Source organism: Microcystis wesenbergii NRERC-220 (assembly GCF_032027425.1).
Lineage (GTDB): Bacteria > Cyanobacteriota > Cyanobacteriia > Cyanobacteriales > Microcystaceae > Microcystis > Microcystis wesenbergii_A.
In genome coordinates this window covers 401911-459581 of the sequence record NZ_JAVSJA010000001.1, presented here as the reverse complement: position 1 = coordinate 459581, position 57671 = coordinate 401911, and the positions used below count along the sequence as shown (strand labels likewise).

General features: G+C 43.3%; 53 protein-coding genes, 2 tRNA genes and 7 pseudogenes (1 of these 62 running past the window's edge). 25 read left to right on the top strand and 37 right to left on the bottom strand.

The annotated features are described in order from the left end of the window. Positions 1 to 10 precede the first annotated feature (10 nt). Complete coding sequence (locus RAM70_RS02330) at positions 11 to 496, top strand: hypothetical protein (RefSeq protein WP_045359851.1); 486 nt, start codon at positions 11 to 13, stop codon at positions 494 to 496. Positions 497 to 888: 392 nt separating this feature from the next. Here RAM70_RS02330 and RAM70_RS02325 read toward each other — a convergent pair whose 3' ends face one another. From RAM70_RS02325 to RAM70_RS02310, 4 genes and pseudogenes are all read right to left on the bottom strand, one after another. Continuing rightward, a complete protein-coding gene (locus RAM70_RS02325) occupies positions 889 to 1563 on the bottom strand; it encodes an HAS-barrel domain-containing protein (protein ID WP_045359852.1) in 675 nt (224 codons plus the stop codon). A gap of 2 nt (positions 1564 to 1565) precedes the next feature. Then, positions 1566 to 1760, bottom strand: a complete 195-nt coding sequence (locus RAM70_RS02320; RefSeq protein WP_002759298.1) for an NAD(P)H dehydrogenase subunit NdhS — start codon at positions 1758 to 1760, stop codon at positions 1566 to 1568. 100 nt (positions 1761 to 1860) lie between these two features. Beyond that, a pseudogene (locus RAM70_RS02315) lies at positions 1861 to 2661 on the bottom strand (HNH endonuclease); the annotation flags it as partial. Positions 2662 to 3359: 698 nt separating this feature from the next. Beyond that, positions 3360 to 3555 (bottom strand): annotated as a pseudogene (locus RAM70_RS02310) (transposase); the annotation flags it as partial. On the opposite strand from RAM70_RS02310, the gene RAM70_RS02305 reads away from it, so the two are divergent. Continuing rightward, positions 3522 to 3713, top strand: a complete 192-nt coding sequence (locus tag RAM70_RS02305) for a hypothetical protein (protein ID WP_312672120.1) — start codon at positions 3522 to 3524, stop codon at positions 3711 to 3713. The pseudogene RAM70_RS02310 and the gene RAM70_RS02305 overlap by 34 nt on opposite strands. 21 nt (positions 3714 to 3734) lie before the next feature. Here RAM70_RS02305 and RAM70_RS02300 read toward each other — a convergent pair. After that, positions 3735 to 4220: pseudogene (locus RAM70_RS02300) on the bottom strand (IS630 family transposase); the annotation flags it as partial. Then, positions 4166 to 4606 carry an IS630 transposase-related protein gene (locus tag RAM70_RS02295; RefSeq protein WP_312672026.1) on the bottom strand — a complete coding sequence of 147 codons (441 nt, stop codon included), beginning with the start codon at positions 4604 to 4606 and terminating at the stop codon, positions 4166 to 4168. The gene RAM70_RS02295 and the pseudogene RAM70_RS02300, both read right to left, overlap by 55 nt. A 327-nt stretch (positions 4607 to 4933) precedes the next feature. Between RAM70_RS02295 and RAM70_RS02290 the strand changes: the two genes are divergently transcribed. From RAM70_RS02290 to RAM70_RS02280, 3 genes are all read left to right on the top strand, one after another. Then, positions 4934 to 5197: a HypC/HybG/HupF family hydrogenase formation chaperone gene (locus RAM70_RS02290; RefSeq protein WP_045359865.1), complete on the top strand. Its 264-nt coding sequence runs from the start codon at positions 4934 to 4936 to the stop codon at positions 5195 to 5197. Between the two features lie 269 nt (positions 5198 to 5466). Next, a complete protein-coding gene (hypD, locus tag RAM70_RS02285; RefSeq protein ID WP_312672119.1) occupies positions 5467 to 6576 on the top strand; it encodes a hydrogenase formation protein HypD in 1110 nt (369 codons plus the stop codon). A gap of 91 nt (positions 6577 to 6667) precedes the next feature. Then, complete coding sequence (locus RAM70_RS02280; RefSeq protein WP_185237116.1) at positions 6668 to 7021, top strand: hypothetical protein; 354 nt, start codon at positions 6668 to 6670, stop codon at positions 7019 to 7021. Here RAM70_RS02280 and RAM70_RS02275 read toward each other — a convergent pair. The 8 genes and pseudogenes from RAM70_RS02275 to RAM70_RS02235 form a co-directional block, all read right to left on the bottom strand. Continuing rightward, positions 7018 to 7515, bottom strand: coding sequence for an HNH endonuclease (locus RAM70_RS02275; protein WP_012268298.1), 498 nt, complete (start codon positions 7513 to 7515; stop codon positions 7018 to 7020). The two genes, RAM70_RS02280 and RAM70_RS02275, sit on opposite strands and share 4 nt — an antisense overlap. A 370-nt stretch (positions 7516 to 7885) precedes the next feature. Continuing rightward, positions 7886 to 8101: a transposase gene (locus tag RAM70_RS02270; protein WP_376750905.1), complete on the bottom strand. Its 216-nt coding sequence runs from the start codon at positions 8099 to 8101 to the stop codon at positions 7886 to 7888. Between the two features lie 47 nt (positions 8102 to 8148). Next, positions 8149 to 8364 carry a transposase gene (locus RAM70_RS02265; RefSeq protein WP_376750904.1) on the bottom strand — a complete coding sequence of 72 codons (216 nt, stop codon included), beginning with the start codon at positions 8362 to 8364 and terminating at the stop codon, positions 8149 to 8151. Between the two features lie 47 nt (positions 8365 to 8411). Then, positions 8412 to 8630 carry a transposase gene (locus RAM70_RS02260; protein WP_376750903.1) on the bottom strand — a complete coding sequence of 73 codons (219 nt, stop codon included), beginning with the start codon at positions 8628 to 8630 and terminating at the stop codon, positions 8412 to 8414. Between the two features lie 44 nt (positions 8631 to 8674). After that, positions 8675 to 9016, bottom strand: coding sequence for a transposase (locus RAM70_RS22840; protein ID WP_376750873.1), 342 nt, complete (start codon positions 9014 to 9016; stop codon positions 8675 to 8677). A 72-nt stretch (positions 9017 to 9088) separates the two neighbouring features. After that, a complete protein-coding gene (locus tag RAM70_RS02245) occupies positions 9089 to 9523 on the bottom strand; it encodes an IS66 family transposase (protein WP_312672118.1) in 435 nt (144 codons plus the stop codon). A gap of 47 nt (positions 9524 to 9570) precedes the next feature. After that, a pseudogene (locus RAM70_RS02240) lies at positions 9571 to 10810 on the bottom strand (ISL3 family transposase). 153 nt (positions 10811 to 10963) lie between these two features. After that, a complete protein-coding gene (locus RAM70_RS02235) occupies positions 10964 to 11326 on the bottom strand; it encodes a hypothetical protein (RefSeq protein WP_312672117.1) in 363 nt (120 codons plus the stop codon). A 689-nt stretch (positions 11327 to 12015) separates the two neighbouring features. Here RAM70_RS02235 and RAM70_RS02230 point away from each other — a divergent pair. Then, a complete protein-coding gene (locus RAM70_RS02230) occupies positions 12016 to 12456 on the top strand; it encodes an IS630 transposase-related protein (RefSeq protein WP_312672026.1) in 441 nt (146 codons plus the stop codon). Beyond that, a pseudogene (locus tag RAM70_RS02225) lies at positions 12402 to 12887 on the top strand (IS630 family transposase); the annotation flags it as partial. The gene RAM70_RS02230 and the pseudogene RAM70_RS02225, both read left to right, overlap by 55 nt. 20 nt (positions 12888 to 12907) lie before the next feature. On the opposite strand, the gene RAM70_RS02220 reads toward RAM70_RS02225, so the two are convergent. Together RAM70_RS02220 and RAM70_RS02215 are read right to left on the bottom strand one after the other, a co-directional pair. Then, the gene (locus tag RAM70_RS02220; RefSeq protein WP_312672116.1) at positions 12908 to 13624 is read right to left on the bottom strand and encodes a transposase; all 717 of its coding nucleotides are present in this window, start codon (positions 13622 to 13624) and stop codon (positions 12908 to 12910) included. A gap of 12 nt (positions 13625 to 13636) precedes the next feature. Next, positions 13637 to 14128, bottom strand: coding sequence for a transposase (locus tag RAM70_RS02215; RefSeq protein ID WP_312672115.1), 492 nt, complete (start codon positions 14126 to 14128; stop codon positions 13637 to 13639). Positions 14129 to 14143: 15 nt separating this feature from the next. On the opposite strand from RAM70_RS02215, the gene RAM70_RS02210 reads away from it, so the two are divergent. After that, the gene (locus RAM70_RS02210) at positions 14144 to 15160 is read left to right on the top strand and encodes an IS4 family transposase (RefSeq protein ID WP_312675755.1); all 1017 of its coding nucleotides are present in this window, start codon (positions 14144 to 14146) and stop codon (positions 15158 to 15160) included. Between the two features lie 275 nt (positions 15161 to 15435). On the opposite strand, the gene RAM70_RS02205 is transcribed toward RAM70_RS02210, so the two are convergent. Next, positions 15436 to 15795, bottom strand: coding sequence for an IS630 transposase-related protein (locus RAM70_RS02205; protein WP_312672113.1), 360 nt, complete (start codon positions 15793 to 15795; stop codon positions 15436 to 15438). 57 nt (positions 15796 to 15852) lie between these two features. After that, positions 15853 to 15984: pseudogene (locus RAM70_RS23055) on the bottom strand (ISH3 family transposase); the annotation flags it as partial. Positions 15985 to 16164: 180 nt separating this feature from the next. Between RAM70_RS23055 and RAM70_RS02200 the strand changes: the two are divergent. Both RAM70_RS02200 and RAM70_RS02195 read left to right on the top strand, forming a co-directional pair. Continuing rightward, positions 16165 to 17379 (top strand): annotated as a pseudogene (locus RAM70_RS02200) (ISL3 family transposase). Between the two features lie 319 nt (positions 17380 to 17698). Beyond that, entirely contained in the window at positions 17699 to 19270 is a 1572-nt protein-coding gene (locus tag RAM70_RS02195) for a hypothetical protein (RefSeq protein ID WP_312672111.1), read from the top strand. A gap of 205 nt (positions 19271 to 19475) precedes the next feature. Here RAM70_RS02195 and RAM70_RS02190 read toward each other — a convergent pair whose 3' ends face one another. Beyond that, on the bottom strand, positions 19476 to 19928 hold the full coding sequence (locus tag RAM70_RS02190) for an SRPBCC family protein (RefSeq protein WP_312672109.1): 453 nt from the start codon (positions 19926 to 19928) through the stop codon (positions 19476 to 19478). Positions 19929 to 20032: 104 nt separating this feature from the next. Here RAM70_RS02190 and RAM70_RS02185 point away from each other — a divergent pair, with 104 nt between their 5' ends. The 3 genes from RAM70_RS02185 to RAM70_RS02175 all read left to right on the top strand — a co-directional run bounded on the left by RAM70_RS02185 (position 20033) and on the right by RAM70_RS02175 (position 21774). After that, positions 20033 to 20395 (top strand): cupin domain-containing protein, encoded by a 363-nt coding sequence (locus tag RAM70_RS02185; RefSeq protein WP_045359873.1) that lies wholly within the window; start codon positions 20033 to 20035, stop codon positions 20393 to 20395. Between the two features lie 5 nt (positions 20396 to 20400). Beyond that, positions 20401 to 21240 (top strand): prephenate/arogenate dehydrogenase, encoded by an 840-nt coding sequence (locus RAM70_RS02180; protein ID WP_045359875.1) that lies wholly within the window; start codon positions 20401 to 20403, stop codon positions 21238 to 21240. 75 nt (positions 21241 to 21315) lie between these two features. Continuing rightward, the gene (locus RAM70_RS02175; protein ID WP_045359877.1) at positions 21316 to 21774 is read left to right on the top strand and encodes a nitrate reductase associated protein; all 459 of its coding nucleotides are present in this window, start codon (positions 21316 to 21318) and stop codon (positions 21772 to 21774) included. 369 nt (positions 21775 to 22143) lie between these two features. Here the strand turns inward: RAM70_RS02175 and RAM70_RS02170 are convergent, their stop codons facing one another. Further along, entirely contained in the window at positions 22144 to 22335 is a 192-nt protein-coding gene (locus RAM70_RS02170; RefSeq protein WP_002758191.1) for a DUF2949 domain-containing protein, read from the bottom strand. A gap of 270 nt (positions 22336 to 22605) precedes the next feature. Here RAM70_RS02170 and RAM70_RS02165 point away from each other — a divergent pair, with 270 nt between their 5' ends. Continuing rightward, entirely contained in the window at positions 22606 to 23583 is a 978-nt protein-coding gene (locus RAM70_RS02165) for a glycosyltransferase (RefSeq protein ID WP_045359878.1), read from the top strand. 68 nt (positions 23584 to 23651) lie between these two features. Here RAM70_RS02165 and gmd read toward each other — a convergent pair whose 3' ends face one another. Beyond that, positions 23652 to 24734, bottom strand: a complete 1083-nt coding sequence (gene gmd, locus RAM70_RS02160; RefSeq protein WP_045359880.1) for a GDP-mannose 4,6-dehydratase — start codon at positions 24732 to 24734, stop codon at positions 23652 to 23654. Positions 24735 to 25267: 533 nt separating this feature from the next. On the opposite strand from gmd, the gene rpsT reads away from it, so the two are divergent. From rpsT to RAM70_RS02140, 4 genes are all read left to right on the top strand, one after another. Continuing rightward, positions 25268 to 25561 carry a 30S ribosomal protein S20 gene (rpsT, locus tag RAM70_RS02155; RefSeq protein WP_002737368.1) on the top strand — a complete coding sequence of 98 codons (294 nt, stop codon included), beginning with the start codon at positions 25268 to 25270 and terminating at the stop codon, positions 25559 to 25561. Positions 25562 to 25611: 50 nt separating this feature from the next. Beyond that, positions 25612 to 26391: a TatD family hydrolase gene (locus RAM70_RS02150; protein ID WP_045359882.1), complete on the top strand. Its 780-nt coding sequence runs from the start codon at positions 25612 to 25614 to the stop codon at positions 26389 to 26391. Between the two features lie 178 nt (positions 26392 to 26569). Further along, positions 26570 to 29881 carry a DNA-directed RNA polymerase subunit beta gene (gene rpoB, locus RAM70_RS02145; protein WP_045359884.1) on the top strand — a complete coding sequence of 1104 codons (3312 nt, stop codon included), beginning with the start codon at positions 26570 to 26572 and terminating at the stop codon, positions 29879 to 29881. A 209-nt stretch (positions 29882 to 30090) separates the two neighbouring features. After that, positions 30091 to 34146 (top strand): DNA-directed RNA polymerase subunit beta', encoded by a 4056-nt coding sequence (locus RAM70_RS02140; protein WP_045359886.1) that lies wholly within the window; start codon positions 30091 to 30093, stop codon positions 34144 to 34146. Positions 34147 to 34500: 354 nt separating this feature from the next. On the opposite strand, the gene RAM70_RS02135 is transcribed toward RAM70_RS02140, so the two are convergent. From RAM70_RS02135 to RAM70_RS02125, 3 genes are all read right to left on the bottom strand, one after another. After that, a tRNA-Pro gene (locus RAM70_RS02135) sits at positions 34501 to 34574 on the bottom strand. Between the two features lie 40 nt (positions 34575 to 34614). Continuing rightward, positions 34615 to 35130 carry a GNAT family N-acetyltransferase gene (locus RAM70_RS02130; protein ID WP_045359889.1) on the bottom strand — a complete coding sequence of 172 codons (516 nt, stop codon included), beginning with the start codon at positions 35128 to 35130 and terminating at the stop codon, positions 34615 to 34617. Between the two features lie 106 nt (positions 35131 to 35236). Further along, a tRNA-Ser gene (locus RAM70_RS02125) sits at positions 35237 to 35321 on the bottom strand. A gap of 433 nt (positions 35322 to 35754) precedes the next feature. Between RAM70_RS02125 and RAM70_RS02120 the strand changes: the two genes are divergently transcribed. The 3 genes from RAM70_RS02120 (at position 35755) to RAM70_RS02110 (ending at position 41530) form a co-directional block, all read left to right on the top strand. Further along, positions 35755 to 36540 carry a peptidylprolyl isomerase gene (locus tag RAM70_RS02120; RefSeq protein ID WP_045359891.1) on the top strand — a complete coding sequence of 262 codons (786 nt, stop codon included), beginning with the start codon at positions 35755 to 35757 and terminating at the stop codon, positions 36538 to 36540. 75 nt (positions 36541 to 36615) lie between these two features. After that, on the top strand, positions 36616 to 39585 hold the full coding sequence (locus RAM70_RS02115) for a peptidase domain-containing ABC transporter (RefSeq protein WP_312672104.1): 2970 nt from the start codon (positions 36616 to 36618) through the stop codon (positions 39583 to 39585). 175 nt (positions 39586 to 39760) lie between these two features. Continuing rightward, complete coding sequence (locus tag RAM70_RS02110) at positions 39761 to 41530, top strand: beta-barrel domain-containing protein (protein ID WP_045359895.1); 1770 nt, start codon at positions 39761 to 39763, stop codon at positions 41528 to 41530. Here RAM70_RS02110 and hisA read toward each other — a convergent pair. Beyond that, the gene (hisA, locus tag RAM70_RS02105) at positions 41527 to 42288 is read right to left on the bottom strand and encodes a 1-(5-phosphoribosyl)-5-[(5-phosphoribosylamino)methylideneamino]imidazole-4-carboxamide isomerase (RefSeq protein ID WP_045359897.1); all 762 of its coding nucleotides are present in this window, start codon (positions 42286 to 42288) and stop codon (positions 41527 to 41529) included. The genes RAM70_RS02110 and hisA overlap by 4 nt on opposite strands. A 355-nt stretch (positions 42289 to 42643) precedes the next feature. Here hisA and pedR point away from each other — a divergent pair, with 355 nt between their 5' ends. From pedR to RAM70_RS02090, 3 genes are all read left to right on the top strand, one after another. Continuing rightward, complete coding sequence (gene pedR, locus RAM70_RS02100; protein WP_045359900.1) at positions 42644 to 42925, top strand: photosynthetic electron transport-dependent transcriptional regulator PedR; 282 nt, start codon at positions 42644 to 42646, stop codon at positions 42923 to 42925. Next, on the top strand, positions 42909 to 43460 hold the full coding sequence (locus RAM70_RS02095) for a TolB family protein (protein WP_045359901.1): 552 nt from the start codon (positions 42909 to 42911) through the stop codon (positions 43458 to 43460). Before pedR ends, RAM70_RS02095 begins: the two co-directional genes overlap by 17 nt. A 350-nt stretch (positions 43461 to 43810) precedes the next feature. Beyond that, on the top strand, positions 43811 to 45664 hold the full coding sequence (locus RAM70_RS02090; RefSeq protein WP_080754304.1) for a hypothetical protein: 1854 nt from the start codon (positions 43811 to 43813) through the stop codon (positions 45662 to 45664). A gap of 152 nt (positions 45665 to 45816) precedes the next feature. Here the strand turns inward: RAM70_RS02090 and RAM70_RS02085 are convergent, their stop codons facing one another. From RAM70_RS02085 to RAM70_RS02045, 9 genes are all read right to left on the bottom strand, one after another. After that, positions 45817 to 46158: a DUF760 domain-containing protein gene (locus tag RAM70_RS02085; RefSeq protein ID WP_045359905.1), complete on the bottom strand. Its 342-nt coding sequence runs from the start codon at positions 46156 to 46158 to the stop codon at positions 45817 to 45819. 193 nt (positions 46159 to 46351) lie between these two features. Beyond that, complete coding sequence (locus RAM70_RS02080) at positions 46352 to 47515, bottom strand: GuaB3 family IMP dehydrogenase-related protein (protein ID WP_045359907.1); 1164 nt, start codon at positions 47513 to 47515, stop codon at positions 46352 to 46354. An 82-nt stretch (positions 47516 to 47597) separates the two neighbouring features. Then, entirely contained in the window at positions 47598 to 47834 is a 237-nt protein-coding gene (locus tag RAM70_RS02075; RefSeq protein ID WP_041804354.1) for a hypothetical protein, read from the bottom strand. A gap of 90 nt (positions 47835 to 47924) precedes the next feature. Further along, a complete protein-coding gene (locus RAM70_RS02070; protein WP_045359911.1) occupies positions 47925 to 48614 on the bottom strand; it encodes a lecithin retinol acyltransferase family protein in 690 nt (229 codons plus the stop codon). A gap of 154 nt (positions 48615 to 48768) precedes the next feature. Further along, the gene (locus RAM70_RS02065; RefSeq protein WP_190380146.1) at positions 48769 to 50283 is read right to left on the bottom strand and encodes a cryptochrome/photolyase family protein; all 1515 of its coding nucleotides are present in this window, start codon (positions 50281 to 50283) and stop codon (positions 48769 to 48771) included. Positions 50284 to 50285: 2 nt separating this feature from the next. Next, on the bottom strand, positions 50286 to 50444 hold the full coding sequence (locus RAM70_RS02060; protein ID WP_190380145.1) for a hypothetical protein: 159 nt from the start codon (positions 50442 to 50444) through the stop codon (positions 50286 to 50288). A gap of 243 nt (positions 50445 to 50687) precedes the next feature. Further along, a complete protein-coding gene (locus RAM70_RS02055) occupies positions 50688 to 51821 on the bottom strand; it encodes a HetZ-related protein 2 (RefSeq protein ID WP_190380144.1) in 1134 nt (377 codons plus the stop codon). Between the two features lie 319 nt (positions 51822 to 52140). After that, positions 52141 to 55158, bottom strand: a complete 3018-nt coding sequence (locus tag RAM70_RS02050) for a TIM-barrel domain-containing protein (RefSeq protein WP_312672092.1) — start codon at positions 55156 to 55158, stop codon at positions 52141 to 52143. A gap of 39 nt (positions 55159 to 55197) precedes the next feature. Continuing rightward, positions 55198 to 55458: a hypothetical protein gene (locus RAM70_RS02045; protein ID WP_287741742.1), complete on the bottom strand. Its 261-nt coding sequence runs from the start codon at positions 55456 to 55458 to the stop codon at positions 55198 to 55200. 331 nt (positions 55459 to 55789) lie between these two features. Here RAM70_RS02045 and RAM70_RS02040 point away from each other — a divergent pair, with 331 nt between their 5' ends. Then, entirely contained in the window at positions 55790 to 55981 is a 192-nt protein-coding gene (locus RAM70_RS02040) for a hypothetical protein (protein ID WP_312672090.1), read from the top strand. A 68-nt stretch (positions 55982 to 56049) separates the two neighbouring features. Here RAM70_RS02040 and RAM70_RS02035 read toward each other — a convergent pair whose 3' ends face one another. The 3 genes from RAM70_RS02035 to RAM70_RS02025 all read right to left on the bottom strand — a co-directional run. Further along, positions 56050 to 56271, bottom strand: coding sequence for a hypothetical protein (locus RAM70_RS02035; protein ID WP_312672088.1), 222 nt, complete (start codon positions 56269 to 56271; stop codon positions 56050 to 56052). 134 nt (positions 56272 to 56405) lie between these two features. Further along, a complete protein-coding gene (locus RAM70_RS02030; RefSeq protein WP_312672086.1) occupies positions 56406 to 56702 on the bottom strand; it encodes a type II toxin-antitoxin system HigB family toxin in 297 nt (98 codons plus the stop codon). Between the two features lie 29 nt (positions 56703 to 56731). After that, positions 56732 to 57671, bottom strand: partial view of an iron-containing alcohol dehydrogenase family protein gene (locus RAM70_RS02025; protein ID WP_002750186.1) — the 3' portion only. 170 nt of this gene lie beyond the right edge of the window; 940 of the gene's 1110 nt are visible here — the last part of the coding sequence; its start codon lies off the right edge, out of view; the stop codon is at positions 56732 to 56734.

The window sequence follows — 57671 nt, the reverse complement described above, 5'->3', positions numbered from 1 at the left end:
AAAAAAATCAATGGAAGCAATTAAAAAGGAATTGAAAAAAATCGGTTCTCTTACCCTCTTTTTTTTCTTGGCTTTCGGTTATATTCTTCTGATCATGAAATTATTTCTGGAAGAGTATTCGATTACCACCTACGTTTTGGGTAAAGCGATCTTAGGGGCGATCATTGCCGCAAAAACCGTGGCCATTCTCGACGTGGCCCTGAAGCTAGAATGGTTAGAAAATCGACCCCGTTACCTTAGCGTTCTGTATCGAACCTTTGTTTACACCCTAGCAGCACTGATTCTCGGCTCGATCGAGGGTTTTCTGGAAGCTTATCGGATAACGCGGGTAATTTCGGAGGCAATGGCCAAATTTTGGCAAAGGGAAAGTTTCTCTCAAATCCTTGCGGTTACTCTCTGTCTCGCAGTGGTTTTTTGTCTCCACAATCTCTGGCACGAAATCGATCGCTCTTGGGGTAAAGGCAAATTGAGAAAATTTTTTCTCGGTCGCCCCTAGAGTACAGCAGTTATCCTAATGGTGAAGTTTTTGGGGAGTTGGTCGTCAGGAGACAGGGATTTAGGGAGATAGGGAGATAGGGATTTAGGGAAATTTCAGCTAAATTCCCCACTACCCCCCGCAACGCGCACGCAGTGACCACCCCACTACCCCAACACCCCACACCCTGCCCCCACGAAAAACTTTTTGCCGCAAACCCTACTTATGATACTTGACCAATTTTTGAACTTAGAAGGAATCTCTATTCAAGGCTATCGACACCAACATTCCCTACATTTGCGAGAATAGCCAAGGGTTGCTGATTTTTTTCTTAACCACAAAGACACAAAGGACACAAAGAGAGGGAGTGAGGGATTTTCACTACTCTAAGAGCGCCCAGATAGCCGAATAATCTAAGCGTGAATATGAATTTGACTAAGAATATAACGCAAGCGATCGTAATCATCTTTGAGTAAAACACTTAACTGTCTGCCCACATTTACTAACCACTGTCGATCGGCTTGACGTAATTGATACATCTGACGGATAGAAGCGGCTGCCAAAGCTTCCACGGGAGTATTCTTGACCTGTAATAAAATTCTTAAAAAGTCTAATTGTTCGCTAAAATAAACCACTTCTAACGACTCACATTGATAAACTGCCTGATGAATTTGTGGAGGCCGGGGAGGAATATATTGATAGATATAACCTCGCCCGGCACCATTGCCATTAACTTGTCCAGGCAGGGTTTCAAAACCGACAATAGTTGCCCGAAATTCCGTTTTTAACATAGCAAAAATCTGCGGCTGTTGTTCCCGCAATTCAGCCAAAGACAACCCCAAAGCTCTAGCGCGATGTACCGAATCGATGGGGGCAGTGGTGGCAAAGGTGACAATCCCAAAAATCTTATTACCCGTTTCTTCATCGTAGGCTTTCACCCAACTACCAAAAGCGGGCATAAAAGGAAAGTTTAACTCCTCTGGTTCCAAACATTGCGCTAAAAACTCGGTCGTCGTCGTCTCGATAACTTCGGCGATATGATCGGGATGGCGGTTATCCGTAGCCAATTGCGGTAAGGGTGGACGCATGGTTATTTTTTGCCTTTAGCCGGGGCAATAATTACTTCTTCTAATTCCGAGAGATTAAAGGTAACTAACTTATCCCAGTTGCCCCCCTCAAAAAGAACGGCCACTTTCCCATCGCTTAAACGCTGGGCTAAACCTTCAAATTTATAGTAGGTATCATCGGGATTGGTGACTCGAACGGTACTACCTGGCAAAATCATAGGATTGACGACGAAATTATAATATTAGGGGTCGAGAAGGTCGTCACCGACCTCCCCTCCCATTCAGAACCGTGCGTGAGATTTTCACCTCACACGGCTCCTAGTTTGACTGTTCCCTTGTTAAGGATACAGCTTGACTTCTTTTGGTTAACCCTATGTTATCCTGTTTAACAGATGATGTCAAACTAGATGATTTTAGGCTTCCATCAGATGCCGATTTATCATCGTGACAGTGGCGGTGTAGCAATTGAAGGTTTTTATATTCATCCTTTCCGCCTAAGCTGAGAGGGTGAATGTGGTCAACTTCAATTAAATCCGATGGGGTGAAATACTGCCTACATCGGCTACACTTGCCTTGTTGCTTCTTAAGTAGTTTGGCTACTCTTGTCGGTGTGTCGATTGCTTGTCCTCGTCTGGTCGCCCAGTAAGTCCAATTTCCGTCGTAAGGTGATGCGTCGGGGCGTACTAGGGTATGTCTGACGATTGAGGTCCAATTGTGTTTCCATAGTTGGAGACCGTCTTTGGTTTTAAATAACCAAGATTCTTGTCTTTCTTTCCCATTGCTGAGTTTAACTGTACCCGGTCTAAAGTAGTTTCTCAGCTTTTCGTAGTTCGCTTTATCGCATCTTGATACTGTCCATGCCCTTAACATTAACCAGATTGTATTGTCTAGTTTATTGAAGGTATCCATAGATACTACTCCTGAGTAGTAGTTAGCCCAACCTCTAATGATTGGGTTTAAGTGACTAATCAGGGCTGATTGAGGTGCTGTTTTGTGTTTTTTGATTACACCTTTAATCGCTTCTGTGTGGGCTTTAACTGCTTTTTGGTTGGGTTTGATGTGGGTTTTGTGACCAATTAATTGGCTTCCTCTCCCTCCTGTTTTCCCAGATTTGTACTGGGAGCATCCCACTTTTGCAATAAGCAATTGTACTTAGATACGAAATACTTATATGGCAAGCCTTTTCGGGAGTTCATAGATTTTCAACGGTTCTCTAAATTGTGTGATTGGAACCAGAATCGTTACTACAAAAGCCTTCTTACCCTTCTGAGCATTTATACTCATTACATAATTGGGATGCTCCCGGTGTCGATAGCCTTGAATAGAGGTTCCTTCTAGGTTCAAAAATTTGTCAAGTATCATAAGTAAAATACTCTGGTTTTTGGCTATTATATCAAATCTTAACTCGATTGTCTATCTTTTGGTATTAACCTGTTTGTGTCTAAAATCTCTCCCTGTATAAATTTCAGCTATTTTTGAGCGTAGGCACTATCATCGAATTTTATTTTAAGTTAATTATTTGCATAACAATTACCGAAGAGCCTGAAGTTTCAAGAAGTGCCTATTCCTTACTGATTCATAGCTTAATTCAGCAACGTCAATAACCCAACGGTTTTCATCTGATAGTTTTCCGCCAAAGGGCAGTTCAAATGATTCGGGTTCTGATGGAGTTGCTGTCGAGATACGATACATCCGTACTGAATAAAAAAAAGTGCCTGGCTTTTAGGGGATTTTACCTTTTTTTGGGCCTTTTTTCTCGACTTTATTGAGTCGAAACCTTTTTCCTATCGGCATTTTAGGCTTTTTCAGCAAGCCCTAATTAATGCTGCCAATGCCACCCTAAATGGTAAGGCGGGCGCACCCTTGTTTTCGGAGAAGCATGCGCGCGTATTCTTCTTCAAATTTTTGCCAGGGAATTAAGTTGGTCATAATAACCCAACGGTTTTCATCTGATAGTTTTCCGCCAAAGGGGAGTTGAAATGATTCGGGTTCTGATGGAGTTGCGGTGGCTATTCGATACTTATGTACTAAAAAGTGCTAGGCTTTTAGGGGATTTTACCTTTTTTGCTGCCTTTTTTCTCGACTTTATTGAGTCGAAACCTTTTTCCTATCGGCATTTCAGACTTTTTCGGCAAACCCTAGGTACTTACAAAAGTTTTACCCTTGCCTAGATATGGCATAGAACGAGTTAGTTAGGACAGATGCCTGAAGGCTTTACTCACAGCATCCACAAGGTTTTCACTATCATTGATAATCTGACTAACATAGTTTTTCAATCTAGCCCAGAACTTTTCAATTTTGTTGATATCTGGAGAATAGGCGGGTAAAAATAGCACTTCACATCCCGCTTTAGCTAACAATTTTTTGATTCTCTCTTTGGGATGAAAACTGGCGTTATCAATGATGATAATTTGACCGGGTAGTAGTTCGGGTAATAGCAATTGTTCTATCCACTCACACACCAACTCTGTATTACAGTACCCCTCAAACACCATTGGCGCGATCGTGGAACCACGCCACCAACCGCTGATCACACTAACTCTTTCGCTACAGTGACCTAACTTTAAAGCCTCAAATCTTTCTGATTTGTGACAATATCCATAAGGGTAATCGATGGTGTTATCTATTCCAGCTTCATCAATATAGACAAATCTTTCCGGGGCATAACCTCTGATTTTTTGGAGAAACTCTTTTCGGGCTTCTTCATCTCTTTCTCTGTAGCCATAAGTTTTTTTTTTCTAGTAAATCCAATTCTTTTGAGCGCTTGACCAATTCTCATCCTACTGACTGGGTTAGCCCATTTTTGCGCCATTTTTTCTTGGGTCAAATGCCCATATTGTTCGGCCAACTTTTGAAAGGCTTCTAAATCGTCAATTTTGGGCTTCGGCCCTCGACGATAGTTAGTTTTAGCGGCCACCGTCCCAGTTTGTTTCTTCCGTTTCAGCCATAGGTCTAATGTATTACGACTAATATTGAGGGTGCGACAGACATGGCTTTTTTTCTCCCCTCGCTCTACGGCACTCACTGCTTTCTGTCTTAAATCATCACTATAGGGTGCTGCCATGAAAGCTTCTCCTCATTTCTTTTTCTCTATTATGTCCTAACTATCCCGCTCTTTGCTATACTATCCAGAGTCTGGGACAGGGGAAATCTTAAAAAAGATACGGGAAAAAAGCTGTTCTTGAGGGCAATAGTCCAGAATGGCAGGTAAGACCAAGTAAAAAGGATAACCTTTGATTACGTTTTCCTTTTGGGGAGCCAGTCGTCGGGAGTCAATACCAAATTAGCTTATACTTCATCTTTATGAGAAGGGCTGTCAGTTGATATTACTGCAATCTCTAGCCCAAAAATCGGCGCATAATTAACAAAAACTAGATTTAAGGTAAAAACTATGTGTTTAGGCATACCGGGACAAATTACGGCAATTATTGATGAAAACCATCATCTTGCTCTCGTCGATGTGGGGGGTGTAAAAAGAGAAGTAAATATCGCTTGCATTGTTGATGAAGACCATCCTGCTAATACTTGTGTAGGGGATTGGGTATTAGTTCATGTGGGTTTTGCCATGAATCGAATCGATGAAGATGAGGCGCAAGAAACCTTAAATTTATTAACACAATTAGCGGAATTAGAGGAAGAATTTAATCATAATTAATGTTCTTAAAGTAGTCACCCATAAATTAATGCTGTTGTCTATCTTAAGAAATGTAAGTTACGGCAATTATTACTGACGACCGGCGACCGAATCCAGTAAGCTAAGACGCATTTAAACCGCTTATTCTTAGATTAGCCGAACCTCCCCCAATCCCTTTACTGTTGCAAGAGTGCAAGAGTGCCTTTTGCCTCGTCTCAACAAGCAATTTAAATTACGAACAGCTTATTAACTTTACTTTTGTCCAACCACTTATAGAGAGAAAGCTTGTTATGAAATACGTTGATGAATTTCGTGATCCCGTCAAAGCGGCAGGATTAATTCAACAAATTGAACAATTATCGATAAGAATCTCTGAAAAACGGCAAAAAGTTACTAAAATTATGGAGGTTTGTGGAGGTCATACCCACTCAATTTTTAGATACGGTATCGAGGCAATACTTCCAGAAACTATCGAATTAATTCATGGTCCTGGATGTCCCGTTTGTGTGATGCCGCGAGGTCGTTTAGATGATGCCATTTTTCTCGCACAACAACCGAACGTAATTCTGACAACTTTTGGCGATACTATGCGTGTCCCCGGTTCCCATTTGAGTCTGCTGCAAGCACGAGCAAAAGGTGATGATATTCGCATGGTTTATTCTCCTCGCGATGCCTTAAAAATTGCCAGAGAAAATCTCGATAAAGAAGTAATATTTCTAGCCTTAGGTTTTGAAACAACCGTTCCTAGCACAGCTTTAACCGTTTTAGAAGCACAAAGAGATGGCATCAATAATTTTAGTTTATTTTCTAATCATCTGGTGATTATTCCCGCTCTGAAAGCCTTGTTAGATAACCCAGATTTACAGTTAGACGGTTTTGTTGGTCCTGGTCATGTCAGCATGGTAATTGGCACAGAACCCTATCAAGTTATTGCCCAAGAATATCATAAACCTGTGGTAGTTTCTGGGTTTGAACCTTTGGATATTCTCCAATCAATTTGGATGGTATTAAAACAATTAGATGAGCGGAGATGTGAGATCGAAAATCAGTACGATCGAGTGGTACAAAATCAAGGAAATAGAGTCGCTTTATCGGCAATCGACCAAGTTTTTGAACTGCGGGATCAGTTTGAATGGCGAGGTTTAGGAGAAATTGCTCAAGGAGGGTTAAAACTGCGAGATGAGTACAGTAATTTTGATGCGGAGAAGAAATTTACTTTACCCAATCAGCGCGTTAAAGATCACAAAGCTTGTCAGTGTGGCGAAATTCTTAAAGGTGTTTTAAAACCCTGGGAATGTAAAGTATTTGGGACTGCTTGTACTCCTGAACATCCCATCGGTACTTGTATGGTTTCTAGTGAAGGTGCTTGTGCCGCTTATTATAAGTATGGTAGAAATTAGTAAATTTTTTTACTGATTAAGGTTCCTTTCCGGTGAGGAAACGCTAGAATTCTCACCAGAAGAAATTAACAATCTCTCGGTGATAAAAAAGATGAAGATCAAAAATAATCTGGGTTTATTTGGCTTAACTACCTCTCTGCTGCTAATTATCGCTTCGGAAATCGTTCTTGCTTCCCAAGAACAAACCCTAGAACTGCAACCAAGTCAACCCCCCAGCGCCGATTTTTTCAAACCCGTCACCAATCTAATTAAAGATTTAAACCATCAGGGAGTAACTATCACCGATCCCAATGATCCCATGGCGGTGCGCTACCGAGTCAATTCCCCCTGTCGCGGTTGTTCAGTTTATCTAGGCACGGGAGTTGCCAATCCTCGCACCCAGACTAATAATAATGGCATGGGAATCAATTTTGGTCTTGGTTTCACCATGCCCTTCTCACCCTAAATGCCGATGACATATTTACGCCATTCGTGATTGTGATTCTCCCTGGTGTGCTTTAATAGCTCAAAGTGGAGACTGCTGTAGGGACGACGGGGTTGGGCGTGCAGGGACATATTGGCCTCTTTTGGTGTACGATTGCCTTTATGCACATTACAACGCACACAAGCCGCCACTAAATTCTCCCAGGTATCACCCCCTCCGCGAGAACGGGGAATCACATGATCGATGGTTAATTGTTCACCTCGGTAGAGACAGTATTGACAGGTGTGATGATCTCGTTCGAGAATATTACGACGGGTTAAAGGAATTTCCTTGTAGGGAACACGGACGTATTGCCTAAGACGGATAACAGAAGGTAGCGGTAAGTCACGACAAACCACTTTTCCGTTATGTTCTAGGGATTCAGCTTTTCCTTTCAACAATAAAACGATCGCGCGCCGCCAACTGGTAATATTTAGCGGTTCGTAGGAGGCATTCAACACGAGAACCTTGCTCATAGGTGTCTGGAGATCGCTTGAATTTACCCCGAATGGTAACACAGATCACTGAGATGGGAACCTATTATTCAGTGTTGGGGAAGTGGGGAGCTTTTTTCATTGCGATCGCCGATATTGTAGCTGTAACGCACCAACTTGATTATTAAATTGTATCCCCTCAATATATCGGGGTCAGGAGTTATTCTGGTATTCATGAACAAGCAAAGTGATTGAGAGAAGACTGCTCACGAATAATATAGCAAAGAGCGGGATAGTTAGGACATATGGCATAGAACGAGTTAGTTAGGACAGATGCCTGAAGGCTTTACTCACAGCATCCACAAGGTTTTCACTATCATTGATAATCTGACTATGGCATAGAACGAGTTAGTTAGGACAGATGCCTGAAGGCTTTACTCACAGCATCCACAAGGTTTTCACTATCATTGATAATCTGACTAACATAGTTTTTCAATCTAGCCCAGAACTTTTCAATTTTGTTGAGGTCTGGAGAATAGGCGGGTAAAAATAGCACTTCACATCCCGCTTTAGCTAACAATTTTTTGATTCTCTCTTTGGGATGAAAACTGGCGTTATCAATGATGATAATTTGACCGGGTAGTAGTTCGGGTAATATGGCATAGAACGAGTTAGTTAGGACAGATACCTGAAGGCTTTACTCACAGCATCCACAAGGTTTTCACTATCATTGATAATCTGACTAACATAGTTTTTCAATCTAGCCCAGAACTTTTCAATTTTGTTGAGGTCTGGAGAATAGGCGGGTAAAAATAGCACTTCACATCCCGCTTTAGCTAACAATTTTTTGATTCTCTCTTTGGGATGAAAACTGGCGTTATCAATGATGATAATTTGACCGGGTAGTAGTTCGGGTAATATGGCATAGAACGAGTTAGTTAGGACAGATACCTGAAGGCTTTACTCACAGCATCCACAAGGTTTTCACTATCATTGATAATCTGACTAACATAGTTTTTCAATCTAGCCCAGAACTTTTCAATTTTGTTGAGGTCTGGAGAATAGGCGGGTAAAAATAGCACTTCACATCCCGCTTTAGCTAACAATTTTTTGATTCTCTCTTTGGGATGAAAACTGGCGTTATCAATGATGATAATTTGACCGGGTAGTAGTTCGGGTAATATGGCATAGAACGAGTTAGTTAGGACAGATGCCTGAAGGCTTTACTCACAGCATCCACAAGGTTTTCACTATCATTGATAATCTGACTAACATAGTTTTTCAATCTAGCCCAGAACTTTTCAATTTTGTTGAGGTCTGGAGAATAGGCGGGTAAAAATAGCACTTCACATCCCGCTTTAGCTAACAATTTTTTGATTCTCTCTTTGGGATGAAAACTGGCGTTATCAATGATGATAATTTGACCGGGTAGTAGTTCGGGTAATAGCAATTGTTCTATCCACTCACACACCAACTCTGTATTACAGTACCCCTCAAACACCATTGGCGCGATCGTGGAACCACGCCACCAACCGCTGATCACACTAACTCGTTCGCTACAGTAGTTGCCAAAGAGGGAATATTACCAAGTTGGGAAATGCGGTCACGAACATACTCAAAAAAGCTGATTCCTAATTTCCGAGTAGTAGCAACAAGGGACATAAAAGTATCCCAAGCCTGAGTCCCCTGTCAGAGTTTGAGTAGCATAACTAATATTACGTCGCTGCACCATCGTCCTAGCAGCTAACTCCGCCGGATTATTATGCAAGGGCAATTCGGGATGATCTAAGACTAAAAGCAACTCCGAAATTTTCAGCAGGGTTAATTGTTTTCGCTCATCCAACTGTTGATAACCGCTTTGAGTATCGAAAAGTTTCCAAAACTCAGATCGGAGTTTTTCTGCCATCTGTTGACTGGGTGCATCTTTGTAAGCCAGCAAGTCTCGGTAGTAATCCCAGAAATCATCCAGGAATTTATCAAGAGCTTTTTGGTGACAAGCAACATAAGGAGTCAACTTCTTATAATGTCGTCCCTCATGTACCCAACACAAAGTAATATTATCAGTCAGTAAGGCTCTTCGTTACTCTTTATGCTAAATCAACAGACAAGATGCCAAGACAACATACTTCTAACCCAAAAATTCCGAAAGTTTCTCAAGCCATAGCCTCTTCGTTTTATTAGTTTAAGTTTATTGTTGATTCCCTCGACTAATCCATTCGTTGTCCTTCGCTCGAAATAACTAATGATTTCTCCAAACCAGTTTCGGATTGTTTGACAACTCTTGGTAAAAACACTGGAGGATTTTGCCAACCATTCCGAGATAGATAGCAGTCCTTCTGTCGGATTCTCTGAGGTTTCATAAATCTTTCTGAATTCTTCCTTTAATTCCTGCATCTTTTTCAAATTTGGCCAATTTTCTTTGATAGCTTCTCGTTTAATTTTTTGGGGTTCCGTTCAATCTTCTTCATTTTTTAATAGGCTATATTTACTTCGCTTTAAAACTTCTAGCTTCGCTTCTTCTTCCGCTTTCTGTTTTTTATTTTTCTGCGCTTCTACGGCTCTTTTTTCTGCTCTTCTCTGTTCGTCTAACTCTTGATTAATTTGTTTCATTACATGGAATCTATCGGCGACTAATTCAACCGATGACATCAATTCTTTCACCAAATTTTTATAGGGCAACCAAAGGTCTATGCTCACTTCTTCAATTGGCTCTAACACCTCTTTTCCCCAGCCTGTAAGGGTTTTCCTCAACTCTTCTTGTGTTCGCTTCTCTAGAATAGCTATTAGTTTTCCCGTATCTAAATTTACTAAAACCGCACAGTAATTTTTTTGTCCTTTGACTAGAGCGATTTCATCAATTCCTAGTCTTTTTAATTCCGATAGGTCTGGCTCGGTAATTTCTTCAGCAATGTCCTCTAGCATTCTTTGAATCTCTTCTTCCGTTACGTCATTTCTTCGGCTAACATTTAAAATATCTCCTTCTTTTAATTGTTCAAGTATATTCTCGGCTAGTCTTTTCGTATAGGTTCGTTTACTGGCGACAAAATCTAACTCTTCGCTCAAGGGGTTTCGACAATTATCGCACTTAAATTGACGACGATTAACTTGTAGGTACACTGGTTGGCCTGAGAGCGGTAAATCTTTGACTAAATGTCGATGATTTTGGTGTAGTTTATCGCTCTCTAACCCACAACGAGGACAGGACGTTCGGCGAGATCAGTCGAGCCGTTGCTTTTTTATTTTTCGATTCGATTCGGAAAACTATACCGATATTTTCTAGGTGTCGATAGCCTTGAATAGAGGTTCCTTTTAGGTTCAAAAATTTGTCAAGTATCATAAGTAAAATACTCTCGTTTTTGGCGATTATATCAAATCTTAACTCGATTGTCTATCTTTTGGTATTAACCTGTTTGTGCCTTAAATCCTTCCCTATATGAATTTCAGCTACTTTTGCGCGTAGGTACTCTCATCGAATTTTATTTTAAGTTAATTATTTGCATAATAATTCCCGAAGAGCCGTCAGTAATTTGAATTGGGGAGCATCATCACAGACCAGAGTTTGCACTACTGGCCAATCAGTTTGTTGATGATAGAAAGCAATCGATGCTGCTTCTATAATTCGAGTCCGGTGCTGAGAACCTAGTTTGGGTAGATATGTATCAAGTAGGGCATTAAACTCTGCTTCACTCAACACAGTTTCTTGAGGTAATAGTTTCAGAGCATTTTTCCATTTAGTTGGGATTTGGAAAGTCTCCAGTAAGTTGTCTGTAAGTTGATTGAGAATCAACTCCAGTTCTCTGGCATTTTGCAATACTTTGACTACACTCAATCTGTCTTTTTTGGCAGTGGTCAAGTAGATTGTATAGAAAGGGTTGCATATTACATTAGTGGTAAGTACCTGAGCAAAATTAATTACACATCCAAGCCGTCAGCAGTTACTCCGTCAGCTTTTTGCTGTGATCAGTAAACAGTGAGCTAAAAACTCAAATCTGATCCCTGATAACTGTCTCCCGTCTCCCGTCTCCTGTCTCCCGTCTCCTGTCTCCTGTCTCCTGTCTCGACTAGGAAATTAATTTTGCATGACTACTTATAGTTCACCCCACCCACCCGCGCACCAGTTTGGTCGAAGTGTTGCCAATGACTGCTCTCTAGTCCTGACGCATATACTTCATTTTTCTCGCTTTCAAACTCCACTTGGTTTTTAATCCGTAGGTTTGATAGATATCCGGCTGATATGGATATGCCAATATCTTCTAAAAACTCTAATAATTTCAGTAGATGGAAAAGTTTGAATAACCAGAGTATTTAGTAACATCTGATACAAAATACTTAGAGAAATTAATTAAGAAAACTTATGTTTAAGAAAAAAGACTATTGCTAAGTAGTCGTGCAAAATTAATTTCCTAGTGAAGATAGGCAAGAGGCACTCTTGCAAGAGGCAAGAGGTGTTTAGATATGTGTAATTAATTTTGCTTAGGTACTTATAGCAAAGAGCGGGATAGTTAGGACATAATAGAGAAAAAGAAATGAGGAGAAGCTTTCATGGCAGCACCCTATAGTGATGATTTAAGACAGAAAGCAGTGAGTGCCGTAGAGCGAGGGGAGAAAAAAAGCCATGTCTGTCGCACCCTCAATATTAGTCGTAATACATTAGACCTATGGCTGAAACGGAAGAAACAAACTGGGACGGTGGCCGCTAAAACTAACTATCGTCGAGGGCCGAAGCCCAAAATTGACGATTTAGAAGCCTTTCAAAAGTTGGCCGAACAATATGGGCATTTGACCCAAGAAAAAATGGCGCAAAAATGGGCTAACCCAGTCAGTAGGATGAGAATTGGTCAAGCGCTCAAAAGAATTGGATTTACTAGAAAAAAAAAACTTATGGCTACAGAGAAAGAGATGAAGAAGCCCGAAAAGAGTTTCTCCAAAAAATCAGAGGTTATGCCCCGGAAAGATTTGTCTATATTGATGAAGCTGGAATAGATAACACCATCGATTATCCTTATGGATATTGTCACAAATCAGAAAGATTTGAGGCTTTAAAGTTAGGTCACTGTAGCGAACGAGTTAGTGTGATCAGCGGTTGGTGGCGTGGTTCCACGATCGCGCCAATGGTGTTTGAGGGGTACTGTAATACAGAGTTGGTGTGTGAGTGGATAGAACAATTGCTATTACCCGAACTACTACCCGGTCAAATTATCATCATTGATAACGCCAGTTTTCATCCCAAAGAGAGAATCAAAAAATTGTTAGCTAAAGCGGGATGTGAAGTGCTATTTTTACCCGCCTATTCTCCAGACCTCAACAAAATTGAAAAGTTCTGGGCTAGATTGAAAAACTATGTTAGTCAGATTATCAATGATAGTGAAAACCTTGTGGATGCTGTGAGTAAAGCCTTCAGGCATCTGTCCTAACTAACTCGTTCTATGCCATATTAGCCAGAAGGCAAATAGATGGTATCAACAACTTGATAGATTTTATCAACGGCTTGCCTTAAAAACGAGAGCATTTGTTGAAAAGTAAATAACTCTCGATAAATTAAGCGTCCCCCACGTCTCGGAAAACAAACTTTTCGCCATAATAAATTAACCCAAATATTAACAAGAAGAAAGGAAATTCCGATAAATAATAAGCGAATAACTGGCTTTTTATTGGGAGTTTTAAGGCAACAAATATTTTTAATTCTATAGCTAGTCTCAATGCCAAAACGTTGACGATAAGCAGTATGAATATAATCTAGTTTAATAGATGGCAAATAAACTACATAAGCAAAATATTCAATTCCATGCTGGTTTCTTTTGCCTTTTTTGTACTTACAAACTATCCATAAATCAAAAGTTACACAATTATTTTGGTCTTGCCCCATAGTATAAGTAGTTTGATAACTTTTATTTCCTTGAATCAATTGCTTAATTCCCCCTGTTTTACCTCGAATAATTGCTGGCATAATGAAAGGTATTTTCAAAGCTTGTAGCCAACGAATAACAGCAATACTAAAAAAGCCTCGGTCTAAATAAAGAGTTTTAAAATCTATCTTTAGAAGAGAGCCTAATGCTAATAAATAGGTAATAATGGCGACAGTTGTGTCCGTATTCCGAATTCCTCTAATAGCTAAAGTTAATCTTTTTCCTTTTTTAATAAGATATGGCATAGAACGAGTTAGTTAGGACAGATGCCTGAAGGCTTTACTCACAGCATCCACAAGGTTTTCACTATCATTGATAATCTGACTAACATAGTTTTTCAATCTAGCCCAGAACTTTTCAATTTTGTTGATATCTGGAGAATAGGCGGGTAAAAATAGCACTTCACATCCCGCTTTAGCTAACAATTTTTTGATTCTCTCTTTGGGATGAAAACTGGCGTTATCAATGATGATAATTTGACCGGGTAGTAGTTCGGGTAATAGCAATTGTTCTATCCACTCACACACCAACTCTGTATTACAGTACCCCTCAAACACCATTGGCGCGATCGTGGAACCACGCCACCAACCGCTGATCACACTAACTCTTTCGCTACAGTGACCTAACTTTAAAGCCTCAAATCTTTCTGATTTGTGACAATATCCATAAGGGCAGAAGTGTTGAACGTTGAGAAAAGTCAGAAAAAAAATGCTATTATAGATAGAATCTAGACAACTTATTCCCCTCACAATAGGGAGTTTGCCCTGATGACGAATTTTTCAAAACTCATAAAAGAGCTTCTCAAACCACTGCCTAAAAATGACTACCCCGCTTTAGATACTTTTACATTTTTGTCCTGTTGGATTGGTTTTGCTTTAGATAAAAGCATCGTCAGTATGAGGGACTTATGCAGTAGAATGGTACTTCAAGGAATTAATGTAAATTTATCCACATTTTCTAAGGCAAGCAAAATTAGAGAAACAAGTCCATTTGAGAAAGTCATTGTCGAATTAAATAAGCGTTTAGTTGCCAAAAAAGGAATAGAGAATGCGCGAGCTTTATTTCCTATTGACTCAACAATAATTAGCTTAACCAGTAAATTACTATGGTCCCAGGGATGGCATCAAGTAAAACTATTCTCTGGTCTTAATAGTATCACAACAGAGGTGGTCGGAATACTCATCCATTTTGGTCAAGGTCATGACTCAAAAGAAGGAGGAAAAACGATAGAAGCAATTCCTGTAAATGGAGTTGGAGCAATGGATAGAGGATTTGCGTCTAATCAAAGAATCACCGAATTATTAGAGAGTAGTGACAAGCATTTTGTCTTGAGAGTGAAAAATAATATTAGCCTAGAGATGCTCGAAAATGGCAAGTGTAAACTCGGAAAAGATAAAAGACAAATAGAAGTAAGAGTAGTCGCTTTTTGCGACCTAGAAAGTCAAACAGAATTTCGGCTGGCGACAGATTTACCTCTAGAAGGAGAAGGAGCAGTTAGTAATGAAGAAGTTGCCGAAATTTACATCCAAAGATGGCAAATAGAACTGCTGTGGAAATTTTTAAAAATGCATCTAAAGTTGGATAATCTAATCACTAAAAACGAGAACGGAATCCGCCTACATATCTATAGTTGCATTATCGCTTATCTGATTCTACAGCTAATAGATATTGAAGAAGGATTTGGGAAAAGCTTATTAGACAAACTGCGCTATTTACAGAGTTTCATGTGTCAACATATTAGCTATGTACACTGGTTCCGGAGGATTGTCTATTCAATTTAAAATTTGATGTTATAGGGGTATTATGCTTGTCAATGTAAAGTTTTATTACAGGATTCAACGTTTCTGCCATAAGGGTAATCGATGGTGTTAAGTAGTCGTGCAAAATTAATTTCCTAGTGAAGATAGGCAAGAGGCAAGAGTGCCTCTTGCAAGAGGTGTTTAGATATGTGTAATTAATTTTGCTTAGGTACTTATCTATTCCAGCTTCATCAATATAGACAAATCTTTCCGGGGCATAACCTCTGATTTTTTGGAGAAACTCTTTTCGGGCTTCTTCATCTCTTTCTCTGTAGCCATAAGTTTTTTTTTCTAGTAAATCCAATTCTTTTGAGGGCTTGACCAATTCTCATCCTACTGACTGGGTTAGCCCATTTTTGGGCCATTTTTTCTTGGGTCAAATGCCCATATTGTTCGGCCAACTTTTGAAAGGCTTCTAAATCGTCAATTTGGGGCTTCGGCCCTCGACGATAGTTAGTTTTAGCGGCCACCGTCCCAGTTTGTTTCTTCCGTTTCAGCCAGATGTCTAATGTATTACGACTAATATTGAGGGTGCGACAGACATGGCTTTTTTTCTCCCCTCGCTCTACGGCACTCACTGCTTTCTGTCTTAAATCATCACTATAGGGTGCTGCCATGAAAGCTTCTCCTCATTTCTTTTTCTCTATTATGTCCTAACTATCCCGCTCTTTGCTATATAAGGTCGCATAAGCATAAAATGAGCAAGTTCCCTGTTTAGCCTGACTTCGGTAAATATAAGGTTTTTCGCTATCAGATGGTTCACCATAATAAGGAATTAAATTTAGGTCAATTGCCAACTTAAGCTGGCTCTTCGGTAATTGTTATGCAAATAATTAACTTAAAATAAAATTCGATGATAGTGCTTACGCTCAAAAATAGCTGAAATTTATACAGGGAGAGATTTTAGACACAAACAGGTTAATACCAAAAGATAGACAATCGAGTTAAGATTTGATATAATAGCCAAAAACCAGAGTATTTTACTTATGATACTTGACAAATTTTTGAACCTAGAAGGAACCTCTATTCAAGGCTATCGACACCTAGAAAATGTCGGTATAGTTTGACCAGTCGAATCGAAAAAGAAAAAAGCAATCTGTCCTCGTTGTGGGTTAGAGAGCGATAAACTACACCAAAATCATCGATATTTAGTCAAAGATTTACCAATCTCAGGACAACCAGTGTACCTACAAGTTAATCGTCGTCAATTTAAGTGCGATAATTGTCGAAACCCCTTGAGCGAAGAGTTAGATTTTGTCGCCAGTAAACGAACCTATACGAAAAGACTAGCCGAAAATATACTCGAACAATTAAAATCAGGAGATATTTTAAATGTTAGTCGAAGAAATGACGTAACGGAAGAAGAGATTCAAAGAATGCTAGAGGACATTGCTGAAGAAATTACCGAGCCAGACCTATCGGAATTAAAAAGACTAGGAATTGATGAAATCGCTCTAGTCAAAGGACAAAAAAATTACTGTGCGGTTTTAGTAAATTTAGATACGGGAAAACTAATAGCTATTCTAGAGAAGCGAACACAAGAAGAGTTTAAGAAAACCCTTACGGGCTGGGGAAAAGAGGTGTTAGAGCCAATTGAAGAAGTAAGCATAGATCTTTGGTTGTCCTATAAAAATCTGGTAAAAGAATTGATGCCGTCGGCCGAGGTAGTCGCTGATAGATTCCATGTAATGAAACAAATTAATCAAGAGTTAGACGAACAGAGAAGAGCGGAAAAAAGAGCCGTAGAAGCGCGGAAAAATAAAAAACAGAAAGCGGAAAAAGAAGCGAAGCTAGAAGTTTTAAAGCGAAGTAAATATAGCCTGTTAAAAAATGAAGAAGATTTAACGGAACCCCAAAAAATCAAACTAGAAGCTATCAAAAAAACTTGGCTAAATTTGAAAGAGATGCACGAATTAAAGGAAGAATTCAGAAGGATTTACGAAACCTCAAAGAATCCGACAGAGGGAATGCTATCCATCTCGGAATGGTTGGCAAAATCCTCCAGTGTTTTTACCAAGAGTTGTCAAACAATCCGAAACTGGTTTGGAGAAATCATTAGTTATTTCGAGCGAAGGACAACGAATGGATTAGTCGAGGGAATCAACAATAAACTTAAACTAATAAAACGAAGAGGCTATGGCTTTAGAAACTTTCGGAATTTTTGGGTTAGAAGTATGTTGCCTTGGCATCTTGTCTGTTGATTTAGCATAAAGAGTAACGAAGAGCCAATTAAATTAAAAAGATTGTATCCGTCAATAACATCTTGACAGACCACTAGTTTATTGCTAAACAGGCTCTTAAATCTTCTAGCAGTTATCTTAATGGTGAGGTACGAGGTTTTCCTTTTGGGGAGTCGGTCGTCGGCCGGCGATGCCAAATCAGGTTATACTTCGTCTTTATCGGCAACGCTATAATTCTGACCGAGTAAGACTAGAAATTGGTGCTACCATGCGAAGATAAATATTCAGGGATACGGTCACGAAGCTACCAGACAATTTTAGGATAAAAATACCGACACTTATGGGGAAATCAATCAATAAAGTCCGAGGAACGGCACTGATTTTAGGGATTCTAGCGATCGCCTTCGCCTTTTTCACCAGGATTGTCAGTATTTTTGAATACGTTACCTTCGATATCGGACCGGATCCCGATCAGATTAGCGGTGCTTATCTTTGGATGGATATGTGGAAGGGAAACTTTCCTCAATTGGGACCACCAGGGGGGGGTGGAAAATATGGATTCACAATTCCCCCCCTCTATTTTTATTTAGGGTTTCCTCTAACAATTTTCGGTACTGCCCCCGAATTTCAAGTCCTTACCAATGGTCTATTTTCTTTTCTATCGATTCCCCTCTTAATCTACTTTGTTTATCAACTTTTAGAAAATGTAGAACAAGATAAACGTCTTCTCCTGTCCAGTTTGGCAGGATTTTGGTATAGCACGATTTATGCGGACTATTTTATTAATAATTTTTCATGGTGTCCTAGCCCAATACCCTTTTTCCTGCTCGTTTTTGCTTTACTCTATCGGTTCCAGATGGAAACGAGTAAGCCGCTGCTCTATCAGGCTATAGCTTGGATATTCTTCGGGATTACTGTCGCTATATTGGTGAGTTTACACAGCACCACGATGTTAATTATCCCAGTGACTTCTGTTATCGCCTCTCTATGGTTTGTTTATCGCAATCGCAAGAACACTCGTAAATGTCTTTTGCCTTTTCTATCGATTCTCTCGGCAAATCTCGCCTTAGTTATGTATTGGCATAGTGAGATAGTTGGGAGATTCGCAAATACGAGGGGAATCGTGAGAGCGCTCACGGAGAAGGGAGCAAGCGGTGAACCATCGAGCAATCTGTTCACTCGTCTATTTAAAGCGATTTGGGAAACAGTTTATCTGGGCAATCAAGTATTTTTTTTGAATGACAATATATCGATTTTCAATGTTGTAGTTTCGGTGATTTTTTTCGGCATTTCTCTATACATAGTCATCAAAAAATATCGAGGCAATAAAACACTGATCGGCTTTTTTGCAATTACTTGGATAATTTTTATCTACGCTTCCTCTAATTATCCTAATGAGCATTTTTATTCTCATCGTAAAATCTTACTCTGGTTTGCTCCTATTCTTCTGGCGATCGCTAGTCTTGCCTATCTAAACTTTACTAAGACTTTCCACAGGATCCTCGCTCTAGTTTTAGCAATTATCATCGGCTATTCTATCGCAACTAATCTCTATTTCAATCAACGTTATCTTGCTAGTAAATACGGTTCCGAAAGACTCCTATCCGTGGCCGATACAGTGGAAATTATCAATCAGATTCCAGTCGGTTCAACCCTTTGCGATCCGGCTAAGAAAGGCAAAAGAAAAGAGCATGGTCAGTACGATTATATCGATACCTTTATGACCAAAAGAGAGCTAACGATAACCAATGCCTGCCCATCGGGTAGTTATTACATCCAGCCGAAATTTAAAATGGCTATGCAAATGAACGATTTATTTCCAATTTTTACCCTCGTCAAAACTCCCCCTCTCGATCGCCCGATGACTTCCCTTCTGGAAACCCCGGAAGCCTATCTCTATAAAATCGAGTAGAAATACCTCAACCGTGATAGCGGAATTGGATCGGGATATTCTTAGGAAGTTTTCCTTTTGGGGAGTCGATCGTCAGCAATAAGCTGTACTGCATTTGAACTGGGTATGGAAAATTTTAGTACAAATGCTCAGACCGACTCTCCCTGCTCATAGACAGTCTTAACGAGCAATTTAGCTAGTCAAAAGCTTATTACCGGTGATTACCTCATCTTGGCGGCGTATTATTGACAATATTGAGCGCATAGAGGCGAAAACGCTCTAGATCAGCTTGCAGGGTTGATTCCACCACTCGACCGAGGAAAAGATTATCCATCAATTTTCCTAACCAACCGGGTATAGCATAGGCTGCTGTCAGTCGCACAATACTCCTACCATGACGGTCATAAAAACGAATTGCCCCGCGGTTAGGTAAACCGTCCACGGATTCCCATTGAATTATCTGGTGGGGGACAATTTTCAGTATCCGTGACAACCAAGTAAATTCTAGACCACCACTGGCTAACTTCCAACGGGAAAGCTCTGGCTCCTCCTCGAGAATTTTCACCGATTCGATCCATTTCATCCACCGGGGCATTTGTTCTAAATCTGACCAGAGCTCCCAAACCAGATCGATCGGTGCGTCCACTTCTACCTGTACACTATGTTCTAACCAAGTCATTCGTTAATTCTGGCGATGCTGAATATTTCTATGATAACGGCTATTAGTCTTTAGCTTTTCACTCAATGATAAAATAAAAACAATCTTCCAGGTTTAATTTTACTATGTTAATCAGAAAACTGCTCGAATGTGAGGAATTCATCGCCGGTGATCATACCCGATTGCGTGAGTTATTGCATCCCGATAAACAGCCGTTAAATCTACGTTATAGTTTAGCCCACGCGTGGGTAGATGTGGGGGAAACTTCTACTCCCCACGCTTTAAAAACTGCGGAAGTTTATTATATTCTGCAAGGACAAGGGGAAATGCACATCGATGAGGAAGTGCAATTAGTGACTGTCGGTGCCGCCATTTATATACCTCCTCTAGCTAAACAATATATTCATAATTGTGGGGAGGAACCCTTAGTTTTCTTGTGCATTGTCGATCCTGCTTGGCGAGTGGAAGACGAAATTATCTTTGAGTAAAACTAATGAATATTGGCATTATTGGACTGGGTTTAATTGGTGGTTCCTTGGGGTTAGATTTTCGATCGCAAGGTTATAAGGTTTTGGGAGTTTCTCGTCAACAATCCACCTGTGATATCGCTGTACAAAAAGGAGTGGTAAACGAATCTAGCACCAGTTTAGAATTATTAGCTACTGCCGATTTAATCTTTATTTGTACTCCCATACATTTAATTGTGCCAACTTTGGAAAAATTAACTCCCTATTTAAAACCTCAAGCCATTGTCACCGATGTGGGATCGGTTAAAGGGGCAATTGTGGCCAATTGTAGTCAATTGTGGCCGAATTTTGTCGGTAGTCATCCTATGGCCGGGACAGCCGAACAGGGAATTAATGCAGCACAATTGGGATTATTTGTCGATGCCCCATATCTGATTACTACCCTTGAATCTACTCCTAATTTTGCCGTGGAAATCTTAACCGAAATAGTACAAAAATTAGGCTGTAAAATTTATTATTCTTCTCCCGAAGAACACGATCGAGCCGTGGCCTGGATTTCCCATCTGCCAGTAATGATTAGTACCAGTTTAATCCAAGCTTGTGCGGAAGAACAAGACCTGAATATTCGCGAATTAGCGGAAAATTTAGCTAGTTCTGGTTTTCGCGATACCAGTCGCGTCGGTGGCGGTAATCCCGAATTAGGTTTAATGATGGCTAAATACAATCGTCAAGCTTTATTGATATCCTTGGGGAATTATCGGCAAAATCTTGATAAAATTATTGACTATATTGCAGGAGAAAAATGGCAGGAACTAGAGGAAATTCTCATCTCTAGTCATCAAGATCGAGCCGATTTTATTCAATAAAAATACCATTTTTCCCCAGCAATTATCCCACGGCACTGTATCATAGATTTATCCTCAGTAAACTAATGAAATGATATGACCACCTTTTTCGACTTTGAAGCCGAATTTGTTGACTCCTTACGTTGTATCCCGATGACCGTGAGAATGAAACTAGATACCTGTGGAGTTAAATTAAAATTATCCCATTGGATGCAGTTAACTCAACCAGAAAGAATGGTATTAGTTAATATGGCTTGTACGACGGCAGCAGATGCCAAAATCTATCGAGATTTTCTGCAAAAATTAATCGCCGAAAAAACTGGCAATCCCCCAGGAGAACTAGCAATAGATTCCCATCCCGCTTGGCTAGATGATAGCCAGATTCCCGATACAGTCCTAGAAAAAGCCAAAGAATTCCAGATTGAAATTAGTTTAGAACAATGGCAAAAACTAGAGCCATCCCAACGGTTTGCCCTGATTAAACTCAGTCGTCCCAGTCACGAAAATCTTAACTTTTATCCTGCCCTCAAAGAGTTCCATATAGTCGATGCCTAACTCAAGAACTTATGCCAGATTAATTAAGTTTCTTTCTACCTTACTGTCATGACAAGTAATACTAAATCCTGTTTAAAAGGTATAGGAGACTGGGGAGTGCTGGAGCAGGGAAAAACAATTCATAACTTGGGAGTTAATCACACTATTAAAAACGTATTTGGTATTAGTATTTTAGACCAGATAAATCTCGAATTAAACCGGTTGGAATAGCGGATGATAGCTGGTTTAATTAGTACCAGTAAAGGGTAGGTTTTCTACTATGGTAAACGTTAACGGGACTTAATCCAGGCGTATAAATTAAATAAATTGCAGTAACTTGCTGCTCTCTTAATAAAAATGATAATTAATGAGCCTATTCTTGGAAAATAATTATACAGTTTCCATCCAGTCAAAAACTTGATTCAATTGCGACAAATCGATTAAACCGTACTGCCATAAAACCATCGGCAAAGAACCCACCGATGCTTCACAGAGACGCACAGCCATATCGAAGGAACGGGGGGAAATGGCTAATTTTTCCAAGAGGAAAGTGCGGAGTTGTTTTTGTTGATGAGCTTCCATGATGCAAGGATCATTCGTAACGATAATCGGATTATTGAATAACTTATCCTCTATTAAAAAGAGATACTTCCCTCACGGGGATCACCCAATTGGGTGATTTTGTCCACGGATCAGAATAATTGAAGAACTTATCCAGAATATGTCCTACTATCCCGAAATTTCTAGTAGGGATATCAACACTTCCTTTAAGTAGAAAAACGAGAAAGGGGAACTTTTGGGATAAGCTATTGATAGCCTAGTTTTTGCTCAAGTAGGAGAGAATTGCCCTCAATGAGTCCTGTTCCTCAAGTTTCCGTGATTATTCCTTGCTATAATCAAGGTCGCTATCTTGATCATGCGATCGCATCTGTTTTAGTGCAAACATACCAAAACTTTGAAATCCTTGTCATTGATGATGGCTCCACAGAACCGGAAACCATCGAGATTTTACAAGATTATCAACAGCCAAAAACCCGGATCATCCGCACAGAAAATCAAGGGGTTGCCACGGCCAGAAATCTAGGAATTGCCCAAGGGCAAGGAACCTATATTCTTCCTCTTGATGCCGATGATAAAATTGCCGATTCCTATCTAGAAAAAGCGGTTACTTTGCTAGAAAGTAATGAGCAATTAGGTATAGTTTATTGCGAAGCGGAATATTTTGGCGATAGACAAGGAATTTGGCCGCTGCCTGAGTATAAATTTCCCGATATATTAGTAGATAATATGATATTTTGCTCCGGTTTATTTCGGAAATCCGATTGGGAAACTGTGGGCGGCTATAATACTAATTTAATTTATGGTTGGGAAGATCACGATTTTTGGTTATCTTTGATCGAATTAGGTCGAGAAGTCTATCGTATCCCAGAAGTGTTATTTTTCTATCGGCAAAAAGCTGATTCTATGAGTCGCTCAATGACCGCAGAAAACTATATCTATTCCTACACCCAACTTTTTTATAATCATCCCCAACTTTACTCCCAAAATATCCAAACCATTTTTGCCGCTTTAGTCACCTTAAAAGTCGATATATTCGCTCAGTTGGAACAGGCTAGAGAACGAATTAAACAATTAGAAATTCATGAACAAGAATTGCAACAAGAATTGCAAAAAAACCAATTTGATTATCGAGAAAGAGACGAGGAATTACAAAAAGCTGACAGTAAAATAGCCGCCATGGAAAAAAGTAAATTCTGGCAAATGAGAAGGGCTTGGATTAAAATGCAAAAACTGCTAGGGTTGCTGGAAAAAGACCCAATTTATTCCTAAAAGTCAGGTAAAAATGGCGATGGATCAAGACGGGGGTTGGGTTGCGCTTCCCTAAACCACCCGACTTTTTAATCGACGGCAATTAAGGAACGATTGCGAAGATAAGCCAAATCTTTTAATAACTGTCCGCTATCACCACCGTTATTAAGATTAATCCCCAAAGCCGCTAAATCCGCATCTACCATTAATTTTACCAGTCCCTCGAACGTTACCGACGGCTGCCAGCCTAATTTCTCCCTGGCTTTTGTGGAATCTCCTATTAATAAATCCACTTCCGCTGGACGCAAATAACGTTCATCAAACTCCACATAATCCTGCCAATTTAAATTAACGTATTGGAAAGAAATATCGAGAAACTCCCGGATAGAATAGGTTTCATTGGTCGCCACCACATAATCATCCGGTTCTTCCTGTTGTAACATTAACCACATCGCCCGCACATAATCCTTAGCATAACCCCAATCCCGTTTAGAATCAAGATTTCCTAAATAGAGTTTTTTCTGTTGTCCGGCAATAATTCGGGCCAAGGCGCGGGTAATTTTGCGCGTGACAAAAGTTTCTCCACGCCGGGGGGATTCATGGTTAAATAAAATGCCGTTACAGGCAAATAAGTCGTAGGATTCCCGATAGTTGATTGTTTGCCAGTGACCGTAAACTTTCGCACAAGCGTAGGGACTGCGGGGATAAAATGGCGTGGTTTCTTTTTGGGGAACTTCCATGACTTTCCCGAACATTTCCGAGGAACCTGCTTGATAGAAACGCACTTCGATGCCGGTTCTTTTTTGGTAATCCCGAATTGCTTCTAGTAATCTTAAGACCCCCACCCCCACAGCATCAACGGTGTATTCCGGGGCATCAAAACTAACCCGCACATGGGATTGGGCCCCTAAATTATACACTTCTACCGGTTGCACTTGTTCAAGGATACGCCGCAGGGTCGTCCCGTCGGTGAGGTCGCCATAATGAAGAAATAATTTAGTATCGGGCTGGTGGGGGTCAGTGTAGATATGATCAATGCGATCGGTGTTAAAAGTTGAAGTACGACGGATGATACCGTGGACTTCGTAACCTTTTTCTAATAATAATTCGCTCAGATAGGAACCATCTTGACCGGTGATGCCAGTAATCAGGGCGCGTTTCGGTTGAGTCATCAGTAATTTACCTAATCGGGAAGAATAAAGACCAGGGCAGGGTCTGACTGCTTATAGCACACTTTAGCCCCTTAGGACAAGTTTGGCGATTAGTTAGGGTTTGCTGAATAAATCTGAAAACCTTGTTGGGTAACACTTTTAGACCTTTTGTCAATCAAAAAGTACCAGATATGGGAGTGATCGGGGGGAAAATTCCGGGACTTTTTCCCTGAAAATTAGGTAATTGACCTCCTCAAAATCGGTAAAACCCTACACCCTACACCCCACCCCCCCGATGTCGGGGGGGTTGGGGGGGCCACACCCTGTCCCCACGAAAAACTTTTTGCCGCAAACCCTAGTTATCGGCACGGTCATGGCAAAATCGCCTTAACCTGAATTCAGGTGTGGCAGTCCCTTTAACCCGCAATCCTTCCCCGTCTCTGGGGTTGCCCCAATCTTGTCCTGAAAACTCTTGCAACAAATAGCACAAATCTGTTATTATGGTTTGTCTGTGTCCCGATTAACCATACCAGTATTGAGAACAAGAAACGACTGTGGCTAATACAAAGTCTGCACTCAAACGAGTCCAAATCTCCGAAAGAAATCGTCTCCGCAACAAAGCGTACAAGTCAGCCGTAAGAACCCTGATCAAAAAATGTCTTGTCGCTGTCTCGGCCTACGGAGCCAACCCCAGCCCAGAAGGGCTAGAAAGCGCCCAACAAGCTCTATCGGAAGCTTACAGTAAAATCGATAAAGCCGTCAAGCGCAACGTCTTGCACCGGAACAACGGCGCTAGAAAAAAAGCTGGTTTAGCCAAAGCTTTGCAAAAAGTTAGCCAAGCTTCCTAAGAAACAAGTAAGCTGTAATCAGGACAGACGCAACAAGCGATCGGGGGTCGATGCAATTAATAGATACGCACGTTCATTTGAACTTTGACGTTTTGCAAGCCGACTTGCCCGCTATCTCCGAACGTTGGCGAAGTGTGGGAGTCGTTCATCTGGTTCACTCCTGTGTCGAACCGGAGGAGTTTGCATCGATTAAAGCCATTGCTGATCAATTCGAGGAAATTTCCTTCGCCGTCGGTTTACATCCCCTAGATGCCCAAAAATGGCGAGACAATAGTGCCGATCAGATCGAATCCCTAGCCCGATCTGATCGGCGCGTCGTGGCGATCGGGGAAATGGGTTTAGACTTCTATAAAGCGGATAATCAAGAGCAGCAAAAACAGGTCTTTTGGACGCAATTAGAAATCGCCCATCGTCTCGATAAACCCGTGATTATCCATTGTCGAGATGCGGCCCTGGTCATGCGGGAGGAAATCAGCGCCTTTCGGCAACAAGTGGGCAAAATTCGCGGCGTGATGCACTGCTGGACGGGCAACCCCGAAGAAACTCAATGGTTTTTAGATTTGGGTTTTTACATCAGCTTTAGCGGCATCGTCACCTTCAAAAACAGTAAAACCGTGCAAGCTGCCGCCCAAATCGTCCCCAGCGATCGCCTACTGATCGAAACCGATTGCCCCTTTCTCTCCCCCAATCCCCACCGCGGTAAACCCTGTGAACCCTCCTTCGTCTTCCACGTGGCCGAAACCGTCGCCCGTCTGCGCGGCTATCCGGTCGAAACCCTAGCCGAACAAACCACCCACAACGCCCGCCACTTATTTCAACTCCCCAGTTAAAAAACATAGTTTATTAGACAGGAGAAAGGAGAAAGGAGACAGCTTTTATTTATTCTCCCCGCTCTGGCACTCCCCTACTCCCCCACACCGTTCGGCTGAGCTCACGGCCGAAGCCCAACCCCTCACCGCTCACTGATATCCGACCGTCGCTATCGTGTCATCAGCCCTTGTAACCATTATGAACAATCTTACCTTTAACCTCTTACCCGACCTCATCGAAATCCAACACTCCAGTTTTCGGTGGTTTTTGGAAGAAGGACTAATCGAGGAACTGAACAGCTTTTCCCCCATCAGCGACTATACAGGTAAATTAGAACTACATTTCCTCGGCCAGGACTACAGACTCAAAGAACCGAAATACAACGTCGATGAGGCCAAACGACGCGATAGCAGCTATTCCGTTCAGATGTACGTTCCCACCCGTTTAATCAACAAAGAAACCGGAGAAAACATCGAACAGGAAGTCTTTATCGGCGATTTACCCCTGATGACCGAACGGGGAACCTTTATCATTAACGGGGCCGAACGGGTCATCGTCAATCAGATCGTCCGTTCTCCCGGTGTTTACTACAAAGCCGAAATCGACAAAAACGGTCGCCGCACCTACTCCGCTTCCCTGATTCCCAATCGAGGAGCTTGGTTAAAATTTGAAACCGACAAAAACGGCTTAGTCTGGGTCAGAATCGACAAAACCCGCAAATTATCCGCCCAAGTTCTCCTGAAAGCGATCGGATTGAGCGATAACGAAATCTTTGACTCCCTACGCCATCCCGAATTCTACCAAAAAACCCTCGACAAAGAAGGCAATCCCAGCGAAGAAGAGGCACTCCTCGACCTGTACCGCAAACTACGACCCGGGGAACCTCCCACCGTCACTGGCGGACAACAACTGCTCGAATCGCGTTTTTTTGACAATAAACGCTACGATCTCGGGCGCGTTGGTCGTTATAAACTCAACAAAAAACTACGCCTCAACGTCCCCGATAACCAGCGCGTTCTCACCACCATCGACATCTTAGCGGCGATCGACTACCTAATTAACCTCGAATTTGACATCGGCAACACCGACGACATCGACCACCTCGGCAACCGTCGCGTCCGTTCCGTGGGTGAACTGCTACAAAACCAAGTGCGAGTGGGTTTAAACCGCTTAGAAAGAATCATTCGGGAACGGATGACCGTCAGCGAATCCCAAAACCTCACCCCCGCTTCCCTAGTCAACCCGAAACCCCTAGTAGCGGCGATTAAAGAATTCTTTGGTTCCTCGCAACTCTCCCAGTTTATGGATCAAACCAACCCCCTAGCGGAATTGACCCATAAACGCCGCATTTCCGCCCTTGGACCCGGCGGTCTCACCCGGGAACGGGCCGGTTTTGCCGTGCGCGACATCCACCCCTCCCACCACGGTCGCATTTGTCCGGTGGAAACCCCAGAAGGTCCCAACGCCGGCTTAATCGGGTCCCTCGCCACCTACGCTCGCGTCAACGACTACGGTTTTATTGAAACCCCCTGTTACGCGGTGGAAAATGGCCGAGTCCGCTACGATCTCCCCGTTAAATACCTCACCGCCGACGAAGAAGACGATCTGCGGGTAGCACCGGGAGACGTGGCCACCGATGAAAATGGTTATATCCTCGGCGAAACTATCCCCGTGCGCTATCGGCAGGAATTCTCCACCACTTCCCCCGAACAAGTGGACTACGTTTGCGTTTCCCCCGTCCAAATTGTCTCGGTGGCCACTTCCCTGATTCCCTTCCTCGAACACGACGACGCTAACCGCGCCCTCATGGGTTCTAATATGCAACGACAAGCGGTTCCCCTGCTGCGTCCCGAACGTCCCCTTGTGGGTACCGGATTGGAAGCACAGGCCGCTCGCGACTCCGGTATGGTCATCGTTTCCCGTACCAATGGGGTCGTTTCCTACGTCGATGCTAACCGGATTCGCATCAAAGTGGCGGATGAAGACAAAGAGATTTTTGGCAAGAGCGAGATCGAGTACGAAATTCAGAAATATCAACGCTCTAACCAAGATACCTGCTTAAATCAGCGTCCTTTAGTCTATCAAGGTGAACAGGTTGTCCCCGGACAGATCCTCGCCGATGGTTCCGCCACCGAAGGAGGAGAAATCGCCCTCGGACAGAATATCCTCGTCGCCTATATGCCTTGGGAAGGCTATAACTACGAAGATGCGATTTTAATCAGTGAAAGACTGGTGGCACAAGACACCTACACCAGCATCCACATCGAAAAATACGAAATCGAAGCCCGTCAAACTAAGCTAGGACCAGAGGAAATCACCAGGGAAATTCCCAACGTCGGTGAAGATGCCCTGCGAAACCTCGATGAACGCGGTATTATTCGCATCGGTGCCTGGGTAGAAGCCAGCGATATCCTTGTGGGGAAAGTCACCCCGAAAGGCGAATCAGACCAACCCCCCGAAGAAAAACTACTGCGGGCAATTTTCGGCGAAAAGGCACGGGATGTACGGGATAACTCCCTGCGCGTTCCCAACGGCGAAAAAGGCCGGGTAGTCGATGTGCGGGTATTTACTCGCGAACAGGGGGATGAATTACCCCCTGGGGCCAATATGGTGGTGCGGGTCTACGTTGCCCAAAAACGCAAAATCCAAGTAGGCGATAAAATGGCGGGTCGTCACGGCAATAAAGGGATTATTTCTCGGATTCTGCCCCTAGAAGATATGCCCTACCTCCCCGATGGTCGCCCCGTCGATATCGTTCTCAATCCCCTAGGGGTTCCCAGTCGCATGAACGTCGGTCAGGTGTTTGAATGTTTACTGGGTTGGGCCGGGGAAAATCTGGGCGTGCGCTTTAAGATTACTCCCTTTGACGAAATGTACGGGGAGGAAGCCAGCCGTTTAACCGTCCACGGATTGCTAGAAAGTGCCTCGAAAAAACCCAATCGCGATTGGGTGTTCAAGGAAGAACACGCCGGTAAAGTCACCGTCTACGATGGTCGCACCGGCGAACCCTTTGACCGTCCCGTTACCGTCGGTATGGCCTATATGTTAAAACTGGTTCACCTGGTTGATGATAAGATTCACGCCCGTTCTACCGGTCCCTACTCCTTGGTTACTCAGCAACCCTTGGGCGGTAAAGCTCAACAGGGGGGTCAGCGCTTCGGAGAAATGGAAGTCTGGGCCCTAGAGGCCTACGGGGCGGCCTATACCTTGCAGGAATTGCTAACGGTAAAATCCGATGATATGCAAGGACGGAATGAGGCTTTAAATGCGATCGTAAAAGGCAAGCCGATTCCCCGCCCGGGTACGCCAGAATCCTTTAAGGTTTTGATGCGAGAATTGCAATCCCTCGGCCTCGATATCGCCGTTCATAAGGTGGAAAATGCCCCCGATGGTACTTCCCGCGATGTGGAGGTGGATCTGATGGTCGATGTCGGTCGTCGCGCCCCCTCTCGCCCCACCTACGAATCCTTAACCACGGAAGACCTTGAGGAAGAAGAATCGGAAGTGTAATTTCAGTTATCAGTAATCAGTGAGAAGTCAGGAGTCAGTAGTCAGGAGACAGGAGAGAATTTTCAAGGAAAAAGCAAAAAAAAGGACAGTAAAGTAAAAATTTGCCTATTCCCCGTTCCCTATTCCCTGTTTCCTGTTCCCTTTTCTAACTGATAGCTGATGGCTGATGGCTGATAGCTAATAGCTGTTTACTTGTTACCCGGATCGAGATGTTTTATAACCAAACTGTTGACAAAGGAAAACTGAAAAAACTGATCGCTTGGGCCTACCAAAACTACGGTTCGGCGCGCTGTTCACAAATGGCCGATGAATTGAAAAACCTCGGTTTTCGTTTCGCTACCAAAGCAGGGGTTTCCATTAGTGTGGATGATTTAACCGTACCGGCAGCTAAACGACAAATGATCGAAAGTGCCGAACAGGAAATCCGGCAAACCGAACAGCGTTATGTGCGCGGGGAAATCACCGAAGTGGAACGCTTCCAAAAAGTAATTGACACTTGGAATAGTACATCTGAATCGCTTAAAGATGAAGTAATTCGCAACTTCCAAGTTACCGATCCCCTCAACTCCGTCTATATGATGGCTTTCTCCGGGGCGCGGGGTAATATGAGCCAAGTGCGTCAGTTAGTCGGAATGCGGGGATTAATGGCCAATCCCCAGGGGGAAATTATTGACCTCCCGATTAAGACTAACTTCCGGGAAGGATTGACCGTTACCGAATACGTTATTTCCTCCTACGGGGCGCGCAAAGGTTTAGTCGATACAGCCCTACGGACGGCAGATTCCGGTTATCTGACCCGTCGTCTCGTCGATGTGTCCCAAGATGTCATCGTCCGCGAGGCCGATTGTGGCACCAATCGTTACATCGAATTAACCGCCATGACCGATGGCGATCGCGTGTTAATTCCCTTAAGCGATCGCCTATTAGGTCGTTCCCTGGCCGAAGATGTGGTGGTCAATGGAGAAGTGATCGCCAAACGCAACCAGATTATCGATGACGAAACCGCCGAAAAACTAGGGCTACTCGTCGATAAAATCAAAGTCCGCAGCCCCTTAACCTGTGAAGCAGCCCGCTCGGTTTGTCAAACCTGTTACGGTTGGAGTCTGGCCCACGGTCATCCGGTAGATATGGGGGAAGCAGTGGGAATTATTGCCGCCCAATCGATCGGGGAACCGGGGACTCAGTTAACCATGCGTACCTTCCACACTGGTGGCGTATTTACCGGAGAAGTGGCCCGGCAAGTGCGGAGTCCCTTCGAGGGAACCGTGCGTTTTCTGCCGGGGTTAAGTATCCGTAACGTGCGAACTCGCCACGGGGATGAACGGGATCAGGTGGAGGCCCCGGGGGAAATTAAATTAACACCCAAGGATAAAACTAAAGAAACTGTCACCTACTCTTTGACTCCGGGTTCGCTGCTATTCGTCACCGATGGCGCAACAGTAAGCGAGGAACAGTTACTAGCGGAAATTACCTCCGATAAAGTCCAAAAATCCACGGAAAAAGCCACAAAAGACGTAACCAGTGACTTAGCCGGCGAGGTGCTATTCTCCCAATTAGTCCCAGAAGAAAAAACCGATCGCCAAGGCAACACCACCCGCATCGCCCAACGGGGGGGATTACTATGGATTCTCTCCGGAGAAGTGTATAACTTGCCCCCAGGGGCCGAACCCGTGGTCAGTAACGGCGATCAAGTACAAGTGGGGGATGTTCTGGCGGAAACTAAGTTGGTATCCACTAACGGCGGTTTGGTGCGTTTAGCCCCCAATAGCCGGGAAATCGATATCGTCACCGCTTCCGTGTCTTTGGATCAGGCCGAAGTAAAGGTAGAAAGTAGTGCCGGTCGGGAACAATTTATTATTCATACGGTCGATGGTCAACGCTTCCTGCTGAAAACCACTCCGGGGACAAAAGTACAGAATCATGCCATTGTCGCCGAGTTAATCGATGATCGCTATCAAACCCACACCGGCGGCATGATTAAATACGTCGATATCGAAGTCTCCAAAGGCAGCCGCAAACAGGGTTATGAAATCACCAAAGGCGGCACGATCCTCTGGATTCCCGAAGAAACCCACGAAGTCAATAAAGATATCTCCCTCTTACAGGTGGAAGATGGGCAGTATGTGGAAGCAGGGGAAGAAGTGGTTAAAGACATCTTCTGTAACTCTAGCGGTGTGGTGGAAGTGATCCAGAAAAATGACATCCTCCGGGAGATCATTGTCAAACCGGGGCTGTTATTTATGGATCTCGAACCGGAATCCTCCGGAATTGCCCAAGAACAGTTAATTTACCCCGGGACACAGTTGACTCCCGAAGTCACGATCGAGGAGTTACGGCAAGCGGAATGGGTGGAAACTAACGAGGGCTTGGGGTTACTACTGCGACCGGTACAGGAGTTCACCGTACAGGACCAATCCACTTCTCCCACCCAAGGTTCGGCTAACCAAGAAGGAGGACGACATATCGAACTGCGATCGGTGCAGCGCATTTTCTTTAAAGACGGGGAAAGAGTTAAATCCGTCGAGGGTTGTCAACTGATCAGCACCCAATTAGTCCTAGAAATTTCTAGCGAAGAACCGGAATCGGTCTCCCATCTGACGGCCGATATCGAGTTAGAACCGATCCCGCAGGGATCCGCGAAGCGGTGCGAGGACAGCGATTGTCAGCGTTTACAGTTAGTTATTCTCGAATCTCTGGTGCTGCGTCGGGATAGTGATAGTGATCCTTTAGGGGGTAATACTCATACTCGCGTTCTCGTCCAAGATGGCGATGAAATTCCACCGGGGGCAGTGGTGGCCCGAACCGAGATTCAGTGTAAGGAAACTGGAGAAATTCGCGGGATTCGCAAGGGTAGCGAAGCGGTGCGCCGTCTTTTAATCGTGCGTACCAGTGACGAGTTTATTCTCCCGCTCCCCTTCGACGTAGCTCAGGGCAAGGCTGTTGCTCCCACCGTCAAGGCTGGGGATCTGGTGATCGCCGAAACCGAGATCGCTGCCGGGGTTTTAGCCCCCAATTCTGGTCAAGTGCTGGCCGTTGAAAAAACCGCCACCGGCTACGAAATCCGTCTGCGTAGCGCCCGACCCTACCGAGTATCGGCGGGGGCCATTCTGCACATCGATGAGGGGGATTTAGTCCAACGGGGCGATAATTTGGTGCTGTTGGTGTTTGAGCGCTCGAAAACCGGGGATATCATTCAAGGTTTACCCAGAATCGAAGAACTGCTCGAAGCCCGCAAACCAAAAGAGGCTTGTGTCCTGGCACGCAAACCGGGAGTTTGTCAAGTGGAGTACCAAGATTCTGAGATTGTCGATATTAAGGTGGTCGAGGATGACGGTACGATCAGTGAATATCCGCTTTTAGGCAGTCAAAACCCTCTGGTGAGCGATAATCAGCGTATTGATGTGGGTCAGGCGTTAACCGATGGTCAGGCTAATCCCCACGAGATTTTAGAGGTGTTCTTTAATTATTATGTGGATAGCCTGGGCAGTTACGAGGCGGCCCTGAAAGCCTTGGAAAAAACCCAGATGTTCCTCGTCGATCAGGTACAGTCGGTTTATCAATCCCAAGGGATCGATATTGCCGATAAACATATTGAAGTGATCGTGCGTCAGATGACCTCTAAGGTGCGGATCGATGACGGCGGCGATACCAGTATGTTACCTGGGGAATTGTTGGAACTGCGACAGGTGGAGACGGTCAACGAAGCCATGTCGATCACCGGTGGGGCGGCAGCTAAATATACGCCTGTACTACTGGGGATAACCAAAGCTTCCTTGAATACCGATAGCTTTATCAGTGCCGCCTCCTTCCAAGAAACCACCCGCGTCCTCACCGAAGCGGCGATCGAAGGCAAGTCCGACTGGTTACGGGGTCTCAAGGAAAACGTGATTATCGGTCGTCTGATTCCGGCGGGTACTGGCTTCAATTCCCACGAAAACACGGCGGGGATCAGCGATTACACCCCCCCAGAGGAGGAATATAACTACAACAATCGTAGCTATTACGCTCCCCCCGGCGGCCTCGGCTTGCCCCCTCGTCCCGGTTTCGGCGATAGTAGTGACGATAGCGATATGATTCTTGACGATCAAACCGCTCGCGCCTACGCTGAGGGTGATGTGGTCGATTTAGAGGATGATGAGATGGCTTTCCTCTCCTCCCGCGGCAGCAGTCGCTTTAGTCGCCAACCCATCAGCGATCGCTGGTCAGAAGCTGATGAGGAAGGGGAGGAGGACGATTTCGAGGAGGATTACGAAGAAGAAGAATAATCGTCTGTCGAGATATTACAAGGAGCAACGGGAGACACGGGGAGGCAAGGGCAATTTTTCTAGAGAAAAACCCTTGTTATCCCCCAAAAATCTCCTGCTTCTCTCCCCAAACTCCCTAATTTTCTGGCTAATTCACACTAAATCCGGTTATTAAAGACTGATTATCTATTGCCCCTTTTGCCGTTCGGCTGATCTCACGGCCTTTTGCCTTTTGCCTTTTGCCTTTTGCCTGTCCTAATATGTAGCCTATACTCAACGGATTTAGTATCACCTGAGTTTGGCAATAAAAGACGGCTGCCTTTTTTGTCAACCAGAAAGGAGACAAAGTAAGGATTTTCTGAATTTTCTCTCAAGTCGGGATGACAGGATTTGAACCTGCGGCATCCTGCTCCCAAAGCAGGCGCGCTACCAAGCTGCGCTACATCCCGAAGTAAACTCCTTTTTTAGTATAGCCTAAGAGCCGCATTATTAATCGGGATACCAAAACATCCCTTTGATACCTTCGGGATCGAGAACAAAACCGAGACGACGATAGAAATCCACCACCTGCGGATCGGCGAAAAGAGTTATATTACTGATGTCCTCACCCCGCAACTTCCTAATCATAAATTTCATTAATGCTTTACCAAAGCCTTTACTTTGATAGTGAGGATGAACAACCACATCCCAGACCGTAGCATTAAAAGCGTGATCGGAAGTGGCACGAGCAAAACCCACTAAACGACGGCGATTACCTCGCACTTCCCACATCGACACCACTAAAAAACTACATTCGATCGCCTTTTTAACTTTGCGTAAAGGACGACGGGCCCAACCTACCGAGTCACAAAGTTCTTCTAACTCATACAGATCTAGCTCTCGATCGGTACTAAAAAACACTCGCGTCTGTCCGAGGTCGTTCTGGGCAACCTCTACCAAGTCTCCCGAATAGTCAGGTGGTGCAGTGACTTCCGAGCTATTAAACAATCTTTTCCAAAAAACCATGCCGGGGGGCTACTGCCTCAATATTGTCCTTTTAGCCTAGTATATTTTATTTTCCCCTCTCTAAGAACAATCGGGCAACCTGAGTCCAAATTTGATTGGTTGAGTACGGAGAGGGTGGGATTTGAACCCACGAACCATTGCTGGTTACTCGATTTCAAGTCGAGCGCGATCGACCACTCTGCCACCTCTCCAAGGCAGTCAGACCTATATCCTATCATTACATCTCTTGCATAAATCAAAAAATTTTCCGCAAATGTAGGGAAAAGGGCTGCATATTATCGGGTTAAGGGTTAAGGATTAAAGGTTAAAATTTCCCCCTTCCCCCTTCCCCGACTTCTGCAAGAAGTCTATTCTAGTCAATTAGAGGCGTAATTAGGGCTTTCTGAGCAGGATTTTGGGCGGGCCTATCGGCCAGACCAGGATCACTTCCCCTTACCCCCCCACCGAGATGACCGACTTATTTCTTTAATTTCTGTAATTTTCGGCTTTCACGGGGGAAAACTCAAATTAGAATAGGGAGGAGTGCCTTGAAATTGCTGTTTTGACGTATAATCACCTCAATAAAATTTAGAAGCTTCTAGAGTTGATAGTTTTAAACCGTTCTGTGAGGAAAATGTATTTATTATGAGTTCAATTATTGAAATCGGCGACCAAAAAATTAGCGAGTCAGAGGTCTTGCCTCTTTTGGCAAAATATGGTATGTTGCCGCAGTTAATCCGGGAAGTAATTATCGAGCAAGCGATCGCCAATATCGCCTGCAATCCCGAAGAAAGAAACGCGGCCTATTCCCGTTTCTATCAAAATAATCAAATTGCCAACGATGAACAAATGAAATCTTGGTTACAACAAAACGGGATGAATTCCGAACAACTAGAATATCTAATTCTTCGGGACATTAAATTGGAAAAATTTAAACAGGAGACTTGGGATAACAAAGTAGAATCCTACTTCTTGCAAGTTAAAAATCAATTGGATAAGGTGGTTTATTCCCTGATTCGGACAAAAAATATCGGCATTGCCCAAGAACTATTTTTCCGGATACAGGATCGAGAAACTAGCTTCGCTGAACTAGCCAAAAAATACTCCCAAGGAGCAGAAGCAGAAACCGGAGGACTAATCGGACCGGTGGAACTGAGCAGCCCCCATCCCCAGATTGGGCAAATTCTCAAAGCTAGTAAACCGGGGCAACTGTGGCCACCGACGCAAGTGGGAGAATGGGTCGTAATTGTCCGGTTAGAAAAATACTTATCCTGTGAACTGGATACTCCCACCCGTCAACGCTTACGCAATGATTTATTCCAACAATGGTTAATGACTCAAATGCAAACAGTGAAATTTATCCCCGAATCAACCCTTCGACAAAGCTCAGGGCAAGCCCCAGTTAATAGCGAGCAGTTATCGGTTATATAGCATTCCTTGGAAAACCGGGTAAACCCAGTCTTTTCGCCTAATTATTTGCCAACCTAGTCAATTTTCGCCTAGCTAATGAGTTATACCACCTTAGATTTTACCGCCTTTCTGGAGACTGTACAGCCCTTCGATCGCCTGCCCGTCGAGGTTAGACGTTCTCTGGGCCAGAAATTACAACCCTTTCGCTATGAGATGGGCAATGCGATGCTCAAGTGCGATCGCTTACCCTCTCACCTCGTCCTTCTCTACGAGGGAGAGGCCAGACTTTTGGGTTACGATGCTAGGGTAAACAATCCGCTGCCGGTCACTTTGGCTAAATTGCAGCCCGGGGATTTATTCGGGTGGATCAGTCTCCTGCGCGGTACCCCCTGTGAAACGGTGATCGCTTCTTCGGAAGTCACGATCTGTTTAACCTTAAAAGAAGAGGATTTTTGGTCTTTAATCAACAATTACCCAGAATTTAAGGAACATTTCTTTAAAGAAACCTCGATCGCTGAAGTTTATGCTCTCCTAGGCTCCTATCTCAATCAACAGGCCTGGGGTGGGGGAGACCTCAAAGAAATTGCACAGGCTCTTTTAAACAAAGCTTGTGTGTCCTACGACCAAATTAACGATGATTATCTCTGGTTAGTCAGCGAAAATAGCGATAATTATCCTATCGGCACAGTTATCACCCAAAATAATCCGACTAAGACCCGCTTATTAGGTCTTTCCTCCGCTCAGTTAGACAAGTTCTTGACAGTTGCAACCGAAGCAGCCGCGGAAACAGAAACGGATGATATCTGGGAAACCCAAGTCATTAGAGGAAATAAACCCACCCAAGTATTAGATATCCCCCAGGGACAAATAAGCGACATCACCAGCGATCTCCCCGTTGAAAAAACTGTCCAGAAAAACCGCAAGTCATATCCTTTTTTCGGGGGAAAAACGGAATTAGAGGCGGTGAGTGCCTGTTTTCAGATGCTCTGCAAATATTTTAATATCCCCTTTCGCAAGGACGTGATCCAACGCATCCTAGCGGATCAACTGCAAAGAACCGGCAGCCTTTCCCTACCTCTGTGTGGGGCTGTAGCCGAGGTAGTGGGACTCCATAGCCAATTAGTACCCCTAAATGCCTCTTCCTTGCCCAATATTAACCCTCCTGCCCTAATTCGCTGGCAAGACAGCATCGTTATCCTCTACGAAATTAATCAACGGGAAACCACGATCGCTGTTCCCCAAAGGGGGATAATTAAACGCAAAACCAGCGAATTTCTGGAATCTTGGGGCGAAAAAGGGGAAGTAATTCTGCTCAAACCCACCAAACACACCCAGCAACAGCGTTTTGGCCTATCATGGTTTTGGCCTTCTGTCAAGAAACATAAACGAGTCTTAATAGAAGTTTTTATCGCTTCTTTCTTCGTGCAGTTATTTGCCCTGGCCAATCCCTTGATGATTCAGGTGATCATCGATAAAGTGATTGTGCAGAATAGCCCGGAAACCTTGAATACCCTGGGGGTTTTCCTGTTAGTAATTGCCGTTTTCGAGGGAATTTTAACCTTTTTGAGAACATCTCTTTTTGTCGATACCACTAACCGCATCGACATGACCCTCGGTTCGGAAATTATCGATCACCTGCTGCGCTTACCCCTAAAATACTTTGAACGGCGGCCGGTGGGGGAAATTTCGACAAGAATCAACGAATTAGAGAATATTCGGCAGTTTTTAACAGGTACAGCCCTAACGGTGGTGTTAGATGCCATTTTCTCGGTTATCTATATCGTGGTTATGTTGATCTATAGCCCGATCCTAACCTTTTGGGCCCTGGGAGTCGTGCCGATTTTAGTTCTCTCCACAGCTATTTTCGCACCGATCGTGCGGCGACAACTGCGAGCAAAAGCCGAACGAAACGCCGAAACCCAATCCTATCTCGTGGAGGTAATGACGGGAATTCAAACGGTGAAAGCACAGAATATCGAATTGCGTTCCCGTTGGCAGTGGCAAGAGCGTTATGCGCGCTATGTGGCCGAAGGTTTTCAAACGGTAATGACCTCAACTTTGGCCGGTTCCTTTAGTCACTTCTTTAACCAATTATCGGGTTTATTAGTGCTGTGGGTGGGAGCAGCCTTAGTTTTAGACGGAAAACTCACTCTTGGTCAATTAATCGCCTTCCGGATTATCGCTTCCTACGTTACCTCGCCGATTCTGCGTTTGACCCAACTCTGGCAAAACTTCCAAGAAACCGGCTTATCGCTGGAAAGATTAGCCGATATCGTCGATACTCCCCAAGAAGCGGAACTTGATCGCCAAAATATCCCCATGCCCTTAATTAAAGGCCATGTCACCTACGAAAACCTCGCTTTCCGCTTCAATCCCCACGGCGCCCTGCAACTATACAACGTCAATTTAGAATTCCCCTCTGGCACTTTTGTCGCTTTGGTGGGAGAAAGTGGCGCCGGGAAAAGTACCATCACTAAACTATTAGCCCGTCTCTACGAACCAGAATCGGGACGGATTCTCATCGATGGCTACGATATCAACAAAGTGGAACTCTATTCCCTGCGTCGTCAAATCGGCATGGTTCCCCAAGAAACCCTATTATTTGACGGTACGGTACAGGAAAATATCGCCCTGACTAACCCCGATGCTACTGTGGAGGAAATTGTCTCGGCAGCAAAAGCAGCCGCAGCCCACGAATTTATTATGACCCTGCCCAATGGCTATAATACCCGCGTCGGTGAACGGGGGGCATCCCTATCGGGGGGACAACGACAACGGGTTGCGATCGCTCGTTCCGTCCTGCAAAGACCGCAAATTCTCATTCTTGATGAGGCCACCAGCGCCCTCGACTATAACACCGAACGGCAAGTGTGTCTGAATCTCAAAGAAGCTTTCAAGGATCATACGGTCTTTTTTATTACCCATCGTTTAGCTTCGATCAAATCCGCCGATATTATTGTCATGATGGATAAAGGGACAGTAGCGGAGGAAGGCACCCACGAGGAATTAATGGCCAAAAAAGGCCTTTACTATACCCTCTATAAACAACAGGATTCGCAAATCTAGTCAGTCGGGAGACAGGAGACAGGAGACAGGAGCCGGTAGTCAGGAGATTGCCTTTATTTATGATCCCCACTACCCCACTACCCTCTCCCCAATTCATAATTCATAATTGATAATTTCCTCTCCCCGCCCTCATCTCCCCACTTCCCTAACACCCAACAAATATAGGAGAATCCCTATGAACGGTAATTCTAACAACGGTCAAAACGGCAACGGCAACGGTAAAAGCGATGAACTTACCCAAGCGGGTAAAAACGTGGCCACTACCACGAAAAATAAAAGTATTACCCCTTCTTTACCCACTTTCAGCCCACCAGAACAATCGGTGATCCTGAAACAATCGCCCATTTGGTCGCGGACGATTATCTGGACATTAATGAGTGTCACCACTGCCGCTTTAATTTGGTCAGCGTTCGCCAAAATCGAGCAGGTGGTGGGCGCCCAAGGACAACTTAAACCCCAGGGCAAAGTGCAAGAAGTACAAGCACCGGTGAATGGGGTAGTACAGGAAGTTAAAGTTAAAGACGGCGATCGAGTTAACAAAGGTGATTTACTGGTTTTAATGGATTCCAGTGCCTCGAAAGTGCAGTTAGAATCGTTGAGAACAATTCGCACCACTGCCGAGAAGGAAAATCAATTCTATCGTCTCCTAATGGCGCAGGATCTGACACCGGCACAAGTGGAGAGTTCGATCGCTCAATTAAAATTACCGAGTGAAATCGCCGATTTAGCCCGTAATCGTGCCGCTTTAGTGGCGGAAAATCAACTTTATCAAGCACAGGTCAGTGAAGGGGCTTCTAGCTCTGCTTTACAAGGGGATCAATTAGCCCGTTTAGGGGCTGCCCGACGGGAGGCCAATTCTCGACAAGCGGCCGCTAGATTGGAAATGGAACAATTAGAAAAACAATTGGCCCAAACCAGAGTACAGTTGGCCGATGCCCGCTCGCAATTAATCAAAGATCGTCTCGTCCTTGAAGAAATTAAAACTCGTAATGGCAATGCGATGAAACAGGGCCAAGAAAGCTTGGATATCGAGCGTAATATTCTCAAAGATATTGAACCCTTGGGGGATGAAGGTGCGATCGCCCGTTATCAGATTAATAAACAAAAACAATCAGTCACCGACCGTCAAAATGAACTGCAGCAGCAAGAGGCTAACGGCAAAATCGATCGAGAAAAACAAGAGAAAGAAGTACAAACCCGCATCGCCGAAATTTCCCGTTTGGAACAGGAAGAAAAGCGTTATTCCTTGTTGATCTCCCAAGCGCGAGAAAAGCTGATTAATACCACGGTAATCACGGAAAAAGATGTGCGCGATAAAATGGCGGACAATCACAAACGGATCGCTGAAATCGATAGTCAGATCAGTCGCATTATCATTGATAACAACAAGCGCATTGCTGAACTAGACAGTCAAATTAGTCAAGCACAACAGACGATTAAATATCAAAAAATTACCGCCCCGATTGATGGTGTGGTCTTCGATCTCAAGGCCCGGCCCGGGTTTGTTCCCCAACCAAGTCAAGCGGAAGCATTATTAAAACTTGTTCCCGATGGCTGTCCCACCCAAGTCAAAGATGCTGCTAAAGGTTGTTTAGTGGCAGAGGTGGACGTGACTAACCAAGACATCGGTTTTGTGCGCGAGGGACAAAAAGCCGATATTCGTATTGATTCCTTTTCTTACAGTGAATACGGCGATATTAAAGGAGAAGTAATCTCTATCGGTTCCGATGCTTTACCTCCCGATGAAAATCACCGTTTTTATCGGTTCCCAGTCCGGGTACGCTTGAACAGTCAAGAGTTAGTTTTGAAAGATAAATCCACTCTGCCGCTGCAATCGGGGATGTCCGTGAGCGTGAACATCAAAGTCAATGAAAATCGCACCGTTTTGGGACTATTTACCGATATGTTCAATAAACAGGTGGATACTCTCAAACAAGTCCGTTAAGCGAAAAAATTCGGGGGTAGATCCTGCCAACGGCCCGATCCGATGGCGCTAATCGCTTCCGAGAGGTTAACTGCACCGGTATAAAGAGCGCGGCCCACGATTACTCCCGTTACTCCCAAAGGTTCCAAAGACAATAAACTCAGTAAGTCCGTCAGAGAACTAATGCCCCCAGAGGCGATCACGGGAATTTCGACGGATTCGGCTAATTCTCGCAAAGCCGCCAGATTAGGGCCAGAAAGCGTGCCATCTCGATGAATATCAGTGTAGATAATCGTGCTGGCTCCTCTTTTTGCCATATCTTGACCGAGAGCGATCGCATCTACCGCAGAAGTTTCTAACCAACCCCGGGTGGCTACTTTGCCATCGCGAGCATCAATACCGACAATTATTTGCCCCGGAAAGCTTTGACAAAGTTCGCTGACCAATTCTGGCTTTTCTACGGCTACTGTCCCTAAAATCGCCTTTTCTACCCCGATTTTTAGGAGATTACTCACCGTTTCTAGATCTCGCAGTCCACCCCCCACCTGTACGGGAATGGCAATATCATTAAGAATTGTTTCAATAGTTGACAAATTAACCGATTTACCCTCTTTGGCTCCATCCAAGTCAACTAAATGTAATCTGGTTGCCCCTTGATTGACCCATTCTCGCGCCACTATTGCGGGATTATCGTTAAAAACCTGCGATTGTTGGTAATCTCCCTGATAAAGTCGCACACATTTGCCATCGAGAATATCAATAGCGGGGATAACTTCCATGTTTTTCTCAATATCTAACTAAGGAGCGTTTTTTATTATATAGTACCAGCCGTCAGAATTCAGGAGTCAGGAGTCGGTCGTCAGGAGACAGGAGACTCCGAGACAGGAGATTGCCTTTATTTATTCTCCCCTCTCCCCGCTCCCAATTCATAATTTATAATTTATAATTCATAATTCCCTCTCCCCACTTCCCACTTTCCTATACCTTTTAAACAGGATTTAGTATGAGGGGTCCCTTGGCCAGCTATTTTAGCTATTTCTGGTTGTTTATAGATAATCTTCAGAATATTAATCGATTCCTAGGGGAAAAAATTCTTCTAGAATGATAAGTACATATACGAGAGGAATTATACTCATGTCTGCTGGGAAGTTTCAAACAGCCGCTTCATTATCCTATCGAGAGCTAGAAATACTCGATTTAGTGGCTAATGGTTTAACTAATCAAGAAATCTCGGAAAAGCTAGAGATTAGTAAGCGTACCGTTGATAATCATATTAGTAATATCTTGACAAAAACAAAAACCGATAATCGGGTGGAATTGGTGCGTTGGGCATTGCATTGGGGTAAAGTTTGTCTGGATGATATTAATTGTTGTATTCTTCCTTCCCCAGCGCCGACCGATGATCAGGTTTCCTAAACTTCTGGGACTTTTGCTTGCGGTTAATATCATCAGTCTGGGGGGATGTAGTGATGCGGGTTTTGTCACCCCTCCCCAACAGCTTTTAGGAAATACTTTAAATACCCCTTCCTCTGAAGATAATCCCCGTTTTAACTACGATGGTCGTTATCTGGTTTTTGCCTCCGATCGCAGGGGTCAACGAACGATTTATTTATTCGATCGAGTGGCTAATCGTTTAGTTCCCCTACCGGGGTTAAATCAAGCAAAAACCTATCAAGATCAACCGGATATTAGTGCTGATGGTCGTTATATTGTTTATGTATCGGAACAGTCCGGTAAACCCGATATATATATTTATGATCGACAAACTCTGCAAGCAAAAAATCTCACCGACAATATTTTAGGAGAAGTGCGTCGTCCGACGATTAGTGGTAACGGTCGTTTCATTGCTTTTGAAAGTAATCGTTTCGGTCAATGGAATCTGGAAATATTCGATCGAGGTGGCGAAATTTCTCCTTCTTTACCCCCGATCAATTCTTCCCCGTCTCGATGATCACTGATCAGTAAACAGTAATCAGTAATCAGTGAAAAGACAGCGCTGTTACTGCCATTTGATGATGCACACTTAACCTGAATTATTCACCAATTGCCAAAACCCTGATTATGAGAGGGTCTCAAAAAACAGTCTGTTTTTTAGCTAGATCCCTGAATGATTTTCCGAGCAAGGCTTTTGAGTATTTTCCCAAATTTTCATGAATAATACAGGTTAATACTCAAAACTGATAACTGATAACTGATGACTGATAACTGATAACTGACAAGGCCGACAGCTTTCTTTTGCCTTTGGCCTTTTTACTTGGTATAAAGTAGGTTTATTGAAGAAGTGGAGGGAATCATCATCCTATGGCGATAATGACAAAATCATTTAGACAAAGACTGGCAGAGATTTTCGGGTTTGACCTGCGATCGCTGGCTTTATTTCGCATTGCCTTGGCGTTAGTGGTTTTAGTAGATTTATCGGTTCGTTTTAGCCAATTAACCGCCCATTACAGCGAATTAGGGGTTTTACCACTAGGAAGCTTATCGAAAGTCTCTGCTAGTCCTTTTTACTGGTCTATTTTTGCTCTCAGTGACTCGGTGCTGGTGCAGAGTATCCTGTTTATCGTCGCTATAGCGATCGCATTATTGCTTTTAATTGGCTATCATACCCGTTTAGCCACGATCGCCACTTGGGCGCTAATCGTCTCTTTACATCATCGCAACCCCCTGTTACTATTTGCCGCCGATGACGTAATCCGGGCAGTATTATTCTGGGCGATGTTTTTACCCCTCGGTGCCTGTTATTCCGTGGAAAGTGCCTTAAACACCAATCCCAACCCCCTACCCAAGGGTGTGGTTTCGGCTGCCACGGTCGCTTTTATGATACAGGTGTGTTACATCTATATGTGGTCAGCGGCCTTTAAAACCAAAAGTGAGACTTGGTGGCCCGACGGTACAGCCGTTTATTACTCTCTCAGTTACGATCAATACGGTACTGCTTTTGCCGGTTTTTTACTATCTTTACCGCCACAATTACTAGAAATCCTCACCTTTTCAGCGTTAATCTTTGAATGGGTGGGTCCACTGCTAATTTTTATTCCCTTTCGCAATAGTCTCTTTAAAATAGTCGCTATTCTCTCGTTTATTCTCTTACATATCGGTTTTGGTCTCAGTTTTCATCTGGGAATTTTCCCGTTTTTGAGTGTTACCCATTGGTTGCCGATCATCCCTAGCTTAGTCTGGGATTGGGGACAAAAACGGATGAGAAACCCAGAAAGAGAAGGTTTAAGGATTAATTATGATCGAGATTGTGGATTTTGCAAAAAAGTTGTTCATCTTCTCCGCACTTTTCTGATTTTACCCGGCACTCCCCTGTTAGTCGCTCAGGATAACCCCTCAATATACGAGGATATGGTGGCCCAAAATTCTTGGGTGGTGGAAGATTGGCAGGGAAAACGTCAGTTTAAATGGTCAGCAGTGGTTTATATTGTCAGTCTTTCGCCAATTTTCTGGTTTTTAGCGCCAATTTTGCGTTTACCGCCCCTTATGGCCGTGGGAACGAGAATTTATGAGTGGATTGCCTCCCATCGTCGTTTTATGGGCAATTTCACCAAACCTCTCAAGTTTCGTCCCCTGACGATTAAATCCTCTTTACCTTTAAATATTTTGGTAGTTTTCTTCTTATTGTTGACCAGTATCTGGAATTTACGCAGTTTTGTCCGGCAATCGGTCGATAGGGGCGATTTAAATACACCTTTAGTTCAATCCCTCGATCGCTTGCTCACCCGTCGTACTTTTAATACAATTGATATTTTGGCAAGAGTTACCCGTTTAGACCAATATTGGACTATTTTTGCCCCTGGTCCGCCCCGGGATGATGCTTGGTTTGTGGCAGTCAGTCAATTAGCCGATGGTTCCACGGTAGATATATTTAGGGAAGGACAGCCGGTAATTTGGGATAAACCCACGGAAAGCGATCGCAATCGTTTATATAAAACCATGCAGTGGCGACAATATTTTATTAATCTTAATCGAGCTATTGGTCGGTCAGTTTATGAAGAGTTTGGTCAGTATCTCTGTCAAAACTGGAATCAGCAGCACGGTAGGGATCAACAGATTAAATCCCTGCAACTTTATATTATGCGGGAAAGGACAGTCCCCCCCGGAGAAAAACAAGGAATCGAAAAAGAACTACTCTGGCAGCAAAATTGTCTTTAATCAGTTATCAGTTATCAGTTATCAGTTATCAGTTATTAGTCAGATCAAAGTTATCTTGTCATGTTTGTCAGAAAAATGGCTAATTAATGAAACAACAAATAACTAAAATCTGATTGCCTCTTTTTCCCTTTCCCACTAACTACCGCTCAACTTTAAACATCGCTAGAACCGCTCTGGAGAGTAGCGAAGGATTTTTCAAAATTCATTCTCTGTTCAGCATTGCGGAGAAAGTAACCACTCATCATTGCCGAGGCCAATAACCGTCCCAGATGTTCGCGACTGGTACTGATAGTGACCCCGAAATGTTCAGAGGGAAGGTTGCCCAAAAGTCCGATAATGTTGCGTTCCATCACCTGGAAAACCTCTTGGGACTCCGGTTTCGAGAGTTGGGCGATTGTTTCTGGACTTAAGGTCTGGACATACTGCCACAAACTCTCAGAAAATTCACTATCGGTACCGAATAAATTGTGAGGGCGATCGTTTTCTCTATACACCTTTGATCTCCTTAACTCAATTTTTTTATAAACTATCCTTTTGGTTCTTCCAATTTAACAGTTTTTTGAGATAGTGGGAGTCGGTAGAACCGAACCTGAAGGGGATGGTCATCCCAAGCAGAAAATCCATCTGCGGCAAAAATCAAAAACTGTCCCAAGAAGCGGATAACCGATCACTGTTCACTGATAACTTTTATTTACCCATACCTAACTGTTGGGCCTTTTGATAGACTTTCCCCTCCGTCAGCAGCGAGGGGGCAATCACCACTTCCACCTGTTGCATTTCCTTTAAGTTCTTAGCGCCTAAAGTTCCCATACTGGTTTTCAGCGCCCCCAAGAGGTTATGAGTACCATCATCTAATTTTGCAGGTCCAACGAGGATTTCGGCAATAGTTCCCGTACTGCCCACACTAATTCGGGTTCCCCGGGGTAGAACCGGGCTAGGTGTGGCCATACCCCAGTGAAAACCGCGGCCAGGGGCCTCCACGGACCGGGCAATGGGAGAACCAATCATCACCGCGTCGGCGCCACAGGCGATACATTTGCAGATATCACCGCCGGTAATAATGCCGCCATCGGCAATAACGGGGACGTATTTACCGGTTTCTTGGAAAAAATCGTCCCTAGCGGCGGCACAATCGGCCACGGCAGTGGCTTGGGGAACTCCCACTCCTAAAACGCCGCGAGAAGTACAGGCGGCCCCCGGACCGATACCGACCAAAACCCCGGCTGCCCCGGTTTTCATCAGGTTAAGGGCGACTTCGTAGGTGACGCAGTTACCCAAAACCACGGGAATGGGCATTTCTTGGCACAGTTGCACTAAATCGAGGGGGGTGATAGCTTCCGGGGATAAATGGGCAGTGGAAACAACGGTTGCTTGGACAAAGAGAATATCGGCCGCTGCTTGGGCGACGATGGCACCGTATTTGACGGCACCGGCAGGGGTGAGGCTAACTGCCGCAATACCGCCTTTTTCTTGAATTTCTTGGATACGAAGCTCGATTAGTTGCGGTTTAATCGGTTCTGCGTAGAGTTCCTGCATTAAACCGACGAATTCTGCTTTGCCGACCGCCGCAATGCGATCGAGAATCGGGTTAGGATCCTCGTAACGGGTTTGAATACCTTCGAGGTTTAGTACCCCTAGCGCCCCCAACTCGGAGAGGAGGACGGCCATTTTAGTATCGACCACCCCATCCATAGCGCTGGCGATAATCGGGATTTCCCGCTCGATATTGCCGAGAGACCAACGGGTATCGGCTAAACTAGGATCGAGGGTTCGCACTCCGGGTACAAGTGCGATTTCATCGATACCGTAAGCTCTACGGGCTGTTTTGCCCCGACCAATAATTGTATCCACGTTTCTATACTATTTCAGACCTATTTAGCCTAGACTAGCAAATTTCGCACCATCTCGAAAAACTTTTCGGTATTATGGCTGACTAGGCCCTGGGAAAATAATCGCCGCAGTCGATCGCTTGTTCGGTGTTGGCGCTCCTGGGTTGTACACTACATTTGAGGCGATAATCGTTGGTAAAGTAGCGGCAGTGGGAGCAAGGGATCGAGTGCATCCGTCGGGCAACTTGCCAACTATCGCGCACGGCACTGGCTAAAGACCAGCAAACTAAAGCGATAATGGCAGCGGCGATTGAAAAACGTAAAATAATCCAGATTTCCATAGCGAGCAACTAAAATTACCTGATGTGGATGGGAATCAACCGAGGCAATTGGCAGATGGTTAGATACTGAACAGTTTACTGACATCCAGACTAACCATTAGCAATCACCAGACTTTTAAGAACATTTTCGGTCATGGCCGCTAGTTGATCCAATTGTTCCTGATGGCGTTTTGCCTGTTTTTTGGCTTCTACCTTGCGTTTCAGGGCTTCCCGGGCTAAATCATCGCGATTTCTGCTTAAAGCTTCGATCGCTACTCGATTCCATGTTTCTGCTTCTTGAATGGCTTTTTTGTACTGGGGTTGAATTTCATCCCAACTGACCTTAAGACTGCTTAAAGCCCCTTTTAACAGGGTTTGGGCATTGTTGGGGTCGGCTCCGATGAGGGATTTTTTCAGAGGTTCGTAGAGTCCCACCGCTTGTAAATGGGTAATAATCGGGATAAATTCTTCTATCTGTTGACTTTTGCTAATACCGGTCTTACACCAAGTGGCAAAATGTTCGCAGTTGTTAAAAAGAAGATTATATTTCTGTTCCCCCAGACGACTTAGAGCCCTTTCTACCACCACATCGGGGATAAAGGAAAATCCCACCTCTACATGGCGCACCACATAGATTTTACCGCCCCTAGCAAAGGTTTCTAGGGAAGTTCGTTCCACAATCTCGCTCGGTTTTCGGTAATGAATGACGCTACCATCACCGCAATCGATGCCATGATGAGCATAAACACCCTGAAGATTGAGCAATTCTCGATAGGCGTATATTTGATCCCCTCTAGCCATGTTTTTTTAGTGATAAAGTAAACAAGGAGATTGTCTATTGAGCCAGTTTTTCTGGTTATTAATCTTAATTTTAATCAAAATATCCCAGATTGCGATCAAAAGTATAGAAGCCAATAAAATGTAATTTGCTGGGTAACTTTGCTTAAGGAGTAATTTAGATAGTCAACAGCTTGGCTCTTAATTGGTTGGACTGGCAGCGCATTTGATTAAGTTCAGCTGCCGACATTCGATCGAGATGACCTAAAATCATATTAACTCGACCTTGGCACTTTAATTTTTCTCGATGTCGTGCCAAAAAATCCCAGTAAAGAAAGTTAAAAGGACAGGCGAAATCCCCGACTCGTTCATTTTTTTTATACACACAACCCCGACAATAATCACTCATTTTATCAATATAGTTGGCAGAGGAAGCGTAGGGTTTAGAGGCGAGAATTCCCCCATCGGCAAATTGTCCCATTCCCAGTACATTAGTCTGCATTACCCAATCGTAGGCATCGATAAAAACACTATGAAACCAGTTTTCAATCTCTTGGGGAGAGCAACCAAAAATTAGGGCAAAATTGCTCAAAATCATTAATCTTTGAATATGATGGGCATAACCAGTATTTTCCACCTGTGATAATACTTGTTTGAGGCAATTCATCTCGGTTTGGTTACTATCCCAAAAGAAAGCCGGTAAGGGTTGTTGATGCTCAAACCAATTACGATTAGCGTAATCTTCTCCCAAATAATGATAAATTCCCTGCATATATTCCCGCCATCCCAACACCTGACGGATAAATCCTTCGATGCTATTCAGGGCTAAATTATCTTTTTTATAGGCAATTTCTGCCGATTGAATCACTTGCAACGGCGTTAGTAATCCTAGATTAAGATAGGGAGATAATAGGGAATGCCAGAGGGTTTCTTCTTCCGTTACCATCGCATCTTGGTAGGGTCCAAAGTTGGGCAGACAATTAGTAATAAAATGCTCCAAAACCTGTAAAGCTTGTCTGCGGTTTACTGCCCAGCGAAAAGGTTTGATTTTTCCATATTTAGGAATATCTAAAGCTTCCACATCAGCGATAACCTGAAGGGTAATTTCATCGGGTTCAAACCAAAGAGGAGCAGCAGTTTTTAAGCCATCTTTGGGCGGTTTACGGTTTTGTTTATCAAAGTTCCATTGTCCTCCTATGGGTTGATTATCCTCCATTAAAATCTGCCATTTTTTGCGACTTTCTCGATAGAAATCCTCTAGTAATAGTCTTTTACGAGATTTAGCCCAATTATTAAAATCTGTCCTTGTCCAGAGAAAGTGATTATTATCAATTAGGGTTATAGCACAGTCTAAATTGAGATTTTTAATTAATCTAAGAAAGGGCAAATCATTAGGCATCATGATCTGTAATTCTTTAATGCCTAATCGTTTAATCCAAGCAGATAAAATCGGTTCAAAATCTTCAGCAACTTCGTAGGTGACAGACCATCCTAAAGTTTTTAATTCTTCGGCAAAATGACGCATCGCCGACCAGATTAAAACTAATTTTTGCTGATGATAGGGTCTTTGTCGAATATGAGTGTGGGATTCAATTAAAATAACCGGCGTTTCCTGTGAATAGCCTTGACGATTAGCTAAGGCAGCTTGTCCTGTCCATAATTGATCCCCTAAAATCCAAATACCAATGGTCATAATTATCTCATGGCCTCTACTATTCCCCCGTATTTTTTAGCCATAATATCCGCCATTTCCCGAGCAGAAAATTTACTGGCTTTGTCCATGGTAGGTGTAAATGTTCCAGTAGAGGTTAAATAATGGGTAAATACCCCGACTTTTTTGCTAATAATCCACATATTTCTTGAAGTCAAAAATCAAAAAGGGGATGGGTTGTGGGGTGTGGGTTGTGGGGTGTGGGGTGTGGGGTGTGGGGTGTGGGTAGTTTTCTCAGTGAACTGATAACTGATAACTGATAACTGATAACTGATAACTGATAACTGATAACTGATAACTGATAACTGATAACTGATAACTGATAACTGATAACTGATAACTGATAACTGATAACTGATAACTGATAACTGATAACTGATAACTGATTAGGTTTTTGTCCTGAGACTTTGGGCGCTTAGATAAAGTTTCGTCCATTCTTTGACCACTTGCGTGCGTTTACAGTTTAATTCCCCGGCGATTTCCTCAAGGGTTTTACCCGCTTTTAAGCCATCGATAACGCTTTTACCCGTGGGAGAAAGGCCAGCATAGTAACTTTGCCATTGACTGAGAGTTAAGCCAAAATTATGCTCTTTCGGGCTGATTTGTAACCATTCACTGATTAATTCTGTCCCTTCCTTGAGGGCAAAAACCTTAATCGCATGATAGCCAACTTTTTCCCGGATACGATAAATCCGTTGAATGGGAATATTCATCGCTTTGGCGATCGCATCTTGGCTTTCGCCCCCTAGATAGAGGTTAAACCAAGTCACCGCCTCCGGACTAACATTTTCCTCTAGATACCTAGCAAAACTCTCTTGAACTTTTGCCCGGAGAATTTGCGCTTCTTGACAAGTGCGTTGATCTTCGTCGGTAGCGATCGCATTTTGATCCAGTAAACTTAAGCTATTTTCCCCCTCATCGCCACTAATTTCATCGGAGAGAATCCGGATCATTTCTTGCCGCGGCACATTAGTGATACCGCTTCTCGATTGACGACGGAGATAATTAACAAAACGATAGGCTAACAGGGGTTGATTGCGGATCGGACGCAGGGCGTATTCCTCTAGGGTGGCTAACAGCAGCTGATCACGAGTAGCTTGATCATTGGTACAACGAGCGATCCATGCTAACTGGGATTGTAGATAGCGATCGCTATTTAACATCTCTTGAATAATTTCTTGCAAGACATCGGCCACCGCTTGCTGACGATCGCGACTTAGGGAAACCCAAGTGCGAATTTGTTGCCGGAGAGTGACACAAGCGCCGAGACGATCAATCAGGTTACGATAGGCGCGGGTGGGACTAACTTTCAGATAGCGTTGCCGCAGAATTTGCCAAAGATAGACTAATCCCCGTTTAGCGATTTCTAAATCTCTCTGGTCCAAAGTTTCCCAACGTTGGCTATCTTCACCGAGTAACCAATTGATAATGGTATCCCGTTGGCGATCGGTTAAGGAATCCTCTGTTTGAGAGAGGCGATCTTGCCACTGTTGCCTTAACTCGTCGATTATTGTCGTCATCGAAAAATTGAGTCCCAAACCCCGTCTTTTGAGGACGGCTTTAGTTTGAATATTAGCGCATTTACACGATATATGCTAGAACCTGAACCATGGAGAAAGCCGATCGCCACCGATTTTACCCCACACCCGACTAGAACGAACTAATCAATTAAGTCTTTTGCCGGATAAGGATTTAGTCGATTTATGCCCCCCGATCAAACCATACCAAGTAACGAAGAACAAAAAAAAATAAGCTGTGGACATAAGGTTTCGACTGCCTGTTTTTTATTTATTTACAGGCAGTCAAAACTTTATTTTGAAGACACCACATAATGTGGGTCTAAGCATACTCCAAAGTTATCGTGACCGAAGGGAGATTATCAAATACCTTAATAAAGCTAATATTAATGGTTGGGTTATAATACCAAGCATTCAAACTAGCCCCATTGAGGGCATTATAATCTCCATTGCCTAATTTCTGGATTTCTTGATTGTTGAGAATAACTTTATTCAAAGAACCAGAGCTTCCCTGAGTTTCAGAAGGATCGTGCAAAATAGCAACAAAGAAAAACGTCTCGTACTTAGGCGTATATTTATCATGAATACGCTCTATCTTAATCTCACGATTTTTCGGTGCTATGTATTGATGGGTAATCTGAGTTTGGCGATATTCACTCTTCGCTAGTGGATCACCCCCTTGCTCTTCCGGTTTGTCCACTGCTGAAGAACGACTCACCCCATCATCTAAATACATTGTATATTCACCACTTTGACCGGGGTAAATATTCAAAGTAATAGGATTGGGTTTACCTTGCTGATTCAGTTCTCCTACATATTGTTCAAGCTCAATCATGGGAATAATTGCACCTGAACGAACATAGATAGGAACGATGAAATTAATGTGTTTCCCCTCAAGATTAAGATTCGCATCAAAATCTCGAATCGTCGTTCCTCCTTCAACTAAACTGGCTAAAGGTAGTTGGTTGTTCATAAAACAATACCAATTACTACCTTGGGGTAGATAAACATCCCATTTACCTCCATTCGTCTCCGCTTGAGGTTTGGTAACAGGAGAAATGAGAAGATCCTTTCCAACAAAAAACTGGTTGTCAAGGAAATATTCTTTATCATTATAAAGAGACTGGTCTTGAGGATCATTAAGAAACATAGGACGGCAAATCGGCATTCCATCCAAACAATTCTCGAAAAGGCAGTCATAGAAAAGCTGCATCAACCGATAGCGCAATTCAATATAATGTTTGCAAATCGGCAATACCATTGCATACAAATCTTGGGGTTGAGGAATAGGCAGATTCCTTTCTTGGAAGTATTCTAAATACATAAATGGTTCTTGAAATTCCTTGCGTCCTTTTCGGACATAATGATTTCTGAACCAAGGTAAGAAAGCACCTGCCACTGTCCAACGAATTAAAAGCTCAGGACTTGCCCATTTTCCATCATCTATAGATGAGGTTTCAAAACCACCGATATCTTGACCGCAGATAGCAAGTCCACACATTCCCAAGCAAAGAACCTGAGAAACATTCATCCGCAGAAAATCCCAATCCGAAGCATTATCTCCCGTCCATAATCCTGAAAAGCGATGAGAGCCAGTAAAACTACCTCGCCCAATGATAAAGTTGCGTTTATTATCCCGTCCAGGTAGATAATTTAGTCCATGATAAGTCGCTTTATGGAGATTGTAAGCATAAAGGTTCCAGACTTTAATTGCAGGGGTTAATTGAGGCGTGACACCAGAAATAAAATCACTGGTCACATAGAGTTGAAAAGGAAACCCTTTCATGTCCCCACGAGTCTCACGAATAGCAGGGGTTGTCATATCTTGCCAGACCATTTCTAACCCCATATCAAAGAGATATTGATATTGGGTTCCCCACCATTTTCGCACTTCGCCTCGCCCAAAATCAGGATAATGACCTGGCGTTCCTAACTCATTGCCATAGGCATCATTGCCATAATAAACTTCTCCGATATAAGGTTGACCACTGTTAAATCCTTGTATTTTATCGGGATCATTGGGACGATATTCGTTGCCTCCACCATAGCACTGATAGGAGCGACTAGCAGGATTATCGGGGTCATAACGTTTATCTAAGACGAAATAACTATTGCTTAATCCTTCCTGATAGGTCTGATAATTGATATCTTTGTTACTAATAACAGGAGTTATATTTGTACTGCATTTTAACCCCTTTTTTCGCAAATTATCAAACATTGATAAAGGGTCAGGAAACTTATTAGTATCAATGGTAAAAGTTTGGTAGTTATGTTGAATATCTACATCAATATGAAGACCATCCAAAGGAATCTGATAATCTCGATATTTTCCAACAGCCCATTCGACACTACCTCGACTATCATAACCATAACATCCCTGATGATAGCCTAAAATGTAGCGAGGTTTTAAACGGGGACGACCGACAATTGAGGTAAAATCGTCTAAGACATGACGGGGTTCACTATTTAAAAAGAAAAAGTAATCTAAGATACCAAAGCGAGTTCCAAACATATAGCGACCAGAATTCATATAACCCACATCAACCAAGATTTGACCGGGGTTATCAATAAAAATGGCATTAACACTCTTTTGATCGGGAACACCATTAAATTCAAAAAAGAAAGGATCAGAATGGTAAAGGGGTTCTCTGTCATCTAAAGGACCTCGATTATAAACCTGTCGATAGCGCATATTATCAAAGTTGAAATAATTCAACTGGGCTGTATTTTTGGTTAAACCCTGTCCTCCTTGTTCCCCAAAGCCAATATATTTGGCAGTAGCTGGTTTATTTACCGCTTGGATAATGGCATAATCTTCTGCTCCATTAGAAGTATAGTAGATTCCAGGATTAGCGGTTTGCCAAACTCTGAAATAGTCATTAGTTTCGGTAGAGAAGCCAAACACTTCAATCACAAAAGGATTAAACTTGACAACCATTTTTAAGCTAGGATGGTCATCTGTCCCTTGTGTTTTCAGTTCAACTTGTTCATTATTTTCCTGAATACTTACTTGGAAATTTTCACTAGCTTTGAGAACTGTTCTAAGTTCTTCAATGCTATCCATAACAACCGAGCGAGTATTTTCTGTAGGATATTGTTCACCAGATTCGTAACTGGGATTGAATCGCACACGAAAAGTATCTTTTTGAATAAATTGAATTAACAGACAGCAGTTTCTCCCGTCGGCTTTGGTAAATTTAAGACTGAGACGCTCGCTATCTTGGTCAAAAGAATGAGAAGTGACTTTTTCTAATTTTTCCCATTCTTTATAACGATAAAAATAGTCTTCTACTTTCAGGAATTTATAGGCATCATTAGCCGCAAAAATTTCATTTAACATGATTGACTCCAATTAAGTTACAAAGATTAAATTGAGTATTTAGCTGATGGGATGAAATTCATTCGCCATCCAAATACAATCAGTATCAGCATAATATTGATGCCAAGGATAGAAAAATCTTCCTTCTTCATCGACACTAGCAAAGGGAATATGGGTATCTCCCGGACTCATTAATACATCTTCGTAAAGGGTATTAAAGTCGTTGGCATGAAATTTTTGCATTCTCCCTGTGCCATAAATCTGCGTGTGAAATTCTAGAAATTCCCGAACTGCGTGATAAGATTTTAGCAATTTGTTCATGGCTTCCTAAAGTAGGTGGGTGGAATAAAAATCCAATCCTTTCAAGTACGAGCAATTGCGATATGAACAGAGGATGTGTTGAGCCTCGTGGTCTCCTATAGCTTGGATGTACGCCTAACTATGGATTATACGGAAACTTTCGGCATATCACCCCATTTTAGCGCAATTAACTAAATTTCTGACAATAAGCTAAAATAACAGGATTTTTCTGGAGTTATAGCGATGATTCTTCGATCTGACCGCACCTCTTGACAAAAATTTACAATTATTCGATTCGCTTAATGGTTTGTCCCCATTGCAATAAGCTGTTGACTATCTAATACTAAATCCGTTGAGTATAGGCTACATATCAGGACAGGCACTCATGGGAATAAACAATCAGTCTTTAATAACTGGATTTAGTATAAATTACTCGTTAAGATTGCAGGGGAGCGGCGATCGCCTGTTCCCGATCGCCGGCGGTTTCGTAGGCGATCAGGAGGGTAAGGATATTTTCTTGCAGGGCGCTCGCATTCTTTCCTAGGGTGTCCTCCCTGAAAACATGACAATTTCAAGGTTAACCAATATTTGGGAACGCACCACCCCTACCATTTATAATTCGGGAACATTCTCCTGTTCATAATTTTTTATTAATATTCCCAAAATTTCCATTAAAGAAGCAAGAGGATTATTTTCATTTTCTCCTATTTCATCTATCAAATTATCTAACATAATTACTAATTGTTCATATTCTGATTCGCTACGAGGAATAAAGAGTATTGGCTTTAAGTTTGTCCAAGCTTGCTGTGTTTTCTCTAAATCTATCGTCGGCATTTTTTTACTCCTTCCATTTGTTTTTGTCCTATTCAGCATGAGTTAAAACTTCTCGAATATATAGCGTTTTTCAGTCTGCTGAGGTACAAAAGTTATGGGTTTTAGGCAAAAGGCAAGAGGCTTCGGCCGTGAGCTCAGCCGAACGGCAAAAGGCAAAAGGGAAGAAAATAGATGTACCTCACTAGCTTAGGAAGCGCTATAAATTTTTTGTCGATGTAATGAATCGCTGCTATGAGTCTAATCTTATTTCCGCCTATGTTAAATACAGTCAGTTTTCCTACTTCGTCAGCATTGGGGAAAATGGTTCTTAATTCTGCTATGGACTGAAATTGTCCTGTCTTCATTTTTTGATACCATTCTTTTAATGCTGATTTTGTTTCGGGATACCTTTCGGCAAATTCATTTAATTTCTTACGACTGATAACGGGCATTTTATTAATAAATCCCGAAAATATTGCCCTTAATTAGCTTTAACTTTCTGCCCGATCGTATCGGCAGTGGTAGTGGAAACCATGGCCGCCATAACTTGTTCGGGGGAAACCGTAAAAGGTAAACGATGAATGTCCGAATTAGGCTGACAGGCAATTGCGGCCGCGTGGCGCAATTGGGCAAGGGAAACATCTCTTAATCCTAAATCCTCTAGGGATTTCGGTAAACCAATTTGTTCATAAAACTGGATTAGTTGCCCCCGGGCCGATACTGCCAATTGATTACCCAAAACTATTTCCTCTAGACGCAATTGGGCGAGAATTCCGTAGGCGACTTTTTCCCCGTGCAGGGCATGATGGCAAGCGGGAATATGGGTTAAACCATTATGAATTGCATGGGCGGCCACGGTACGACAATTAGCACCCCCTAAACCACCAATTACTCCGGCTAATAAAACGGTGGCATCTACCACCTGTTTCCAGTCCTCCCCGCCGATATTTTCCAGGGCTGCCGGGGATTTTTGGAAAAGAATGTCCCGCAAAACCCGGGCCTGTTGGACAGCGGCAATGATCAGGGTTTCTGTGGAATGACCGCTACTGACGGAGGCCTCGTACCATTTAGCGATCGCATCGCCAATACCGGCGATTAAGGTTCTTTTCGGGGCAGTTTGGATAATACCGTAATCGAGAATTAATAAATCCGGACAACGGGCTAGGGACAGATCGTAAAGAAACGCCCCCGCGTCGGAATAGACGTTAGATAGGGCTGTCCAAGCGGCACAGGTAGCGGCGGAGGTGGGAATCGTGGCGATCGGCAAATGGCACTGATGGGCGAGTAATTTGGCCGTATCGAGGGCTTTGCCGCCACCCACACCGATGATAAAATCTGCCTCATGACTCTTGACAGATGCCTTTAAATATGCTAGGGAATTTTCCGAACAATCGGGGGCATAACTGTGATAGCTAGGAGTG

Excerpts from the sequence above, each read along its gene's own strand:
- RAM70_RS02050 (WP_312672092.1), bottom strand. The coding sequence starts at position 55,158 with ATGTTAAATGAAATTTTTGCGGCTAATGATGCCTATAAATTCCTGAAA.
- RAM70_RS02230 (WP_312672026.1), top strand. The coding sequence starts at position 12,016 with ATGGCAGCACCCTATAGTGATGATTTAAGACAGAAAGCAGTGAGTGCC.
- RAM70_RS02130 (WP_045359889.1), bottom strand. The coding sequence starts at position 35,130 with ATGGTTTTTTGGAAAAGATTGTTTAATAGCTCGGAAGTCACTGCACCA.
- hisA (WP_045359897.1), bottom strand. The coding sequence starts at position 42,288 with ATGGAAGTTATCCCCGCTATTGATATTCTCGATGGCAAATGTGTGCGA.
- RAM70_RS02330 (WP_045359851.1), top strand. The coding sequence starts at position 11 with ATGGAAGCAATTAAAAAGGAATTGAAAAAAATCGGTTCTCTTACCCTC.
- RAM70_RS02065 (WP_190380146.1), bottom strand. The coding sequence starts at position 50,283 with ATGACCATTGGTATTTGGATTTTAGGGGATCAATTATGGACAGGACAA.
- RAM70_RS02075 (WP_041804354.1), bottom strand. The coding sequence starts at position 47,834 with ATGGAAATCTGGATTATTTTACGTTTTTCAATCGCCGCTGCCATTATC.
- RAM70_RS02090 (WP_080754304.1), top strand. The coding sequence starts at position 43,811 with ATGGCGATAATGACAAAATCATTTAGACAAAGACTGGCAGAGATTTTC.
- RAM70_RS02030 (WP_312672086.1), bottom strand. The coding sequence starts at position 56,702 with ATGCCCGTTATCAGTCGTAAGAAATTAAATGAATTTGCCGAAAGGTAT.
- RAM70_RS02190 (WP_312672109.1), bottom strand. The coding sequence starts at position 19,928 with ATGACTTGGTTAGAACATAGTGTACAGGTAGAAGTGGACGCACCGATC.
- pedR (WP_045359900.1), top strand. The coding sequence starts at position 42,644 with ATGTCTGCTGGGAAGTTTCAAACAGCCGCTTCATTATCCTATCGAGAG.
- RAM70_RS02275 (WP_012268298.1), bottom strand. The coding sequence starts at position 7,515 with ATGAGCAAGGTTCTCGTGTTGAATGCCTCCTACGAACCGCTAAATATT.
- RAM70_RS02120 (WP_045359891.1), top strand. The coding sequence starts at position 35,755 with ATGAGTTCAATTATTGAAATCGGCGACCAAAAAATTAGCGAGTCAGAG.
- RAM70_RS02060 (WP_190380145.1), bottom strand. The coding sequence starts at position 50,444 with ATGTGGATTATTAGCAAAAAAGTCGGGGTATTTACCCATTATTTAACC.
- RAM70_RS02070 (WP_045359911.1), bottom strand. The coding sequence starts at position 48,614 with ATGGCTAGAGGGGATCAAATATACGCCTATCGAGAATTGCTCAATCTT.
- RAM70_RS02320 (WP_002759298.1), bottom strand. The coding sequence starts at position 1,760 with ATGATTTTGCCAGGTAGTACCGTTCGAGTCACCAATCCCGATGATACC.
- RAM70_RS02295 (WP_312672026.1), bottom strand. The coding sequence starts at position 4,606 with ATGGCAGCACCCTATAGTGATGATTTAAGACAGAAAGCAGTGAGTGCC.
- RAM70_RS02195 (WP_312672111.1), top strand. The coding sequence starts at position 17,699 with ATGGGGAAATCAATCAATAAAGTCCGAGGAACGGCACTGATTTTAGGG.
- RAM70_RS02035 (WP_312672088.1), bottom strand. The coding sequence starts at position 56,271 with ATGCCGACGATAGATTTAGAGAAAACACAGCAAGCTTGGACAAACTTA.
- RAM70_RS02115 (WP_312672104.1), top strand. The coding sequence starts at position 36,616 with ATGAGTTATACCACCTTAGATTTTACCGCCTTTCTGGAGACTGTACAG.
- RAM70_RS02110 (WP_045359895.1), top strand. The coding sequence starts at position 39,761 with ATGAACGGTAATTCTAACAACGGTCAAAACGGCAACGGCAACGGTAAA.
- RAM70_RS02290 (WP_045359865.1), top strand. The coding sequence starts at position 4,934 with ATGTGTTTAGGCATACCGGGACAAATTACGGCAATTATTGATGAAAAC.
- RAM70_RS02205 (WP_312672113.1), bottom strand. The coding sequence starts at position 15,795 with ATGGCAGCACCCTATAGTGATGATTTAAGACAGAAAGCAGTGAGTGCC.
- RAM70_RS02280 (WP_185237116.1), top strand. The coding sequence starts at position 6,668 with ATGAAGATCAAAAATAATCTGGGTTTATTTGGCTTAACTACCTCTCTG.
- RAM70_RS02170 (WP_002758191.1), bottom strand. The coding sequence starts at position 22,335 with ATGGAAGCTCATCAACAAAAACAACTCCGCACTTTCCTCTTGGAAAAA.
- RAM70_RS02045 (WP_287741742.1), bottom strand. The coding sequence starts at position 55,458 with ATGAACAAATTGCTAAAATCTTATCACGCAGTTCGGGAATTTCTAGAA.
- RAM70_RS02095 (WP_045359901.1), top strand. The coding sequence starts at position 42,909 with ATGATCAGGTTTCCTAAACTTCTGGGACTTTTGCTTGCGGTTAATATC.
- RAM70_RS02180 (WP_045359875.1), top strand. The coding sequence starts at position 20,401 with ATGAATATTGGCATTATTGGACTGGGTTTAATTGGTGGTTCCTTGGGG.
- RAM70_RS02055 (WP_190380144.1), bottom strand. The coding sequence starts at position 51,821 with ATGACGACAATAATCGACGAGTTAAGGCAACAGTGGCAAGATCGCCTC.
- RAM70_RS02150 (WP_045359882.1), top strand. The coding sequence starts at position 25,612 with ATGCAATTAATAGATACGCACGTTCATTTGAACTTTGACGTTTTGCAA.
- RAM70_RS02140 (WP_045359886.1), top strand. The coding sequence starts at position 30,091 with ATGTTTTATAACCAAACTGTTGACAAAGGAAAACTGAAAAAACTGATC.
- RAM70_RS02305 (WP_312672120.1), top strand. The coding sequence starts at position 3,522 with ATGATTCGGGTTCTGATGGAGTTGCGGTGGCTATTCGATACTTATGTA.
- RAM70_RS02185 (WP_045359873.1), top strand. The coding sequence starts at position 20,033 with ATGTTAATCAGAAAACTGCTCGAATGTGAGGAATTCATCGCCGGTGAT.
- hypD (WP_312672119.1), top strand. The coding sequence starts at position 5,467 with ATGAAATACGTTGATGAATTTCGTGATCCCGTCAAAGCGGCAGGATTA.
- RAM70_RS02165 (WP_045359878.1), top strand. The coding sequence starts at position 22,606 with ATGAGTCCTGTTCCTCAAGTTTCCGTGATTATTCCTTGCTATAATCAA.
- gmd (WP_045359880.1), bottom strand. The coding sequence starts at position 24,734 with ATGACTCAACCGAAACGCGCCCTGATTACTGGCATCACCGGTCAAGAT.
- RAM70_RS02175 (WP_045359877.1), top strand. The coding sequence starts at position 21,316 with ATGACCACCTTTTTCGACTTTGAAGCCGAATTTGTTGACTCCTTACGT.
- rpoB (WP_045359884.1), top strand. The coding sequence starts at position 26,570 with ATGAACAATCTTACCTTTAACCTCTTACCCGACCTCATCGAAATCCAA.
- RAM70_RS02220 (WP_312672116.1), bottom strand. The coding sequence starts at position 13,624 with ATGCCATATCTTATTAAAAAAGGAAAAAGATTAACTTTAGCTATTAGA.
- RAM70_RS02325 (WP_045359852.1), bottom strand. The coding sequence starts at position 1,563 with ATGCGTCCACCCTTACCGCAATTGGCTACGGATAACCGCCATCCCGAT.